A 57,671-nucleotide genomic window follows, 5' to 3' on the forward strand; every position below is an offset into this window, starting at 1 on the left:
ACCACTGTTTTGAGTTTAACCATTGAATTTTACCCACTTGACAAGACTCTAATTTTCTTAACTTGACACCAATGGCAAGATGCCCACCCCACAAATAAGGAAATTGATGAAAATATTCCCCCTGCTGTTCCATTTGAAAAATTTGTGGGACGTGAGGTGGAACTAGAAGAACTGCACCAGAAATTACAAACATCTCGGCAAGTTGCAATTGTAGCTGTGGCGGGTATGGGTGGAGTCGGCAAAACTGAACTGGCTACCCAATACGCCAAACAGCACTTGCAGAATTATCAAGGTGGAGTTTGCTGGTTATCTGCACAGGGAATAGATGTCGGAATTCAAATTCTCAGATTTGCTGAATTAAAATTTAAACTCATTGCACCGGATGACTGGGAATTAACAGATAGGCTGAGATACTGCTGGCAGAATTGGGAAAAAGGTGAAGTGCTGTTGGTGTTTGATGATGTCACCGACTACAAAAAACAGGTTCAGCCTTATCTACCACCAGAATCACCCCGGTTTAAAGTATTGCTGACAACCCGCCTGGGGTTTGATAGAACTTTGCCGCAATTACCTTTGGGTGTTCTCAAACCATTGGCGGCGATGAAATTATTAAAATCGCTAGTTGACAGAGAACGGCTGAAAAGCGAACCTTGGGTTGCCAGAAAAATTTGTCAATTCTTGGGATACTTGCCTTTGGCGTTAGAGTTGGAGGGGCGATATCTGGATACAATGCCAGATTTGTCTTTGGAAACACTGCTGAAGCGGCTAGAGAAAAAGCGACTGGAACACGAAGCAATAGCTAAGGCTAACCCATTGATGCGTTATGAGTATGGTGTGGCTGAAGCTATTGAATTGAGTTGGGAACAGTTGGATGAAAATGCACAAAGCTTGGGTTGTTGGCTGAGTTTGTATGCTTTGGCTGACATTCCTTTTTCTGTTGAGGCGATAAAAGATGACGATGAACAAGAACTCAAGGAGAAAGCTATAGCTGAGTTGCGGAAACTGCATTTAATACAATGGCAAAGTAAAGGAATTTATCGTTTACATCCACTGATTCGGCAATTTTTTCAAATGAAGTTGGATGAGTCAAGTGAGGCGGATGAAGTAAAAACCGCTTTTGCAGCACAGATGATACAGAAGGCAAGGCTAGTTCCTGAACAAGCTACCCATGATTTGATTAAGGAAGTTGCTTCTTTTATCCCCCATTTGGCAGAAGTAGCTAATAATCTAACTGCCTATATCAGGGATGGGGATTTAATCTTTATTTTCAGAGGCTTAGGCTGGTTTTATCAAGGTCAAGGGTTGTATGAACAGGCAGAACCTTGGTTAAAAGAGTGTGTAACACTTACTGACAATCGCCTTAGTTCAAAACATTACCATGTCAGCGTAAGCCTAAATAATTTGGCAAATCTCTATAAAGATCAAGGACGCTACAACGAAGCTGAAGCAGAGTATCAACAAGCGTTGGAATTATGGAAATACTTGTTAGTAAACAGTGATATCGATTTTGCCATTATTTTGGATAATTTAGCAACACTGTACTATTTTCAAGGAAAATATAGCGACGCTGAACGCCTTTATTTTCAAGCTTTAGAAATTTTCATTACTGTTTTAGGAGATGAAAGTCTGGATGTCGCTCGTACCCTGAACAACCTAGCAGCTATTTATGAAATTCAAGAACACTATAGTGAAGCGGGAACACTATATAGGCAAGTTTTAGAAATAAGACAACACGTACAGGGAGAGAACCACCCGGACTTTGCTCAAAGCTTGAATAATTTGGCAGCATTCTACGAAGGTCAAGGATACTACTTTGAAGCTGAAAGGCTGTACAGACGAGCTTTAAAATTGAGAAAATCTTTACAAGGAGAAAACCATCCTGACGTTGCTCAAATTTTAAACAATTTAGGTAATTTGTACAATTCTCAAAAACGCTACGGTGAAGCTGAACCCTTATTAAAAAAAGCTTTAGAAATGAGAAAACGTTTACACGGGGAAAATCATCCTGACGTTGCTCAAAGTCTGAACAACCTGGCAATGGTTTACAGTTATACTAAACGCTACGATGAAGCTAAACCTCTATTACAGAAAGCTTTAGAATTAAGAAAACGTCTACTCAGAGAGAACCATCCTGATATTGCTACAACCTTGAACAACTTAGCAGGATTATATAGTTGTACAGAACTCTACAACGAAGCTAAATCCCTCTACCTGCAAGCCCTAGCAATTCTCAACCTTACTTTAGGTGTAGGTCATTCTCGTACAATGATGATTCGAGAAAATTATGAGATTCTTTTAAAAAAAGCATATCCCTAACGATCGCACCCTTTCAAAAAATCACACCAAATTGATGCTACACAACAGTTGTAGTTCAAATTTTAGCAGCGATCGCCTTCTACACACTAAATAGTACAGTCAAGAATAGTGCGTAGGCGTAGCCCATCGTAGACATTGTATAGGCATTTTGAGTTCAAAAGTGCAACTTCGAGGTTCAAAGGCTCCAGTGCGATCGCTTACGAACTGCAACACCACTTAATATTGTCATCAGAAATTTATTTTTATCTAACTGAAGAGTCAAAAATCAACAATTGGTATTTTAATTACCTTGCTAACTGAATAATCTAGAATCATATTAGCGCTCGTCTCGCTCTATATCGGATAGCGCAATCTTATTCTCTTTCTAAAAAGAGAAATATATCTTTATCAATGGTTTAAATTACGATTATGAACCTTAAAGACATATCCTCAAAATTTCCCCGTCGTCAAGTTCTCAAAACTGCTCTCACTTTTGTGACTGGCTTAACCACGACATCACTATTATCTTTTGTGATTACCAAATCCACCAAGCCAGCACAAGCAATTGTTGTGCAACGACCAAATGAATTTGAACTTGAAGGTAAAGATACTAAAATCAAGTATTCAATTATCAATGGAGTTCCACAGCTTGATTACAAAACTCAAAAAATTTCTGAGCATTTTAGTGGCGATCAAATTCAGACATTAGCTACTGATATCGGGACGCTATTGACGATAATTATTAGCAGACCAATAAACCCTGATTTGGGAGGAAATATAGTTAAACTGAGCTTACTCATACCAATTATCAACCTAGCGATCGGAACACGAGAAACTCCTGTCCAAACCGAAGCCATTTTAACTACTCAAAGAACATCAGGATTTATTCGTACTCCCCTATTTGGACAATTACAGTCATATCAAACTATAGTACTCACTGGAACTGCTAGATACCGCTAGATACGGTCTAATTTCTGAAATTAATTCTTTTGGAAAACCAATTATCAATTATCCCTTAACTCGCAATCTGATTCAGTTAATAATATTTGTAGGTTGAGTTAAATGTTCGCGTCGCTTCAAGTAGGAAACAGTATTTTCAGCATTTTGTAAAAATCCAAAAGAATTTATTCCAGAAATGCGAATTGCCGCAGCAGTTAAATGAATTGAGTTTGGCACTAAAAAATTCCGACTGTCCTGCTATTGTTGACGATAGAGCAGCACGGCGTTGCGGTCAAGCTTTAGGTATTAATACTATCGGAACCGGAGGCTTGCTGATATTAGCAAAAAGACGTGGAATAATCCCAAGAATATCTCCTGGATTCAAGCTTTGCGTGACGCTGGTTTGTGGTTATCAGATAGTTTGGTTAATTTACTGAAAACTTCAAGCAAGGGAATAGCGATCGCCACCAATTTTAACTTAAAATAGCTTTTGTTCCCTCTTCTCTCTTCCTCCGTGCCCGGTTATTGAGCGAAGTCGAAATACTGCACCTCTATGGTTAGATTCTCATACTAAGTGACAAAGAGCATAGACGTAGCCCGCTCTTAGACATCGCATAACCATTTTGATTACAAAACTCGAAATTTGAACTTCAGAGGCTCAAGTGACGATATCTAAAGGCAAGCCACTGCTTTGAAATATTTCTATCCAAATGGTATTTTTACCCCAAAGAGAGAATACTTACTAATAAAGACAAAGCTACAATAAAAATAAACTTTACAAGCTGTTTATGCAATGGGCTAATTTTCTAGCCAAAGAAGCTGCTACGAATGGCTTATCTCTAGAGCAAACGGCAGCTTTTACAAAATATTTTCAGACAGAAAACTTAGGTAAAACTAAAGTTAAACTTGCCAGCGAATTAAACGTTGATATTGCCGCTTTCACAAAGTGGGTGGGTGAGGTATATGACAAGTTTGCCCAGAATTCTCCTGAGTTAGCGACTTTCAACAATCGAGACAAACTAGAAAAGTTACAAGCTTATCTGAGCCTAAAATATAATAGCGAATTAGATGCCCTCAAACCATTGGCGGCGATGAAACTATTAAAATCGCTAGTGGTTCGAGAACGACTGCAACAAGAAGCTTGGGTTGCCAGAAGAATTTGTAAATTTTTGGGATATTTACCTTTAGCGTTAGAGTTAGTGGGACGATATTTGGATAAAATGCCAGATTTGTCTCTGGAAACACTGCTGAAGCGGCTAGAGAAAAAACGAGTGGAACATGAACCAGTAGTCAATGCTAACTCATTGATGTCTGATGAATACGGTATATTTGAAGCTTTTGAATTGAGTTGGGAACAGTTGGATGAAAATGCCCAAAGCTTTGGCTGTTTGCTAAGTTTGTGTGCTTTAGCTGACATTCCCTTATCTGTTGAGACAATAGAAGATGACAAAAAACAAGAACTTAACGAGAAAGCCATAGCCGATTTATTGGAATTGCATTTGCTACAACAGAAAAGTCAAGGAATTTATCTTCTAAATCCACAAATTAGACAACTTTTACAAGCTAAGTTGGATAAGTCAAGTGAGGCGGATGAAGCAAAAACTAAATTTGCAGCCATGATGTTAGAGGTAGCAAAGCTAATTCCGCAACAGCTTAACTCTGAAGATATTCTCAACCTCACTCCACATATCCCGCACATTACAGAAGTTGCAACCCACCTATCCGAATATCTAGGCGATGAAAATCTAATCACTCTGTTTACCAAATTAGCCTGGTTTTATCAAAGTCAAGGACTTTATCAGCAAGCAGAACCTTGGTTGCAACGGTGTGTAGAACTAACTCAAAATCGTCTTGGTTCAGAACATATCCATGTCGCCACTAGTCTTAACAATTTAGCAGCACTCTACGAAACTACAGGACGCTACAGGGAAGCCGAACCCTTGCTGGAGAAAGCTTTAGCACTGAGAAAACGCCTGCTAGGAGAAGAACATAACGATGTCGCCACTAGCCTGAGCTATTTAGCATTAATCTACGAATATACAGGACGCTATAGCGAAGCCGAACCTTTGTATCAGCAAGCTTTAGAACTGTGGAAACGCCTAGTAGGAGAAGAACATCCCCATGTTGCCACGAGTCTGAACAATTTAGGAGCATTGTACTGTTATACAAAACGCTACAGCGAAGCCGAACCCTTGCTCAAGCAAGCATTAAAACTGAGAAAACGCCTGCTAGGAGATAACCATCCCGATGTTGCCACCAGCCTGAACAATTTAGCACAACTTTACGAATCTACAGGAAGTTACAAGCAAGCCGAACCTTTGTATGAGCAAGCCTTAGAACTGAGTAAACGCCTGCTGGGAAATAACCATCCCGATGTCGCCATCAGCCTGAATAATTTAGCAGCACTCTACCGTCATACAAGACGCTACAGGAAAGCCAAGCCCTTATTTGAGAAAGCTTTGAAAATTTGCGAACGGACTTTAGGTATAAGTCATCCGACAACTATGACGGTTCGGGCAAATTATGCCAGCTTTTTAAGAGAAGCATATCAGTAGCGATCGCTCTCTGTATCCTCGAACGGTTTTAAATCATATCCCTCTTCTTCAGCGAAGAAGAGGGATATGATTTTACTTACATCCTAAAGATTTGCGAGTTTCCACACCAGTTTTAGAATTCACACCACTTGCGTTAACACAAAGCTTTTTCACTTGTATTCCATCTAAAATTGCATTCGTAAAATCAGTACCGGTGACATCCACAGCATCAAAAGTAGAACGCAGCATCATCGCATCAGTCAACACAGCATCACTTAAATCAGCATCCTTAAACCTTGTTAGATAGGCTATGCCTTCACTAAAATCAGCACCATGTAAATTTACTCCCTCCAATACGCTACCGTTAAATACGCCACCACGTAAGTCAGCATTGCTAAAATTAGCATTCTCTAATTTGAGATTGGTAAACTCAGTACCAATTAAACTTTGACCAGAGTAATCCTTGCCCTTGAGTTCATCATTTCCCACAGAACGGGTAATACTGGAAGAACTTGCAGCTTGTGCTGATAGGGGAAACAAAAAAAGAACCATAGCTAAGACAAAGCTAGCTAACAGTTGCCAATATTTCATAATCTCTTCTTAATAAATCTCAACATTTCCACCATTAACTATTAAACCTTACAGAAGGGGACAAGGGAGTGAAGAAGGGATAGGGAATAGGTTACAAAGTAGAGATTATTCCCTATCACCTGTCCCCCGTCACCTCTTCCCTAATCTCTCGTAGGATGATAGATGTTGAGGTGCGATCGCAATAATTACCTGTGGCTAATCAAGAAGACAACGCCCAATCTCTGGCGCGAACCCCTTTATATCAACTGGGTGTAGAACTCAAAGCACGCCTTACCAGCTTTGGCGGCTGGGAAATGCCCGTGCAATTTAGTGGAATTAGCCGCGAACATGAGGCTGTAAGAAATACAGCCGGAATGTTCGATATTTCCCACATGGGCAAATTTACCCTCCAAGGTAAAAACCTCATTTCCCAACTCCAGCCACTAGTACCTTCCGACTTGAGTCGTTTGCAAGCTGGTCAAGCACAATACACCGTATTGTTAAATCCCCAAGCGGGAATTATTGACGACATCATTGTTTATTATCAAGGTGAAGACACCAGTGGTACACAAAAGGCATTCATCATAGTTAATGCGGCAACCTCCAATAAAGATAAAGCATGGCTATTGCAACACCTTGACCTAGATAGATTGCAATTCCAAGACCTTTCACCAGATAAAGTCTTAATTGCCGTCCAAGGGCCAAAAGCGATTAAATATCTCCAGCCATTAGTGCAAGAAGACTTACAACCAATCAAAGCCTTTGGACATTTAGAAGCAACTCTACTAGGTAAACCTGCCTTTTTGGCCCGCACAGGTTACACCGGAGAAGATGGCTTTGAGGTGATGCTAGACCCAGATGTGGGAGTAGAATTGTGGCGAAGTCTCCATAAAAGTGGTGTTATCCCCTGTGGACTCGGTGCGAGAGACACTCTGCGCCTAGAAGCAGCAATGGCACTTTATGGACAAGATATAGATGACACCACCACACCTTTAGAAGCAGGTTTAGGGTGGCTAGTTCACTTAGATACTAAAGGCGATTTTATTGGTCGGGAAGTTTTAGCAGAGCAAAAATCCAAGGGAGTGCAGCGCCGATTAGTTGGTTTGCAAACCCAAGGACGCAACATTGCCCGTCATGGCTATCAAGTGTTATCCACAGGTAAAGTTGTGGGAGAAGTAACTAGTGGCACCTTGTCACCTACACTTGGTTATCCTGTTGCATTAGGCTACGTTCCCACCCAGTTAGCAACTATTGGTCAGCAGCTAGAAGTCGAAATTCGCGGCAAAGCTTATCCAGCAGTTGTAGTTAAACGTCCCTTTTATCGGTCAAAAAATCGTGTTGCCAACTAATAAGCGCTGAGGTTTTTGAGGAATAATGTGTTGTGAGTTATTCAATCTACAGTCAGGTTCATTACCAAATATGGCTTGGATGACTATTGGGGCAATAATTTTTTTAATAAGGGAGAGGAAGTGATATGTCTTTTGAATATCCTCAAGATTTCAGATATCTGGATTCTCATGAATATGTGCGAATAGATGGTGAAATCGCCACCATTGGCATTACTGAGTTTGCCGTACATGAATTGGGTGATATCGTCTTTTTGGAACTGCCAGAAATTGGCGACGCTCTTACCAGGGGAGAAAACTTTGGCACAATTGAATCAGTGAAAGCCGTTGAGGAACTGAATTCACCAGTGACAGGCACCGTTATAGAACGGAATGAAGCCTTAATTAGTTCTCCCGAAGAAGTGTCAGAAGACCCCTACGGAGAAGGGTGGTTTTTGAAAGTGCGCGTCAATGACCCTGGCGAAGTTGAGGATGCCTTGACAGCGGATGAGTATCGCGCCCAAGTAGAAGGGGAGTAGGAGTGCTGAGTGCTGAGTGCTGAGTGCTGAGTGCTGAGTGCTGAGTGGAAGAGTAAGGGAGTAGGTGAGTGGAGAAGGTAATTAACAATTACTCTTATTCACCTATCCAATATCTTCCGAATCCCCAGTCCCCACCCCCCAGTTTAAGAGTATTTATTGCAAAATATGAAATAGTATTATCTGGAGAGTAATTTGTGGTATTAAACGCCCCTATTCTCAAGTCTAATGAGCAGCAAGTGCTGGATGAAAAAAGTCAAAAGTTAAGTAGTTTTGTGCCAAGACACATTGGCCCTAACTCCGATGACATCCAGCAAATGCTTAAGGTTTTGGGGTTTCCCAGCCTGGATGCCTTAATTGACCAAACAGTTCCACAGGCAATTCGGCTGAAGCAAACGCTAAAGTTACCAGCAGCAGAAAGTGAGTATGCAGCACTGGCATCGTTAAAAAAAGTTGCTGCCAAAAATCAGGTTTTCCGTTCATACATTGGTATGGGCTATTACGACACTATTACCCCACCTGTGATTGGGCGTAATATCTTAGAAAACCCAGGTTGGTATACTGCCTACACTCCCTATCAGCCAGAAATTGCCCAAGGGCGACTAGAAGCGCTGCTGAATTTTCAAACCCTGATTATCGACCTCACAGGTTTAGAAATTGCCAATGCTTCATTACTTGATGAAGCCACAGCCGCCGCTGAAGCGATGAGCCTAAGCTATGGTGTCTCCAAAAATCAGGCAGATGCCTATTTTGTCTCTCGTGACTGCCATCCCCAAACTATTGACGTGTTGCAAACACGCGCTAAACCATTAGGGATTAAGATTATTGTTGGCGATCATCAAACATTTGATTTTGATCGACCAATTTTTGGGGTTGTTCTGCAATACCCTGCAAGTGATGGCACTATTTACGACTACCGCGCTTTTATCGAAAAAGCCCATGCTAAGGGTGCATTGGTAACGGTAGCAGCAGACCCTTTAAGTTTAACTTTGCTGACCCCTCCTGGGGAATTTGGCGCTGATATTGCTGTCGGAAGCACTCAGCGGTTCGGTATTCCTTTGGGGTTTGGTGGCCCCCATGCAGCATACTTTGCTACGAAGGAAGAGTATAAACGGCTGGTTCCAGGGCGAATTGTGGGAGTCTCAAAAGATGCCCAAGGAAAGCCTGCATTACGTCTCGCCTTGCAAACCCGCGAACAGCACATCCGCCGCGAAAAAGCTACTAGTAATATCTGTACTGCACAAGTGCTGCTGGCGGTAATGGCAAGTATGTACGCCGTCTATCATGGGCCAGATGGACTTAAGACAATAGCTCAGAGGATACATTCCCTGACTTTGATTTTGGCAGAGTGGTTGCAGCGATTAGGTTACAGCATCAGTTCTAAACCTTTCTTTGATACGCTACAGGTGGAGTTAGGAACTAAACCTCTGCAAGAAATTCTACAAGCTGCTGAAGCTCGTCAAATTAATCTACGTATTTTTGATACATCTACTGTTGGTATTTCACTGGACGAGACTACCACATTGGATGATGTGCGAGATATATGCCAGATTTTTGCGGAGACAGATGAGCTACGGTTTGTTTTGAATGTCCAAGAAATGGAATGGATAATTCACCAATCAGGTTTAAGCGGTGAACCATTTAGCCGTCAAAGCACCTATCTCACTCACCCAGTTTTTAACCGCTATCACTCAGAAACGGAGTTGTTGCGTTATCTGCACAAGCTGGAAAGCAAGGACTTGTCCCTAACGACATCGATGATTCCTTTGGGTTCTTGCACAATGAAGTTGAATGCAACTGCTGAGATGATTCCGGTAAGTTGGGAAGAATTTGGCAAGATTCATCCATTTGCCCCGGCGTCGCAAACGCAAGGTTATCAAATCCTATTCCAGCAACTTGAAGCATGGTTAGCTGAAATTACTGGTTTTGTGGGAATTTCTCTGCAACCAAATGCTGGTTCTCAGGGCGAATATGCTGGACTTTTAGTAATTCGTCAATATCACGAAAATCGGGGTGAAGCACATCGCAATGTTTGTTTGATTCCCACCTCGGCACATGGGACAAACCCTGCAAGTGCGGTGATGTGCGGGATGAAGGTGGTGGCTGTTGCCTGTGACTCACAAGGTAATATTGACGTTGCTGACCTGAAGGCGAAGGCAGAAAAACACAGCAATGAATTAGCCGCCTTAATGGTGACATATCCTTCAACTCATGGTGTATTTGAGGAGCCAATTCAGGAAATCTGCGCTGTTGTCCACAGTCACGGCGGACAAGTTTACATGGATGGGGCAAATATGAATGCCCAAGTAGGAATTTGCCGTCCTGGGGATATTGGTGCGGATGTCTGTCACTTGAATCTGCACAAAACCTTCTGTATTCCTCATGGTGGCGGTGGCCCTGGTATGGGGCCCATTGGCGTTGCTTCTCATCTTGTGCCTTTTCTCCCCGGACATCCTGTTGTTACTATCAACGACTCAACTCAGCACTCACATATTGGTGCGGTTGCTGCTGCGCCTTGGGGTAGTGCGAGTATCTTGGTCATTTCTTGGATGTACATCGCCATGATGGGTGCAGATGGTTTAACCCATGCGACTAAGGTGGCGATTCTCAACGCTAATTACATTGCCAAGAAACTGGAATCGTACTATCCGGTTTTGTATCAGGGGAAAAATGGTCTAGTTGCCCATGAATGTATTTTAGATTTGCGATCGCTCAAAAAATCTGCTGCGATCGAAATCGATGATGTTGCCAAGCGTCTCATAGATTACGGTTTCCATGCGCCGACTGTCTCCTGGCCTGTAGGGGGTACAATCATGGTGGAACCTACAGAAAGTGAATCTAAACAAGAGTTGGATCGTTTCTGTGATGCGTTGATTTCTATTCGTCAAGAAATTGCCGAAATAGAAGTTGGCAAGGTGGATATCCAAGATAATGTTTTGAAGAATGCACCCCACACTGCCGAAAGTTTAATTATCGGAGAATGGCAGCATCCCTATTCTCGCGAACAAGCTGCCTATCCTGCGCCTTGGACTCGTGAATATAAATTCTGGCCAGCTGTCGGTCGCATTGATGCAGCCTTTGGCGATCGCAATTTTGTTTGTTCTTGTCTGCCAATGGATTCTTATTAAACTGAAGTAGGGGCGCAAGACCTTGCGCTCCTACTGCGTGGTCTATCTATCTGAAAATAGCTGTAAGCTTGTTGTATTTCTGGACGACCATCTTCAACCACAAATGAAGCCCGCTTACTAAGCTACTATTTCTTTTGTTTTTTGTCTGACGATGCCACTTAATGACTAACTCACGTTGATTTAATTAACTTACGTTGTCTAACAAAATCGCAGTTGACGAAGGCGATCGCTGTTGGTCAATTTGTAGTGGAATATTTTCCCGCACGAGTTGCCAAAAATGTTTAATGGGAGGAATTTGCAGACGATCTTGAGTTGTCACCATAACTACCCGTCGAGTCAAACTGGAACCATCTGCTAAACCATTAGTATTATTACTGGCTAAAGAACGAATTGCCAGGGTAGGGTCAAGACGTGCTTCCAGTAATGCTGATTGAGGTAGCAAAGCTATCAATTTCCCTTGGCGCACAACTCCTCGGAAGGCATCTAGAGTATTTACCTCTAAAACCGACTGGAGTGTAGCTTCCATCCGCTCAAATTTATCTTGTATTAAGCGTTGCATCCCATAACCATCTTTAAAAACCACTTGGGGATAACGAATTAGCTCCGACCAAGGGATACATTCATATTGTGCGAGGGGATGATTGGCTGCGGTTAAAACTTCTATAGGTTCATCATAAAGTACTTCTACCACCATTTCTCTACTGGTAGTTAAAAAGCGATTATTCATCACAATTGCTAAATCCACCAATCCATCTTTGAGGACTTTCAGGGCGCGATCGCTTCCCAATGAAGTCACCCGCAATTGCACATCTGGATAATCATAACAAAATTTTTGCAACACTGGTGGTAAGTAAGATCCACATAGAGAGTGAATCACGGCAATGCAAAGTTCTGGTTGCTTTCCGGCGATTAAATCGGCTAATTCTTCTGTAGCAGTCTGCCACTCTTGACAAATTTTGCGAACGCGGGGTAACAAACGTTCGCCTCCTAGTGTCAGTTTGGCATGAGTGCTTCTGTGAAACAGTTCTATCCCCAAATCTGCTTCTAATGCTTGGATTTGGCGACTAATCGTTGATTGGGTAACACCAGATGTTCGCGCTGCTTGTTGAAAGCTGCCGGTTTGGGCGATCGCTAGAAAGGCTTGCAACTGCTCGAGGCGCATTTTTATGTAGCCTGAATTACATTGATCAGTTTTATAAAGTTAACGGATTTTTATCCACAATTTAGTAGAGTTTGTTACAGCTTTTTTTCTCTGATTGACATTTAATACCAATTTGAAAAATGATTGCGACAGATGGAAAACTGAAACACTTATCCAATGGATGTTTCACAATCCAAAATCTAAAATCGTTCGACTGAGCGTAGCCGAAGTCTAAAATCCAAAATGGTATAAGTAAATCAGATTTGACCGCCTTGGTCGTCAATGATGCGCTTTGCACCGATTTTTTCGGTAAATTTCGCCCAAAAAATAATTGACTATTTTCCGCTGAAATATATGAATTTTTAGATAATATTTTTAACGGTATCGTTTTGAGCCACTCTCTTGTGATTACAGAAGCTGATAGTTGAACTGTAGCGAACTATAGACTTCTTGCAGAAGTGGGGGAAGGGGTAAAGGGCAAAGGGGAAAAGAATGGAATTTCCCCTTACCCTTTAACCTTTCCCCGACATCTTGCAAAAGTTACTTTTGCAAGATGTCTTACAACTTACGGGTACAGATGCGATCGCATAGATTTGCAAAAGACATAGAGGGCACAGACTACGGCTGTGCCCTCCTAGAGTGTGATGAATACTATCTGGAGCGAGAACCTGTTACTTCATCGGGATCTCTATAAGCCCGAACTTTTTCGCGATTACGCAGTCCAGCTAAACCAGCTAGACCAAGTAAACCTAGCCAACCAAAATTGAAACCGCGATCGGTATTTCTTTCGGAAGTTGTGACGCCTGCATTCCTGTTAGTGCCTGTGGAATCAGTACCTGTTGTACCACTGCCTGTAGTTCCAGTGCCTGTGGAATCAGTACCCGTTGTACCACTGCCTGTAGTTCCAGTGCCTGTGGAATCAGTACCCGTTGTGCCACTGCCTGTAGTTCCAGTGCCTGTGGAATCAGTACCCGTTGTGCCACTGCCTGTAGTTCCAGTGCCTGTGGAATCAGTACCTGTTGTGCCACTGCCTGTGGTTCCAGTACCTGTTGTGCCACTACCTGTAGTTCCAGTACCTGTTGTGCCACTACCTGTAGTTCCAGTGCCTGTGGTTCCAGTACCTGTTGTGCCACTACCTGCACCTAAGCCACTACCTGCACCTGAGCCAGTGCCTGTTGTGCCACTTCCTGCACCTAAGCCACTGCCTGCACCTGAGCCAGTGCCTGTTGTGCCACTTCCTGTGGTTCCAGCACCTGCACCTGTACCTGTGCCACCACTGGAGCCGGAGCCTCCACTGCCGGAACCTCCACTTTGGGCGGAAACTAAAGGAGGTAAGGATACAGAAGCGAAACTGATGGCAAATACAGTAGCTAAAACAGCTTTAGATAAATTGAAAGGCTTCATGCTTATGGTTCCTTGTTATGTTCTAGATTTGTGTGCTTGATTGATTTACAAAAGCAATATTTCTCTTCAATCCACTGCTAAATTAGGTAAATTATCAAAAGGCAGATTGCAGAGTATTTTACTTAGCTTCTTCTAGAAAAGTTGAAAGGATTTGAAAATACCACAACAACTCACTATTTTTCACGTTAAGCAAAATAACTCATAATCAGTAATTACTACTTTAGGATTAAGAACTTACGAACAAAATCGCTTGCTCAAAATAGAAAATAAATATGATATTATTACACTTATTTCTACTTCCCTATTTTATTTAATTACTTATTGTGAATTATTTTGTTAATCTTAGATAGCATAAGTGTTAGTTTTTCGCTGGACTTCTACCATAAGAGTAAAACCACTTATATCCCAGGAATTAATTTGGCATTCAAGTTAGGTTAGTCTATAAGTGTGATAAAACTCAACATTATAGAATAGAGTTTGTAATTAGATAAACAGACTGACCTAAGAAGTACAAGCGATCGCTAAGTTAAACAGGTTTTTCACCTGAATAAATATAATTACTTTCTTGACATTAGCTTTTAGTTAGTTGGATATAAATGAACTAAAAACTTTATACAGCCAGATGCTGCTAGCAGCTGAGACTCTATTAAGAATACTTCACAATCTTATTTCACCTGAGAACTTATAACTTCATACTCCAGATGTGTCTTACTTTAGACTTAAGGAATACTTTTATTGTCAGTTGAGTAGGATGGCATAAATAATTAAAGGTTTGTAACAAGGATTTTAATCCTTTCTTATCTACGAGAGGCTGCGCTCCTAAGCGTAGCTATGCCGCAGGCTTTACAAGACGCGACGCGATTAAAAGTTGACACTGAAATTTACCATTCGGCTAAAGCGATCGCTATTGCTTGTTTTAAATCTGGTGTGATTGTGTCATTATTCGCTAACTGCTGCAATTGTTGATGTGTGGCTTCTCTATCCAGATTTTTCAGTGCTGCGATCGCATGTAGTCTCACTGATGCATTAGAATCGCCTAACAGCGAAATTAATGGTTCAATTGCCTGCATTTCACCTAACTGTCCTAAAGACAAAGCGATCGCACTTTTGATGCTAGCAACCTCTGTGGCTGGATGTGGCGCTCGCAGCATTTGCAGTAATATTTCTACCGCTGGTGTAGTTAACTCCGGTTTTTGCACTCGTCCCAAAACTGTGACAATTTCTTGCCATACTGTCTCAGAAGTACTTTGATTAAGTACTTGTTGCAAATATTCCAAACTCGATAGCGTTCCCACCCAGCTTAAAGCGCGGATGGTTTCTAATTGCAGGGTTATCGGTGTCTGGGGTGAAATGAGCAACTCAAACAAGTGTTTGGCAGCGTCATCACTACCCATTCGAGAAAGGGTAACTGCGGCTGCACAACAAACATCAAGGTTAAAGTCGTAAAGTTTAGGTTGCAGTCTCGTTACTAAATCTAATGCTTGCTGTAAGTCGGGGCGAAAACCTAAACCAAGCACTGCTGCACGCCTCACTGTGGCGGCTGGATCGTCCAAAGCTTTTAACAATACTGGTGGTACGCGTTCGTCATGAAAACTGCTGAGGGCTTCAATTGCGGCGGCGCGGATTGCTGCTTGTGGATCTTGCACTACACTTAATAGCGGTGTGATAATTTCTGGTTGCCGAATACAACAAAGCGATCGCACTGCTAAAAGCCGTGTATTTTCATCTAATAGAAGTTCAGTTAGTGAAGCAATAGCAACAGTACCCATTTGTCCCAGTGCTGTAGCTGCGATCGCTTTCAGTTCTTCATCCTCATCATTTTTCAACAATTCAACTATTGATGCGATCGCTTCTGGGTGTTTAAATTCGCCCAAAGTTCTTGCTGCATACCAGCGCAATTCTTCTTCTGCCTCTTCATCTTCTAATATCTCAATCAGAGGTGGAATAGCAATATTTCCCAAGTGAGTCAACACTTTGGTAATTTCCCAGCGTTGCTGAAAATCCCCCATCTCTAAGATTGAAAGTGTTAATTTCAGGAGATATTCTCGATTTTTAACTATCTCTGGATGTTCTGAATCTGCCCCTAAAATTAACTGTTGCAAATATTGAATTAGTGATGACCAATCAGCCGCATAATATGCTGCCTCAGCTTGTACCAAAAGCTGTTTGATGTTACTCACAATATCTTGCTTGAATGATCAATTTTCTACCTTTTGCCTTCACTAAGTGGGCTTAACTACAACCGAATTGCCCTCAATCTTAGCGGCGTAAGTTTTCAGGGGGGCGGTTGCTGGGCCTTTTTGCACTTTACCATCGGCTCCATATTCCGAACCATGACAGGGACAAGCGAATTTTTTGGCATCAGCTTTCCATGCTACGGTGCAACCGGCATGAGTACAGGTAGGGTTAACAGCAGTTAGAGTTCCGGCTTTAGATGTGCCGACTACCAGCACAGGCCCAGCAGGCGAGTTTTTTGCCAGCAATTGACCTGTTTTATCTAATTCTGCCGATGTACCTACTGTTTGCCAATCTTTAGATGCTGGAGTTGTTTGAGTAGAACAAGCTGCGATCGCTACAGGTAAAGAACTCGCAATCAAACCCAAACCTACCCAATTAATAAAGTCACGACGTTTCATAGCTGCTGAAATAATATCTGAGTTTTAGCTAACATCTGCCATTCAATTTTGGATTTTAGATTTGAGATTAATCTATGGCGATCCAAAATTACTTCAGTCTTCTCAAATACCGGTGATTAAGGGTGCTGCATCGCTTATGGGTGACTTTAATGCAAGTAATGCATAGAATTCATGCGTTTTTAGAAAACTTTCCCGAAAATCGTAACAATTTATACGATTTTAACAAAAAAGTCATCTTAAGTTATGAGTATCGAAATTGTTACATGAACATTATCTAAACCTGCTTGACAAATTCCCAAGATGTAAATGGCCACAAGTTTCCCTTAACTAATGACGGATTTGAAGTTTCGCGTTGGAATGTTCTTGAGTAAAAATAATCAGCCGTAATTAAATATTAAATTTTTATTCCCTAATCCTCCTAGATACAGCACCTGATGTAACTACGGGTTGATTGGTATTGGGCAATTACAATCACAGTTCCTCATCGTATCAGTAATTTGCAACAAGAGTCAGACTCATGACAGACACAGCAACTACCACTAGCCTCAATAAGTTCGAGAAATTAAAAGCAGAAAAAGATGGACTCGCCATCAAGAGTGAGATAGAGAAATTTGCCGCCTTGGGTTGGGAGGCAATGAACGAAACAGATCGCGATCATAGACTCAAATGGGTAGGGGTGTTTTTTCGCCCAGTTACCCCAGGCAAGTTTATGATGCGGTTGCGGATGCCTAACGGTATTCTTACCAGCAGCCAGATGCGTGTTTTGGCGCAAGTGGTGCAGCGTTACGGAGATGATGGTTGCGCTGATATTACTACGAGACAGAATATCCAATTACGGGGGATCAGAATTGAAGATTTACCAGATATCTTTAATAGATTTCACGCAGTTGGTTTAACCAGCGTTCAGTCAGGGATGGATAACGTTCGCAATATCACAGGCGATCCCGTGGCGGGGTTAGATGCAGATGAGTTGTACGACACGCGAGAGTTGGTACAGCAAATTCAAGATATGCTCACCAATAAAGGCGAAGGAAACCCAGAATTTAGCAACTTACCACGGAAGTTTAATATTGCGATCGCAGGTGGACGAGACAATTCGGTTCACGCTGAAATTAACGATTTAGCTTTTGTACCAGCATTTAAGGAAGCAGAGGAGCATACTTCGACTACGCTCAGTAACCGGGGGAGCAGGGGAGCAGGGGAGCAAAATTTACTCTCTGCCGATTCCCATGACAAAATTTTCGGGTTTAACGTTTTAGTTGGTGGCTTTTTCTCTGCTAAACGTTGTGAGGCGGCGATTCCTCTGAATGCTTGGGTGGCTCCAGAAGATGTAGTAGCTTTATGTAGAGCGGTTTTGGAAGTATTTCGGGATCATGGCCCGCGTGCTAATCGGCAAAAATCGCGCTTGATGTGGCTAATTGATGAATGGGGTTTAGATAAGTTTCGAGCAGAAGTAGAAAACCGTTTGGGTAAATCATTAATATCCGCAGCACCTAAAGACGAGATCGACTGGGAAAAACGCGACCACATCGGGGTATATAAACAAAAACAACCAGGATTAAATTACGCAGGTTTGAATATTCCTGTTGGTCGATTGTATGCTGAAGATATGTTTGAAATTGCTCGTCTAGCCGAAGTTTACGGCACTGGCGAAATCCGTTTCACAGTTGAGCAAAACATTGTGATCCCCAATATTGCTGACTCTCGTTTAGCAACATTTTTAACAGAGAATTTACTGAAAAGATTTTCTATTGACCCAGGTTTGCTGACGCGATCGCTAGTATCTTGCACAGGCGCACAATTTTGCAACTTTGCCCTGATCGAAACCAAAAACCGCGCCCTGGCAATGATTAAAGTCTTAGAAGAAGAGTTAACTTTCACCGAACCAGTGCGAATTCACTGGACAGGTTGCCCCAACTCCTGCGGACAACCCCAAGTTGCAGACATCGGCTTGATGGGAACTAAAACTCGCAAAAATGGCAAAACCTTGGAAGGTGTTGACATCTATATGGGCGGCAAAGTTGGCAAAGATGCCCATTTGGGAACTTGTGTTATCAAAGGTATCCCATGCGAAGACTTGCAGCCAGTATTGCAAGACTTACTGATCAAAAACTTCGGGGCGAAACTCAAGCAAGAAGCCTTACTAGTTGGTAACTGCTAGTACTTATCGAGGGTATTCGGCATTGGGTAAAACTCATACTTCAAACTTCAAGGCTTAATCTTCAACCTTTAAGGCTTAATCTTCAAACTCAAAGGCTTAACCTTGAACCTTTAAGACTTAATCTTCAAACTTAAAGGCTTAACCTTCAACCTTTAAGACTTAACCTTCAAACTTCAAGGCTTAACCTTCGACCTTAAAGACTTAACCTTTGACCTTTAAGGCTTAATCTTCAAACTTTAAGGCTTAACCTTTGACCTTTAAGGCTTAATCTTCAAACTTTAAGGCTCATCTTTCCCTACCTCTTCACCGTATTTTATTCAATTAGAAAGATTGGAATGCTTAAAAACTTATTTTCGTTTAGCGATCGCTACCGGATCTTACATCAGACTTGGTTTGCTTTCTTTCTCACCTTTGTCTGTTGGTTTAACTTTGCCCCCTTCGCTACAACCATTGGCAGAGAACTACATCTAGCGCCTGAGCAAATCAAAACTTTAGGCATCTGTAACCTTGCCCTCACAATTCCGGCACGACTAATTATTGGGATGCTTCTGGATCGTTTTGGCCCCAGAATCACCTACTCAATGCTGCTAATGTTTGCGGTTATTCCCTGTTTGACGACGGCGCTAGCGCAAGATTTTAATCAACTAGTCATCAGTCGTTTGCTGATGGGGATTGTCGGATCTGGGTTTGTTGTGGGTATCCGTATGGTGTCCGAATGGTTCCAGCCGAAGGAGATGGGAATTGCTCAAGGTATTTATGGAGGTTGGGGCAACTTTGGGGCTTTTGGTGCAGAATTTGCCTTACCGATGATTGCAGTTTCTACGAGCTTTTTCGCTGGTGGTGCTTCTAACTGGCGGTTTGCGATCGCATTTACAGGAATTATTGCAGCTATCTACGGCGTCATTTATTACAACAACGTCCAAGATACGCCCACAGGTAAAGTCTACAAGAAACCTAAGAAAAATGGTGCTCTAGAAGTGACCAGCGTTAAAAGCTTTTGGGCGATGATTGTCTCGAACTTTGGTTTAATTTTTGCCTTGGGTTTATTGGCTTGGCGTTTGGAACAAAAGAACATTCACTTCCTAACTTTGAGCCAAATGTATCTGACTTGGTTACTATTAGCAGGATTATTTGCTTACCAAAGTTACAAAGCCTGGGAAGTAAACCGAGAACTTTTAATTGGCAAGAAAACTTATGCTCCATCCGAACGCTTCCAATTTGGTCAAGTAGCCTTACTCGAATTCACTTATATAACTAACTTTGGTAGCGAACTGGCAGCGGTGTCCATGCTCCCAGCATTCTTTGAAAAAACCTTTGCTTTAGAACATGTTGCCGCTGGGATGATTGCCGCTACCTATCCATTCTTAAATTTGATTTCTCGTCCTAGTGGTGGCTTAATTTCTGATAAATTTAGCTCCCGTAAGTGGACAATGACAATTATCAGTGCTGGCATTGGTATTAGTTATTTGATGGCACATTTTATTAATAGTAGCTGGCCGATTCCGGTAGCGATCGCAGTTACAATGTTTGCCGCCTACTTTGCCCAAGCTGGCTGCGGTGCAACCTACAGCATCGTCCCCCTAATTAAGAAAGAAGCCACTGGACAAATTGCCGGTAATGTGGGAGCTTACGGTAATTTTGGCGGCGTAGTTTACCTGACAATTTTCAGCTTAACCGATGCTCCAACACTATTTTCCACAATGGGTTTAGCTGCTCTAGTCTGCGCTTTTATGTGTGCCTTTTTCCTCAAAGAACCCAAAGGTTCCTTTGCCGCCACATTTGAAGGTGAATTACCAGAAACCGCAACGAAAAGCCCTATCTTCTTAACTGAAGAATAGACCTGTCTTGAAAATAGAGACTAGGCAATAAAGCAAATAAATTCTTATAGTTCGTAGTAAGGACTTTAGTCCTTTTTTTCTAAGCACTAAAGTGCTTACTACAAACACTCTTGCACTAGCTTAAACATTGTACTAAGTTATGCTTCTCAACCTATTGCTACATCTGAGGTTGCACAATCAAAATAACAAAATGGTACAACTGCCATGAGTGAATTTACCAAAACTCTCTGTCCTTACTGTGGTGTTGGCTGCGGTTTAGAAGTTTCACCTCCAGCCCAACTTGGCAAAGCAACTAATCGAGATAGCCAAGGAAATCCAAATTGGCGGGTGCGGGGTGATAAAGCCCATCCATCCAGTCAGGGTATGGTTTGCGTCAAAGGTGCAACGATCGCAGAATCTTTAGATAAAAATAGATTACATTACCCAATGGTGCGAGACTCATTAGATCGAGAGTTTCGCCGCGTTAGTTGGGATGAAGCTTTCGATCTGATCGCCAAACGCATTCAAACTGTCCGCTTCACCCAAGGGCCAGAAGCTTTATGTATGTATGGTTCCGGTCAGTTCCAAACTGAGGATTATTACATAGCTCAGAAACTCATGAAAGGCTGTCTGGGCACTAATAATTTTGATGCCAACTCTCGCTTATGTATGTCTAGTGCTGTGGCTGGCTACATTCAAAGCTTTGGCTCAGATGGGCCGCCCTGCTGTTACGATGACTTGGAGTTAACCGACTGTGCATTTTTAATTGGTACTAATACAGCCGAATGTCACCCCATCGTTTTCAATCGGCTGGAGAAATATCACAAAAAGAACCGCAAAGTCAAAATGATTGTGGTCGATCCCCGTCGTACACCAACCGCAGAAGCTGCTGATTTGCATTTAGCCATTCGTCCCGGTACAGATATCGACTTGTTAAACGGCATCGCCCACTTGTTGATGCGCTGGAACTATATTGATACGATGTTCATGGATGACTGCACCAGCAACTTTCCGGCTTATGCTGAAGTTATTCGCCACTATCCGCCAGAAGTGGTAGCTCGTCAATGTGGAATCAGTATTGAAGATTTAGAAACAGCAGCTCGCTATTGGGGTAAATCTGAGCGGGTACTTTCTTTATGGTCAATGGGTGTGAATCAATCCTCAGAAGGGACAGCTAAGGTTAGAACTATCATTAACCTGCACCTGATGACTGGACAGATTGGCAAACCTGGAGCTGGCCCTTTTTCCCTCACAGGTCAGCCGAACGCGATGGGAGGACGGGAAGTTGGAGGTTTGGCGCATTTATTACCAGGTTATCGGGCGGTGAAAAATCCGCAGCACCGTGCAGAAGTTGAGGAGTTTTGGGGACTTAAGCCGGGACAAATTTCGCCAAATCCCGGTTTGACTGCTTGGGACATGATTACTGGGTTAGAAAATGATGCTGTAGGGTTACTGTGGATTGCAGCTACTAATCCCGCTGTGAGTATGCCAGATTTGGAACGGACTAAAAAGGCATTGTTGCGATCGCCTTTCACTATTTACCAAGACGCATATTATCCCACAGAAACCTCTGCCTACGCTCACGTTTTACTACCAGCAGCCCAGTGGGGTGAAAAAACTGGCGTGATGACAAACTCCGAACGGGTGGTAACTCTGTGTTCAGCATTCCGCCAACCGCCAAGAGAAGCGAAAGCAGATTGGGAAATTTTTGCCGAAGTTGGACGTAGATTAGGTTTTCAGAGAGAATTTGCCTTTGCTAACTCTGCGGAAGTTTACGCTGAGTTTGTCAAACTAACTAAAAATCGCCCCTGCGATATGACAGGTCTTAGTCACGCGCAATTACAGACACAAGGCCCGACTCAATGGCCTCATCCTGAAGAGAGTGCTGAGTACCGAGTGCTGAGTACTGAGTTTAAAGAAACAACTCAGCACTCAGCACTCAAAACTCAGCACTCCAAACGCCTCTACACCAATCTCCGCTTCCACACCCCTGATGGACGCGCTCGATTTGGGGCATATTACTCCAAGGGATTGGCAGAACCGCCAGACCCAAATTATCCGTTTGTGCTAACTAATGGACGACTTTACGGACACTGGCATACGCAGACACGCACCGGTCGAATTGAAAAAATTTGCAAAATGCATCCCGAACCGTTTATCGAAATTCATCCGCGTGATGCGACTCGGTTAGGTATTGTCGATAGTATGTATGTGGAAGTGCGATCGCGTCGGGGTAAAGCGAAGTTTCCTGCTAAAGTGACAAAAGCGATCGCGCCTGGTACAGTTTTTGTCCCTATGCACTGGGGTTCGCTGTGGGCAGATAATGCCGAAGCCAATGCCCTCACCCATCCAGAATCGTGCCCCGATTCACTACAACCAGAATTAAAAGCCTGTGCGGTACAGCTAATACCAATTTCGGTGGAAGTTCCCATCAAAAATCATCAACTTCAGTCTTCACGATGGTAAGCTGCAAAGTGTAGCTCGAAACTGGTAATTTACAACCAGCAATAGGTAATTTAGTCAATAATCAATAGTCAATAGTTATTATCATTTTTTCTAACTCTCTAATTTTGACTGTTACCAATTACTATATCTAAAGAGGTAAATTTTTAGTAACAAGGGATTTTACTAGAGTTAATTTTATCTATGGATAAAGAATAAAACAAAGATAGAAAACTTACACAACATCAGCAAGTAATATTTTTTCAATCCTCTAGATTTATCTATGGGATTTTCTTTTATTTTAGAATCGGGTGCAGCAGATGAAAAAGTTAGTGAGGCGAATTCTAGGAGCTACCAAAGATGAGAACTTCATGCACATCATTGAAAACATAGAAGTGCTAGTTTCTAAAATTCTATCTATTTTTATGGTGGTCGTAATTTTGGTAGCGATCGCAGATTTAGGACTCTTTATTTTTAAAGAATTATTTACAATACCGTATGGGAGTTTTAACAAAACCCTGTATAAGGTTTTCGGTTTATTTTTAAATATTTTAATTGCCTTAGAAATTTTAGAAAATATTACAGCCTATTTACGAAGACACGTTTTTCAAGTTGAATTAGTTATTGTCACTTCTTTAATTGCTGTTGCCAGAAAAATTATTATTCTTGACTTAGAAAAAATTGGCGGTCTTGATATAATCGGTCTAGGTGTAGCTATTCTTGCCTTATCAATTAGTTATTTGATAATTCGTGTCAGTAATTCAAAAGATTGAAGGAGGCAGGAGGCAACAGTATAATCAGCTAATTTTAAATACTTCTTATGACAGATTTTTTTCAATTTGAAGCAGACTTTGTTGATTCCTTGCGCTGTATACCCATGCAGGTACGTTGCAAATTAGATACCTGTGGCATCAAGCTAAAATTGGCTGATTGGAATCAAATGACTACAAATGAGCGTCAAGCTTTAGTCGAATTACCTTGCACTACAGAAACAGAAATTCAGTCTTACCGCGAGCATATCGAGCAATTGATCGTACAACGCACAGGTGTACCAGCTAAAAAATTGCCCATTGAGCCTCATCCTGCATGGCTAGATGCCACTGTACCAGCTAGCGTTCAGGAAAAAGCTCAAGAAATAGGTGTAAGCCTGACACAGCAACATTGGGCAGCTTTAACACCCTTACAGCGTTTTGCTTTGATTAAACTTAGCCAACCAGGACATGAAAACAAAAATTTTCCTAGAGCGATCGCAGAGTTTCATCTGCTTTAATTTGCCATTCGACCATAGTTGTTGAATTATCATCTTCTTAGTCTCCTAAAGGCAACTAATAGGAATCTCAATTTGAAACTCAGTCCCTTGTTCTGGTATTGATAAACACGGGATTCCATTGTATTGTTCTCATCTAAAAGTGAGGCAGATATTTAGATTTATTTATTATAAATGTGGAATTGCGATCGCCTATCTTCAACAAAATGCGAAACGCTTCCATATTAATACGAACCGTATGGTGTTAGCAGGTGAATCGGCTGGCGCTCAGATTGCGGCAAAAATTGCGCGATCGCCAATCCCGTCTATGCAGACAAACTTGCTATCCGACCTGTTTTGCAGCCAAGGCAACTCAAGGCAGCGCTGCTGAATTGTGGAGGCTATGATATTAACGGCGTTAACTATGTTCTTGTAAAATGCATTACATTTTGTTAACTTGCAACTCTGAATTTATACATGAAACACAGTGATTGATGTCATGTATCAAAAACTCGTATATAAACTAACGCCGAAAAAAGCTGACTCTAAATTAACATTTACTTTATAAACAACTATTGATGACTAATAGGTGAGGGTAACAAATATATGGCTGCAAAGAAACTTTTGATGCTTGTTGGCGACTATGTAGAAGACTATGAAGTGATGGTTCCTTTCCAGGCATTGCAAATGGTGGGACACACTGTCCATGCAGTTTGCCCCGACAAAAAAGCTGGCGATAAGGTGCGGACAGCAGTTCATGACTTTGAAGGAGATCAGACTTACAGCGAAAAACCCGGACACAATTTTACTTTAAATGCTACCTTCGCAGAAGTAGAAGCCACAACCTACGATGCCTTAGTCATTCCTGGAGGAAGGGCACCAGAATATCTCCGCCTCAATCAGCAGGTGCTAGAAATCACCCGTCATTTTGCCCAAGCGAATAAACCGATTGCTGCCATCTGCCACGGCTTGCAGGTATTAGCAGCTGCTGATGTACTGCAAGGCAAGAGATGTACTGGCTACCCTGCTTGTAGCCCAGATATCAAGAGTGCTGGAGGGATCTATGTTGATATCCCTGTCGACCGGGCAATAGTTGATGGTAACTTAGTGACAGCACCAGCTTGGCCTGCTCACCCAGATTGGCTAGCAGAATTCCTCAAAGTACTTGGAACTAAGATTGAACACCCAGAACTGACTACAGTTGTTTGAGACAAGATACTAGAAATATTTTGGTTCAATCTTTATAAGACTTTCTTCCCCTACTCCCTACTCCAAAAGAGCTTTGGCAAAAACAACTGACAACAGACGACTAAAAATTATATATTTTTGAAATGGAACTAAATGCAGTAAAAAATACTATTTTTTAATAAATTGCAGTGGGTTTAATTTGCAGCTACGATGTCAAAAGTACAGCATCGAGACAATCTGATTGAGCCGCCGAACAAGCCAGTTTTAGGGCAAACTCTCAGCAGATGGAATACTTCTTTACATGAGGTGAAACAATTTGAAATTTTGCACCAATAATTTTAAATTTCTTAGCAGTAAGTGAAGCTATAGTGGATTTAGCAATGCTGCTGCTAATGTGGCTAAGGTTAGTCCTGCTGCCAAATTATGTGAAGAATTAGTTTAGAAACGCACTTCTTATCGATGACAGGCAAAAACGCAAGACATAATGCATTTCTGCGGCTAGTGTCTGGTAATGGGGCAGCTTTGGGAGCAGAATCTCGCTACTCGCTGCCCCCCAGTAAAGAGATGGTAATTGGACGCGACCCCAGCTGCCAAGTTGTCTTGGATGCCATGATGTACCGAATGGTATCTCGTCGTCATGCAGTGGTTCGTCCCCTCTCTCTATCCCCAGATAGCAAATTTAGCTGGGTGCTTTGTGACTTGAATAGTGCTAATGGCACTTATTTGAATGGACAACGCTTATATGAATGTCAGGAATTGCACCCAGGCGATCGCATTTCTCTAGGTGCTGATGGGCCGCAATACATTTTTGAATACGAGTATACCTCACTGACTCCGGCGACGACAGTAAACCAACTTACACCGTTGCCTTCGGCGACGAACTACCACAACCACACGCAATTAAAGCAGCCAGATTCTGTTAGCTTCACCCAGCTTTTTCCGATTATTTCCACTGGTAAAGATTTAACTAGTAAAGCTTACCTCGTACCGGGAATACTGACCGTAATTTTTGTGGTGCTAATGTTCGCTACAGTCGGACGGCCCCAGGCTAATCAAGTGATCGTCGCAAGTTACATCGCCTTCGCTGCCTACTATTTTGTTTACCAACTTTGCGGCAAACAGAAGCCTTGGTGGGTGCTAATGGCTACGTCATTGGGTACAATCCTGATTTTGCTCAGTCCGCTGTTGGATCTATTTATTTTCGTATTTCGCGGCATCCTGCCTGGAAGCTTGCCCACACCACAAGAATCTATCACCTTCACAGAGTTGCTGGTGCGGATGTTTTTTGGCGCTGGGTTGATGGAGGAATTACTCAAGGCATTACCTGTACTAGGGGCTTTTGCCATCGGTAGAATGTTGTCTTCACCTTGGCGAGAACGCATTGGCATCTGGGAACCTCTAGATGGCATCCTCCTGGGAACGGCTTCTGCCGTTGGCTTCACTCTCTTGGAAACTCTCGGTCAGTATGTGCCTGATATCACTCAAAATGTCACGCAACAGGTGGGTATAGGGGCTGCTGGTCAACTCGCAGGTTTACAACTGCTAATTCCGCGAATTTTAGGCTCTGTAGCCGGACACATGGCTTATAGTGGCTACCTGGGTTATTTTATCGGGTTGGCTGTCCTCAAACCTAGTAGAAGTTGGCAAATTCTGTCTATTGGCTATTTGAGCGCCTCTGCACTCCACGCTCTCTGGAATGCTACAGGGTCAATCAATGCTTTGCTGTTGGTAGTTGTTGGAGTGTTATCTTACGCCTTTTTGATGGCGGCAATTCTCAAGGCACGGGCGCTGTCACCAACGCGATCGCAAAATTTTGCTACCCGATTTCTTGGCCCAAAGTAGGGGGGGCAGGGGAGCAGGGGGAGAAAAACTAATGCTGGAGGATTTACCTCTTGGGATAGATGACCTCATTTGAGAATCAGCGTACTGTTAGTTTATTGTGGGGTAAATATACTTATAAAAATAAAAATCATTAAACTTTTTGAAAAAAGTCTTGATTTTCGACTCTATATCCTTGCGTAAGGGAAACCAACATCTTTGCAAAAGACACCTCTGAATCGAGTGAACGCAAAGCGCGGTTTACACGAACACAACGCAGAATGAAAAGTTTTCCTACTCCCTATTCCCCATTCATAGTTCTGGCTGAGACTTGTTAAGTTCGGTAAAAGCATAAGAAGCGATCGCTAAACTCACCTTTGCTTTATCTACTTCTGATAAATCTGTCCACTCACTATTTTGAAGATTACTGAGTGCAGATGCCGCATTTTGCGATTCGCTACTTCGCATAGCGTAAGCAAAAGGACGAGCTAAAACGATTAGATCCTCTGTTCCCCAAGCTGGTAGCACTGTCTGAACGCACTCAACCAGTTGCTCGCTGATTAATTGGCGAGCAGCAAATATCTCAGCCGCTTTGCTGGCGATAGTGTTGAGCAATATTTGGGGGACACAGGCAGAAAAATTTGTACGTAATGTTTCTTGAAGGTTAAGAACAACTGCCTGTTGTATGTTATTATTGTCAGGCGTAGGACTAATACTAGACCAAAGTGTATCTAGATGTCCGTAAAAATCTTGCGATCGCCTCATTAATTCAACACCCTGCAAATCTTCCATTCCGAACTGTTGTTCTAGTTCTTGAAAATAAGCTTCTGATTCCTCATCACCTGGATTCCAAGGATAGTTAGCATCCTCTGGTTCTAGTAACGCTTCTAATAACTCCAAATCTAATTGAGATGGCAAAGATGAGAAAGTGTCTGAGCCGTTAATTTTGTGAGCCATGTTTTCTTCCCTCATGATTATTTGGTGGTATTGACAGCTACAAGTTCTAAGAGGAGATTTCCGCAAAAACTGTTGATTTTTTCTCCAAAAAAAACAGATTTTAAAAGTTAATGCTAAAGGCTCAAATTCATTTGTGCAATAGCTCCGCTAGGAGTCTTCAATCACAAACTCCCAGGTCTCACCTCTAGCACTTCCAAACTTTAACTGCATTCCCGATTTCAAAGGGACTTCCTCTCGGAGGATTTGTTGCCAGCCATTAGGGCCTAAAAACCAGGTTGTCCCATAGGTGGAAAAATCTTGCAAGTAATAAGTTCGCATTAGTGTAGCATCTGTAAGAGTATTGCGGCAGAAGATTTCGGCGTGGCGTTTGGATACAGATGGTTCGGGAATAACAATATCATTATCTTTCGTGCGGCCGATGCGGGTAACTCCATAACGCAGTAACCAGGTTTTACCTTTTGGAGTCAGCGATCGTAAACTGGCAATCGGAAGCGAGGAACCGACATCAGGAATAGCTGTATCTGGAAGTTCGGTAATACCTTCATCCAGATTTTTAATCAGTTCGCCATTAAAATCTGGATGCAGGTAGAGAACAGGCAAAGTCCAAGCAGGTTGATTAAATTTATACAGTGTTAACAACTCTTGCCTAGCCTGTGCTACGGCTTCATCAATTGGCTTGTGCGATCGCAAAGCTTCGGTAAAGGCTTGAATAAAACTGTGGCTTTCATGGTCAGCGATTTCATCGCGCATCCCCAAAACGGCAGGCACACCATGACGAATCAATACTTCTGCTAAACTACTGGCAGGGATAGCTTGATGATCGATCGCAGCTGGTTGTGCGCCCCAACAGGCGTTGAAAACCGCTAATTTCACACCTGTACGGGTCAATACTTGCGCCAATTCTATGCCATTGAGGGGCATATCTGGTCGCAAAAACAGTAATCCTCCGTCTGGGTCTGGCAAACCATGTCCAGCGTAAAAGAAAACATTGTATTCTTTGGTTTCTAATTCATCAATCAACTGTTGTGGAGTTGGTTGAATGAGTTGATTTACTACGCAAGGTGCATATCTTTGGGAATTACCAGGCGTATCTGCAAGAGCTTGCTGTAAGATAGCGGCTTCTTGTTCTAGTTGTAGCTTGTCATCATGACCTAAAACCAGCAGAATACTTAAAGCTTGGTCAGTTCGCAAATGCGGTAAAGGCTCAACTTCAGTGCTGGTGCGACTAAATAGTAAATCTTGTGAGAGAGACATCGCCGATTGACCAGGCTCACGCTGCATAATTTCCCAAGGGAAAGCGATCAGATCCGGGTCGCGAATTTCTAGTCGAAAGCGCAAACGTGTATGCTGACCCATTGCAATACCGCGACTGCGTTCTAGACTACCAAGAATTTGCCCGTCGAATACCCAGCGCCATAAATTCATTCCCAAGTATTGCATCAGACGACTGCTGTAGGGGCCAGTAGGTTGACCTGAAGGGGGTGAAATCCAATCTATGGGAAATGGGTTGCTCTTTTGAGATGTTGAGTTAGGGGAAATATCTAGGCGACCATGACCAGCAAACATCTGCTGCCATTCTTGCCAGACTTGGGTAAGTTCAACAGGCCATACACAGTCACGTAAAACGTAGCCACTGGGATACGGAGCCTTGACCACCCAAATGGCGAAGTTGTCAGTGCCAGTATTTACGAGACGGGCGATCGCCAAATTCAGGGATGGCATGGATTCATTAAACTAAAAGCTAAAAAAAATAATTTCAAGAGAAGAAGAAAACAGATACGCCAGAATTCAGAATAAATGAGTAGGGGATTTAAACCTGACATTAATTGTGTTACACCAAATTAGAGATATGGTGGGGGTTTTGAACTCGGTTATTCATCCACCAGTAGTACATAATTCATTCTTAATTCTGACTCACTTCGACTACGCTCAGTGACCACCTGACTCCTAAATTATGTTTTGATAACAATTCTCCAAGGTGAAAATTTTCTACTTTTTTGACCTTGCAAGTTTTTTACTCTGATTGTTATCTGTTATTATTCCAGGTTTTTACCAGTTTATCGAGTATTTGATTAAGTTGGACTGGTGTCAGATGGTTCGGTAACTGGCGGTTGCGTGACAGTTCTACATGGATTTGGTGCGTCTGATTGTAAAACAATGCCAAAACGGTTGACTTGGGAGGAGTTTAGCAATACTGTTGCTGGCAAAGGTTTTGAATTTGCGGGAACTGAGGTAGTTACAGCTGGGTTATTAGGATTAGCTGGAGTTTGGGTACTTTTATTGGCACAGACTCGCATAGACACCAAAAAACTGCCAGAAGCAGGATTTGGATTTGATTTTTTCTCAATAACTTCTAAAAAAGTCCCACGGGGGAGTGATTGGTTGTTTCCCAAGGATATGTCATTATTGGTTTTAATTACCCAACCAGGAGAAAGATTAGCTAGCGATCGCGGCGGCAGTGTAGGTGTCGTTTCAATGCCAGGGTTTTGAGTTTGTAAGGGATTGGAAAAAATTGGAGAGGTTCCTCGCAGTTGTTTGACGAACAATCCTAAAAAACCTGCTGCTACCACAAATATTAATGGAACTATCCACTGTAGAGGGAATTGACGACTTCTAGCAGGCTCAGTGTCTGGAATCACCTGAGTCTTGTGGTTTGGGCTGCCTAAAAGTGTCGCATCTGTCGCCTTGGATGCTAAATCAACAGTTTTGGCAGAATAGCTCTGGGGAATCACTGCTTGGATGGTGATTTCTGGTTCCCAATATTGAACTTGATAGTGAACTAAAGCGACGGTGACATTATCGTGTCCATTTTTAGTATTAGCAATTTCGACTAATCGATCGGCAACAGTTGCTATATTTGCTTCCCCAGCTAAAATCGGCAAAATTTCTGTTTCCCAGTACTCCTCTACCCGATCGAAGTCACTCAAACCATCGGATGTGAGCAGAAAAACAGCATCTTCATCGAGCATAAATCTTCCCGATGTGGGATGCAATGAAGTACTAGAACCCATACCCAAAGCTTGGACGAGAGAGCCAGCCGCACTCTGTTGCACTGCCTCGCGGTAAATGGCATAACCCAGTCGCACTTCACGGGAGGCGACATCATCATCAAGGGTAACTTGATAACAGCCGTGGCGTGTAATCCAGTAAGCACGACTATCACCGACGTGGGTAATGTACATTTCATGAGCAACAGGCAATGCCATGACTAAAGTCGTGCCCATGCGTTGACGGCCTTGGCGATTTTCACCGTCATTGCGCTGACTGATTTTGTCATTGGCCATGGCCACTGCCTTATCTAGGTCATTCAGCAGCAGTGAAGGGTCTATGTGGTCGTAAGGAACCTTTGTTAGTTGCTGTACCTGCTGCTGGATGGTTTCAATGGCTAAATTTGAGGCGACATTGCCACCCTCGTGTCCACCGATGCCATCACAGACAATTGCTAAGGCTGTTGGCTGGGGTGGTTTGCTCACCAGAGTTCCACTGGGAGGGCTACAGGCATCTTCGTTACGTTGACGACTTGGCCCGGTGTCGGTTTTGGTGATAATTTGGATCGTGGGTGTTTGCGATCGCCCTAACCCAGCTAGTCCCCGATCTAAAACTCCGATTAATTGATCGGTGGAATTAATCTCTCCCTGAATTAAAGCCAGGCTAACGCGATCGACAAATTCCGCGATCGCTGGTTTGGCAGTGCTGACCAACTGCTGCCAAAATTCACCTAATTGCGGCAATTCTGGTGATGTGGCGCTGTCAAAACGCAATTCCAACAACCTGACTAACGATCCTTCTACTCGTAATACATAAGAGTCAAGTAAGCTAGAGGCGACACCTTCACTTACTAGAGGTTGCCACAGATGAGCTATTTGCCATAACCAATTTAGTTGGCGCATTGATGTTGCATCGCGCCAAGCGGTGGTTAACTCGCTACCCAAATGGACTTGTTGGATAGTGTCATCTACTAATAGTGGCGGTTTTTCTAAGAGTAATATTTCTCGGTGGGAAGACCCGTCAGCAACAAAAAGCACTCCATATACCTGCGGTACGTGTAGACGGTAGGGAATCAGTCTCAGGTACGCTTTTAGAGGCTGCAAATTATCTAACTCAGGCGTTAGCGCTAATAAACCAGGCTTCGTATCTAAAAGAACAAATTTATCAAGGATTAAATAGCGATCGGCTAATATTTCTCCTGGGCTACCCACACTTGGGCTATCTACCACAGCCCAGAGATAAGTTTTGGGTAGAGGCGTCGAACATCGCTGGCAAAACTTGTGAGTCAGGGGGTTGGCAGCCTGACAATTTTCGTTTGGACAGTAGAGCGTTGCCGCGTCATTTTCCATAGTTTTCGCACCGATCAGCGATTGGCAATTTCTTTAATAACATTAGTAGGGACAATCTAGACCGCTCATCTTTCTTAAACTTGACATACCCAGACTTTAGATGATGATTTTAGCTGGCGGATATCAGCAGGTGCTAATACTTTATCCGAATCCAAAAAATACGCTCCTAACTCAACCCTACAGCCTAATCATAGCTTCTATTGCCCTGTGACTCTTCATCGCCAAAGCAACTAACTCCAACCCTGTCACCACAGCATAACCCAAGCATAACTGCGCGATTTGTTTTTACTAAATTACCCCATCATTAACAGGCAGAGAATGTTGGTATTTATTTAGTTTATAAGTAGGATAGCAAGAATTAACTTTAATTTAAGAATTAAGAATAGCAAATATTAAATTTGGCAAAAGTACCTGATAAATGCATTCAATAGTGCTGAGTGCTGAGTGCTGAGTTAAGAGTTATTCTCCTCTCTGCCCCACTCAGCACTCAAAACTCGGAACTCAGCACTCTTTGTACAGAAGGGTTCAGGCAGCCCGCTACCAACTCATTGGCTTATTGCTTGTCGTCAGTGGCAACTTGAGGGACTCCCATGCTGTAATTAGTAACACGAGCAGAAAGATTGTAGCTGACTTCGCCGAGTTGCAGAAGCGATCGCAGATAATGCTCTAAGTCTGACCCCACACGGCGCAAATTATAGTCTGTGAGGTCTGCGCCACTAGATGCTTCTACTAATTCATCAAATTTTCGATAAATTTTTTGTAGTGCATCTTCATTCCAATTAAATTCGTTATCTGGGTCAACATCTAAGGTTAAGACTTGTTGACTAGGAACTAGATCGCCATCCCGGTCAATTTCACCTGCAAAAATGCGGATATGCCGGGTTGTGGACTTGAGCAGCATCGGGTTATCCATAAAAAGGTGTAAGATTTGCGTGGATTACACTGAAATTATTGTAGACCTTATATCCGAGCTTGAATGCTCTCAATTTCAAAGCTTTGAATGCTGTTTTAAAAGGGTACATTGAATGGTCATAAGTAAAAATATCACCTTTACTGATGAGTTTGCTACTACTGTTATGAGTTGAAGATATATTTAACTGCTACTACTGACAGTAGTCGAATTATTTTTCTGTAAAAATTAATTGGTAAAGTATTTTCATTTAGTCTGCGAATCTGACTTACTGCTAAGATTTTTGGACTCAATCAAGCCCAAAAGTCAGTAGGGCAGGGCACTCAGCAGAAATTATTTGCTCTATGTGCTTTTTTTATAGAGAACAAAAGTTTTGACATTAATAATTATGCCGAGCAATTTATCCTGAATTTTCTATTGCAAAAAACGTACATCAAGTAATTTCACGCAATAGCGCTACATCGACTGCTGGCTTTAATAAACTCCAAAAATTTAAGCGGTTTTACTTACGTATAAACACCAAAATTTGAGTAACAAGTCAAACTGTTATTGACGTTCACATAAAGTTGAGGTAAAAACCTTTAAAAAGGTTGAACAACTTCTTACAGAAACTTTATTGTGTAGAATCTTAAAAACTGAATAATAGTTATGGCTTACCATAAGCTACATCTGGCACAGAAACCTTAAAATCTAGACACTGAAAATTTAGCTTGAAAATACACCACAGGAGAGTGAAATAGAATACAAAGGTGATTGATGAAGAAAAATTCTTAATTCAAGCACTTTGGATTCAAAAGAGATATAAAGAATTTTGCTGGACATCTACCTCCTTACCCTCATGACAACCAAGTAAAGGAATCTCAATAGCTATGAACTCCAAAGCATTACCACGCCAGATAAATAATCTCGAAGTAGGTGTTTATGAGTGTGAAATACATCTCAAATTTCGGTTGATTGAGGAAAAGAGTCTATTGAGCGATCGCGAGCAACTCTTACAAGTGCTACTTGATGCTTTAACCGAAGGTTCTGATGACTTTCTAGAAACGCTCCAAGCGTCCGTTAAAGCCCAGGAAGTATCAGAGTTTAAAGCCTCGCCTCAAATGCGGCGTCAGCTAATGCGCTTGCGTAATGTCGCGGAAAATTCTCCAACCTAAAGGTGTAATTTAAGTAGTGAAAAACGTGAATTGGGCATCAAATCAAATGTTGATCCCATACCCCCGTTGCCATAAAAACTAAGCAGTCAGTAGATTTCATAAAATATTTTGATTTCTACCTTGTGAAAGTCTTATTTAGCAGCGCAAAGTCCCAGGAACAGTTTCCGCTATTAAAAACTTTGTAGCAAAGGGTACTGGTAGAATCTGAAAGCAAATTCAGCCGGGTGCATTTTACCGAGTTTTTATCAAAACATTGCAGAATAATAAAACCCTGTGTCTTTACAGATGGGGAATTGGACAACAGGCGCAAATCAAATGAAAACCTAAAAGACCAAAGTAAAAATAAATAACCTTTCTTTTAGCTTTTTGCTTAAGCTAAGTGCCTGATTTGCTGAAATACTTATGTTTTATCTATTACTGGTAATAGGTCATGGTTTAGCAGCCAGTTACCTATTACCGATTACCCAGGAGTAGGGGAGTAGGGGATAAGGGAGCAGGGGAAGCAGAGGGGACAAGGGGGACAAGGTGACAAGGTGACAAGGTGACAAAAGTTAGAACTTACAACAAGTCTTTCCCCTTGTCTCCAATTCTCCTTGTCCCCTTGTCCTCTTTCCCATGACCAATGCCCAATCCCTATTTAGCAAGACCGTGTTCTAGAGCAAAACGAACTAACTCTGTCCGGCTATTGGTACCGGTTTTACTAAATAAACGACTGACGTATTTTTCTACATTGCGGACGCTGGTTTCTAAGCGACGGGCGATTTCTTTGTTCATCAACCCTTCTGCGACCAAATTTAAAACACTTTGTTCTCTAGGAGTCAAATCAATTTTAAAAGGGGCTGGCGATTGGGAAATAGCATTTCTTTGAGTTAACAATGCTTTAATTTGGGAAATCTGATTGGCTAGTTCAGCAAGATCGGGGGTTTCAGCGTCATCTCCCGTACTCGCAGCCTTAGCGGCGCGACGGGCTAGCAAATTTTCGACTATAGCCACTAACTCGTCTGGGTCGAAGGGTTTTGGTAGATAGGCATCAACACCAGCGTGATAGCCTTGAATGCGATCGCCTGTCATACCTTTAGCAGTTAAAAATACTACTGGGAGTGCTTGAAAACGGGGGTCTTCCCGTAGTTGCTTCAGGAACTGATAGCCATCCACTTGAGGCATCATTACATCAGAAATCACTAAATCAGGTGTATTCAGCTGCATCCATTCCCAACCTTCAAGGGCGTTACTGGCGACTTGAACGCTGAAACCGCTCTCTTGCAAATAGTCTTTCACGGCTTCCCGTATCCCTGGTTCATCATCCACCAGTAACAATTGTGCTGACATTTAAAATTCCCATAAGTTTTCCTTTTTCCAATTTAGCGAAAGTTGGTAGGCATTGAGCAACTTGAATTCACCTCTACCGCCTTAAAAGCTTTTAAAGTTCACATCTGTGCCTCCATCAATGTCCCTACATTAACGAGATCGTGCTTTCATCGGGACAGGGTGGCCGCAATACGGTTCGGATAAGCATTTTTCACTTTCCTCCGGTCTGGGAAAAGGGGAAGGGGTAAAGGGTAAAGGATGTATTCAAAACCTTTCCCTTTTCCCTTTTCCCTTTCCCCTTTAACCGAACCGTATTGAGGGTGGCCGCAAAGTGTTTCAACATTCCCCCATAGCAAGATCCCAACAGTTGATGGTTTCATGTTGGCTATCGCGAAGGAAAGTTGGCTCGTCTTGAATCAAACTAAGCGACCATATAGTAAGGCAGTCTTTAGTAGCTATGATTCATGATTGCTATGAGAATAAAAAGAGCGTTCTTATCAATTACGAATTTCTTAATAACCCTTACCACTGAGGATTTTCCATAATTAATGCCTCTGCTGCCGAGCTATTTAACGGAACTGAGAAAAAATGTCCCTGGGCATATTGACAGTTTAACTTTCTTAGAAGTAATAGTTGCTCTTTTGTCTCTACCCCTTCGGCAAGCACATTTACACCTAGTTTGTGTGCCAAGGTGACAATTATCTCAATAATTTCTAAATTTTTACTATTAGTACCCATTCGGCTGATGAAAGAACGGTCAATTTTCAACACACTAATCGGAAAGTTATAAAGACCACCCAATGAAGAGTAGCCCGTACCAAAGTCATCAATTGATAACTCAATGCCCATCTCTCGAAGTTGTAAGATTGCGGCAGTTACCTTATCGCCATTTTCCACAATTGCCTTTTCAGTAATCTCTAACATTAGAGTGCCAGCATCAAGGCCAGTTGAGTGCAAAATTTGTCCAATCTGCTCTATCAAATCCGGCTGAGAAAATTGCTTGACGGAGATATTAACACTAATTTTCTCTAGTAATTTAGAACAATGGCATACCCGCCAAACTTGCATTTGGCGGCAGGCTTCATGCAAAGCCCATTTGCCAATGGAGAAAATTAGTCCAGTTTCCTCTGCTAGGGGAATAAAATCTGCTGAATTAAGCAGACCACGCTCTGGATGCTGCCAGCGCAGTAGAGCCTCAAAACCTAAAATAGAGCCACTAGCGAGCGAAACAATCGGTTGGTAATAAACCCGAAATTCTTCGCGTTCAATTGCTCGCCGCAAATCAGTCTCTAATTGCAATCTCGCCAGAGCATCAGCATACATCTCTGAGTTGAATAGCTCATAACGCGCTCTGCCTATCATTTTGGCTCGATACATTGCTGTATCTGCATCCCTCAACAGTTCTTCTGGGTGTTGATAGTCTACTGTCGAACTCAACGCGATGCCAATACTTGCCGTGATGAAGACTTCTTGTCCGTCAAGTTCAAAGGGTAATGCCAGTTCCTTCTGAATCCGTTCAGCGACTTTGATGGCATCTGACATATCCTGGATTCCCTCAAGCAGGATTGTAAATTCGTCTCCCCCAAGCCGTGCCGCTGTATCTATGGAGCGTACACATATTTGTAATCTACTTGCAATAGCAAGCAGCAATTGGTCTCCATTTAAGTGTCCAAGGCTGTCATTGATCACCTTAAACCGATCTAGGTCGATAAATAGTACAGCATATAGATAATCTGAATGCCGTTTTGAATAATTTATCGCATGTTTTAGGCGGTCCATAAATGCAACGCGGTTTGCCAGACCCGTCAATGCATCGTGAAAAGCAAGGTGCAGTAGTTGTGACTCGACTCTTTTACGTTCTGTAATTTCATTTAACAATTTCTGATTTGCTTTTACCAGTTCCGCTGTCCGTTCCGCCACCCGTATTTCTAACTCACTGTAAGCTCGGTACAACATTTCTTCAGCTTGTTTGCGTTCACTGATGTTGCATAACAGCCAACGCCAGCCAAGGTACTTCTTCTCAGCGTCGTATACTACAGACGCTTTCACATTAGCAGGAAAAGGCGTTCCTGCCCGTGGCTGTAGGTGAATTTCCCAATTCACTATCTCCTGCAAATTGTTTATTTGAGAGTTAAAGGACTGGCGGTCTTGTTGAGCAATAAAAAGAATTAATGGTTTACCTACTAAATATTTTTGTTGCACATCGAGCAAAGTTGCTGCTACATGGTTAGCCTCTTGGATTATCCCGTTGGTATCAGTTACCAAGTAACCATCTGGAACAAACTCGAACAAGTCTTGGTAACGCTGGCGTTCTTTCTCTACTGCCGCTCGTGTTACCTTTAACTCCTCGGAAGCTGTCAATAGTTCTTCCATTGCGGTGTTAAGTTCCTCGAAAGCCTCTGTTATCATCTCCTGTTGTGAGTTCAGTTTAGTTCCATAGCATTTTAATAGTTCCTGTATCTGTGAGCGCAATTTATCTATCTGTTGATTAAATCCATCCACTTTCATGTTGCTCAACTCACAAAACTATAAAGCGTAAGTGTGAATGAAGAAAGCAGTGGAAGCAAATCTCATGCTTTCTTCAAGACTTCAGACGCTATTGAGCAGGCAAGGAGAGAAGGTTACTTGAAAGATCGGACACTCTATAAATAAATCTTAAAGAAGTTGGTTTTTTGATTTACTAATTTATCTTTCAATAATCACGAAGCAATCAAATTTGTGTAGCCTCAATCAACTTTTAGCCCTATTTAGTGCCAACAAAGTGCTGAGTGGCAACAAGCCCTACCTACTGAAATTTTTATTTTATTGAATATAAGGTACTAAAGCCCAAAGATTAATAACAGCATATTTGCTTTACGTGCTTTTGAAAATACTTCTTAAGATACATTCGCTTTTGTGAGCTAAACAAAGAATAAGGTTGTCAGTTAATGCTTCTAGACTGACAAGAACGTTTTTGCTCAGGTGTTACTGAATTCAGCTATGAAAATGATTTTGCGTAATTTCAAAACCTTTGTAGAGACTAGCAGTTGCAACGTCTCTATACCAAGATTTACACATCTAAATCAGCAACGCTCTTTTTCTTCATTAGAGTCGAGCAATTATCTTGGCATTCTCTGGTAGCTTGGCGTCTCTTTGTCCAGCAGTACGCGCCCTAGCTGTGAACAAACCAATGGGAGTACTTAATAAATCTACAAGGGTGGCTTGCTGCACCAACGCCTTTTTAATATCTCTTGGTACTTCTTTCAATAACCAACGTGCCAAACGATAGCCGTATTCTTTGGGTGTCATCTCTCGCATTAAATCTACACCGTGCAGTTCGTGCAGATAGCGATTTGAGCGTCCATAACGCCGCCATTGACTCTGTAGTTCTTGAAGTGTAGCGCGGTGGCGGTGCTGAACGATCGCATTTGGGGCAAATTCTAAACGCCCGATGTTTTCCCCCAAAATCCGCCAACAAATATCAGCATCACCACCAGTAGTCAGATAGGGACGAAATAAACCCACTTTTTCAAAGGCAATGTGCCGAATCGCCAAATTAGCTGTTTGACCATAGGGACGAAAGGAATGGTTCAGGGTATGCTTTTGCGATAAAGTTTCTTGACGGTCTGCGTGTTGTTCTAGCAGAGTTGTGCCTGGTAGTGCCAAAATTTCACCAGCAACAATTACCACTTCTGGGTTGACAAAAGGCTGAATTAGTGTATCTAACCATTGCGGTTGTGGGCGACAATCTGCATCGGTAAAAACGATAATTTCACTCGTAGCGGCGCGAATCCCAGTATTACGAGCAGCGTAAGAGCTTTGAATTTGATTCTCGCTCAAAGTGCGAATTGTAATTGGGCAATTTTCAGCAGATGTTTTCAGGATGGTGAGAGTGCGATCGCTACTGTTGTTGTCTACCAAAAAGTATTCTACCCGGTCTTTTGGGTAAGTTTGAGACAACAGACAATTGATTAACTCTGGTAAATCTGCCTCACCGTTATAAATAGGAACAACCACAGACACCATTGGTAAAAAGCTGGTGGCGGTGGTTGCATCAACTGGCTGATGATTCATAAATCTAAGATTTTGGGGATGGGATTACTAGCTAGTATTCCCAATCCCAAATCTTGGAATGATAGTATCAAGCAGTTTCCATAACTCCAAAAATCTGGATTTGGGAATATATGAACACCTGGTAACAAATCACTCACCTAAAATTTCAGGTTATCGGCGCGGCTCATGGGTCGAGTCGGTTGATTTGCTGGTGGCTGGGCAAAGTTATTATTTGATAGAATTGCGATCGCTCGAGCATATTGGGGATCGCTCTTAGTTCCGATTAAATCTGGATTAGAAGCCAATTGACGCTCTTGTGCCTCTGTCAAGTCTAGCTTGATATCTGGTGTAATTCCTTTGTGGTTAATATCCGTTCCCGCTGGGGTGTAGTAATGGGCAATGGTGACAGCCAAGCCGGAACCATCTGCGAGTTCATGAACTGACTGAACTAAGGCTTTGCCAAAGGTTTGACCCCCCACGACTACCGCCCGTTTATTATCCTTGAGTGCCCCTGTAAGGATTTCACTAGCACTAGCTGAATTGCCATCCACTAAGACAGCCAAAGGACGATTTGTTAGAGCAGTGCGATTGGCTTTAGTTTCTTCGCTGCTGCCTACACGGTCTATTGTCTTGACAATTCCGCCGTTGTCATACCACATCCGAGCAATTTCAATGCTTGCCTGCAACAAACCGCCAGGATTTCCCCGCAAATCCAAGACATAAGAATCAACTTTCTTAGTGTTCAAATCGCGGATGGCTCGTTGCATTTGGTCTGCGGCGTGGGCGCTAAATTCCCGCAAACGGATATAGCCAACGCGGCGATTCCCTTCTTGTCTGAGGGTATAGCGTACCGTTGGGACTTCAATACTTGCTCTTGTGAGCTTCAAATCAAAGGCATTTTGGCCTGTGCGTCCCAATCGTAGCTTAATGGGAGTACCCGCTTTGCCACGGATAAGCTTTGAAGCATCATCCACTTTCATTTTGAGAGTGGATTTGCCGTCAATTGCCAAAATTTGATCGCCTGCTTTGATTCCAGCTTTCAGCGCCGGAGAGTTTTCTATGGCTTCGACAACCGTGAGCTGTTGAGTTTTTTCGTTCACTTCCATCCGAATGCCGATACCAGAGACTTCCCCAGATGTTTGGTTCGTCAGGGCTTCAAATTGTTGGGGGTCCATGAACCGAGTGTAAGGGTCTCCCAATTTTTGTAAAGCTTCGCGGATGGCAGTGTATGCTTCTTCCTTAGAAGAGTAGTCTTTGCTCAACAGGCTTTGCCTGGTTGCTTGCCAATCTTGTTGATTAAATTTACCATCAACATATTCATGATTTACCAGTTGCCAAACTTGGTCAACTATCACTTTTGGGCTGTCTTGTAGGGCTAGAGCAGCACGGACACCACGAGTCCAAGCGGGGCCGAATACGGATATGGTAGCAGTTGTGGCGATCGCTCCACCAATCAAGGCTACTTGGAGCGGTGAGTAACTTTTCGCAGATTGGTTCATGTATACTTAGCTGGAATAATTGTGTTTTTGACAGTTTAGCAATCAGGCTTTCCAGAAATTTTTAAGTTTTTATACCTCAGAATCAACTATGCTTCTTCATCATTTTTATCCTTATAATGATGCCAAAAATTTCGCATTAGTTATTAACAATCATTTCTCAGTTTGTTAGTCTACTCCGGAAGGCTATACTGAGCGTGTGACACTTTAATTAGCGTCATCTTTGCATTTTAGATTACTTTTATAAGATAGCACTTTGCTCACTGAATTGCAGTACTGTTATACAGCAATAAAATCAGTTTTTCTTACTTAAGTCATGAAACGCAAATTTACCAACAAATCATTAATTTCTATTAAAAAAAAATCTGCTAATCTGTGGCAATTGTTACAAAAACTCAGTGGTGGATTGTACGTTGTCCTGGGTGTCTGGCTGATTTTCACTACTATAACCTTACTTTTTGCTTCTTCGCAGCCAATAGATGCAATATTAGTGCTAGGTGGCAGTATTCGTCGAGAAACTTATGTTGCCCAACTAGCAAAACAATACCCACAAACCCCAATTTTAATTTCTCATGGTTCCCCAGATCCCTGTATACGGTTAATTTTTGAGGCGGAATTAGCAGAGTTACAAAACGTTTGGTTAGAGAACTGCGCGAATTCTACCTTTGAAAATTTTTATTATGGTATTCCAATTCTGCGCCGTTGGGGAGTGCATAAAGTCATGTTGATTACCTCGCCCAGTCATTTACCCAGAGCTAAATGGATGGCACAGATTCTTTTTGGCGCTCATGGTATTTGGGTTGAGCCAGAAATTGTTCAAGAATTGGGTGTTCCTGGTAATCGGGAATCTTGGACTAAAACTGGATTAGATGTAACGCGCAGCTTATTTTGGGCGATTTTAAGTCAAATTATTCAACCGCAATGCTCAAATGTGACAAAACTTACTGATGTAGATATGCAAGCTTGGGAGCATCGAGGTTTTCATTGCGAACACCAAGGAGGCTTGAGGAGATAAGGGAGATGGGGATCTACCAGAGGACTATAATGCTACTCCGTTTTTTGATAGCATGATAACCGTGTCATCATGCTAATTATGATAGTATCATTTAAGGATCAAGGAACCGAAGATATTTTTGATGGCAATGACTCAAAGGAAGCTCGAAAGCAATGTCCTATATACTGTTGGGAAGTTGCACGTAGAAAATTAGATCAACTTAATGCAGCCTTATCTCTAGATGACATTAAAGTTCCACCGGGTAACAGGTTAGAAGTACTAAAAGGTGAGCGTAAAGGTCAGCATAGTATTCGGATTAATGACCAATATCGAATTTGCTTTATATGGACACTCCAGGGTGCATCAGAAGTTGAAATAGTCGATTACCATTAGGAGATAACAACAGATGAGAGTTCCAAAGTATAGACCCCCATCACATCCAGGTGAAATATTACTTAAAGATTTTCTAGAGCCAATGGGAATAACTCAAAGAGAACTTGCAGATGCACTTCACGTTCCTTATCAGCGAATAAATGAGCTTGTAAATCAAAAGCGAGGTATTACACCTAGTACTGCAATCAGGTTATCAAAATTTTTTGGAAATAGCTCAGAGTTTTGGTTAAATCTCCAACAAAACTGGGAACTTTACTATGTTCTCAAGGAAGAAGAAGAGGAACTAAAAAGTATTTTGCAATTCCGAATCACGAAGTAGCGATCGCTTGAAAAATTCAGCAGTATATTTGCATAAAATAATCGTAATTGAGCAAAGGTGAAGAAAATCTTACTCTCCACCTCCAGGCTTGTTGTTAAACATCCTTTTTGCTAATTGCATCCAAGGGAGAATCAATGCAAAAGTTCCCAATCTTGCAGCATCAAAATCGCATCTCTATACAAAGACAAATCCACCTGATTAACTTCAATTCCCTCTCCGATTCCTTGTAGAAGGGTAATTGTCAATTTTCCTCCTAAATGTTCGCGGAATTCCGTAAGCCCCCTAAATAGACAATGCGGATGGTCTAGTCGATCTAACTGCTCTGTCAACGCCGATACGTACAAAGTAAAGCCTAATTTTTTGAGTGTAGTTAGAACCCTTTGCCACTCTGATTGCAAGAGTTGCCCTGTTAAATATGAATAGGTTGTATCTAAAGCGATGCCGATCGCTACAGCTTCACCATGACGTAAGCTGTAATTAGTTAAATGCTCCAGTTTGTGAGCAGCCCAGTGTCCAAAGTCTAAAGGACGCGATGAACCCATTTCAAAGGGATCGCCATTACCAGCAATATGCTCTAAGTGCAACTGAGAACAGCGATAAATTAGTCTTTCCATTATGTCCATGTCTCGATTAGCCAATTTCTCGGCATTAGTCATAATGAAATCGAAGAAATCTGCATCTTTAATCAGTGCTACTTTCACTGCTTCTGCAATGCCCGATCGCCAATCTCGATCGTCGAGGCTAGTAAGAAAATCAAAGTCATTCAAGACAGCATAAGGTGGCATGAATGTACCCAAAAAGTTTTTCTTACCGAAGGCATTGATTCCGTTTTTTACTCCTACACCCGAATCATTTTGCCCTAATACTGTTGTTGGTACTCGTAGCAGCCGAATTCCTCGATGAGCTGTGGTTGCTGCGTATCCTGCCATGTCTAGGACGGCTCCACCTCCAATTGCTAAGACGTAGGAGTGACGGCACAATCCAGCTGCATTGATCTGCTGATGAATTTGCTCTATAAATCTAGAATCGTTTTTGACTGCTTCTCCACCTGGAACTACTATCGGCTCACCGCTCAGTGTTAATATATCTTCATAACATTGGGCATAGGCTGATAATTTTTTTAATAGCCCATCTTGATACTGTAAAAATCCTGCATCTACCACAGCTAGCACTTGTTTCGGCGTTGTCTCTGCATCTGCGGCGATCGCTTGTGCAAGTAAAGGATTATCTAACTCAAACAGACCTTTAGTGAAGTGAACATTATAATTGAAGGTAACGCGGACACATTGGTTAATTGGTTGTAAATTAAGAGCGCTTTTTTGTTGAATAGCCATTTGAATATTATTACTTTTTAAGTAGCTGTAAATAAATACACTATTGCAATTCAAGTTAACAGCAATATAGACAAAATAAATCCATCACGTAATTCAAGATTTAAATAAACTACTAGATAAATTTATTTACTAAATTAATTATACTTTTCAAGTGTCTTCACCTAGCATATAAAGTTCCAAATAATATGAATTTACAATTTATATCAATGCCTATACTTTATATCTGAGGTTAGTAATGGGGTTCATTATTACATAAAATTCTAATTTTTTTCCGTAAGATAATTTGAGGATTTATCTAATCAAAATGGTATCTTTACAGTATCTTCTTTAAAGTCAGGATATTTTTATAGATTCAGTGAAGTTACAATCCCAATCAGATATTATCTAACTGCTTCAAACCCAAAAAATCAAGTTTAGTGCTATATTTTATACTTGGTTGTCACAAAAAAGTTGGGCAACTTATCCTGAATTTATCATGAGTAAAGTAAACAAATTACTGCATCACTGGCTGTTAAAGTCTGTTTCAGAGAAAGCTTTTACTTGGTTGGAACAGAAGCAGGCACAGATTGCTAGCGGCGCTGCTGAGAGAGTGTTTTTTACGGCTTTTAGTGCTGTGCCGCGTTATCTAGGTAAACAGGATTTGCAGCTAACATTCCAGGACTTGGAAGCAGCAGAGGATCTGATTCCCGGCTGGTATCCTGGTAATTGGAGTGTAGATCAAGCAGGTCGCACACTTTTGCTTTTAGCTTTGCCCCACGATGATGCTGAGGGCTATGTGCGATCGCTCGATCGAGTCTTCTCCACTGCCGATATGGGGGAGTTAGTTGCCCTTTATCAAAGTTTGCCGCTCTTACCACATCCAGAGTTACATCGCCATCGTACTGCTGAGGGAATTCGCAGCAATATGAGTAATGTATTTCAAGCCATAGCATTACGTAACCCTTATCCAGCGAATTACTTAGATAATGCTGCTTGGAATCAGATGGTGCTGAAGGCTGTGTTTGTCGGCAGTCCCTTGCATCTAATTTGGGGTCTAGATCGGCGTGCTAACCCAGAATTGGCGAGGATGTTGGCAGACTATGCCCATGAACGTTGGGCAGCTAAACGCTCAGTTACGCCAGAACTTTGGCGACCTATAGGGCGGTTTGCGGATAGCGCCATCATTACAGATTTGGAAAAAGTACTGGCTAATGGGGATATACACGAGCAAGAAGCAGCAGCCTTAGCTTGTGCTGAGTCTCCTTTACCCCAAGCGCAAGCATTACTCTCTCATTATCCAGATTTACAGTCATCCATTCAACAAGGTAATCTGACTTGGAGCAGTTTTAGCCGCAATGCCTGCGGCAAGCTGCACTAACGCCTCTTTGTTTACAAATAAAGTGGAGATGAGGGAGAAATCAATTCAAAATTAAAGTACTTCTGCCTCCTGCCTCACTTCGACTACGCTCAGTGACCACCTGCCTTCTGCCTCCTCTTTCCCAATGCCCAATTATTAAAACCATGATGTTTATCGATCCTCACATTCACATGTGTTCCCGTACTACTTACGATTACTTAGTAATGCGGGAATATGGAATTGTCGCCGTTATTGAACCAGCCTTTTGGTTAGGACAACCCCGAACTAACGCTGGCTCATTTAAAGACTATTTCAGTAGTCTTGTAGGTTGGGAACGGTTTCGTGCTAGTCAGTTTGGCATCCAACACTACTGCACAATCGGCCTAAATCCGAAAGAAGCTAACAATGAAGCGCTAGCAGCTGAAGTTATGGAACTGCTACCACTTTATGCCTGTAAAGAAGGAGTTGTTGCCATTGGTGAAATTGGCTATGACGATATGACAGAAGCAGAGGATAAGTACTTTTGTCAACAGTTAGAATTAGCCAAAGAACTCGATACGTTGGTACTAATTCATACTCCTCACCGTAATAAGAAGGCGGGTGCTAGTCGGAGTATGGATCGCTGTATTGAATATGGCTTAGATCCTTCACAAGTAGTTATCGATCACAATAACGAAGAAACTGTTGAAGAAGTATTAGGACGAGGTTTTTGGGCAGCTTTCACGATTTACCCACAGACGAAGATGGGTAACGCCCGGATGGTAGAAGTTGTCCGTAAGTATGGATGCGATCGCATCATTGTAGATAGTAGTGCTGATTGGGGTATTAGCGATCCTTTGGCAGTCCCAAAAACGGCTCAGTTGATGTTAGAGAGGGGCATTCCTGAAGAACATGTGCAAGCAGTTTGTTATGAAAATGCCCTAGCTGCTTACAGTCAAACTGGGCAGATGAAAGCTTCAGATTGGCTCAATCCTCAATCTATCGATCAACGTCAAATGTTCAGTGGTAATTCTGTGCTACGGGGACAGGAACCAGGAATCAAATCAGTTTCAGATTTTGTGTTGATTGAATAGAAAATTGACTGTGAGGAGTTGTATAAATATCTGGTTAATTTGTAATATGCGGTTTATTTTGAGAAATACTAGGCACGGAGGCAGATAAGTGAATGTTGCAAGCTTAAATTTTCAAAGCTGGCGGGGTTATCTAGAATTGATGCGTCCTGCTAATATTGTTACTGCTTGGGCGGATATTCTTCTAGGTTTTGCTGCTTCTGGCTCTGGAATTATTTTTGCTAAATTAATTAATGGTGAAGCAACTTTTACCATACTAATTCCATTAGCTTGGTTGTTATTAGCTACAACTGGTTTATATGGCGGCGGTATAGTTTTTAATGATGTTTTTGATGCCGAATTAGATGCGAAAGAGCGCCCAAATAGAGCAATTCCCAGTGGTCGCGTATCTCGTCAAAATGCTACTTTCTTGGGAAGTATACTGTTTACAATCGGGATTATAGCTGCTTTTCAAGTATCGTTATTGAGTGGTGCGATCGCTATTTTTATCACTCTTTCATGCCTTCTCTATAATTCACTTGCCAAACATCATCCTTTTTTTGGCCCTTTAAATATGGGTTTGTGTCGTGGCAGTAACTTATTATTAGGTGTAAGTGCTGTACCCGAAATAATCGGAGAACGTTGGTATTTAGCACTGATTCCTGTTCTTTATATTGCTGCTATCACCGCAATTAGTCAGGGTGAAGTTCACGGTGGTAAGAAGATTACGGGAGTACTCGCGCTACTTCTAATTGCAATAGTTTTGACCGCAGTTTTAGCTTTAGGATTATTAGAAGAGTATACAGCGATCGCAGCCCTACCATTTGCTATTTTCTTAGCTATCATAATCTTGCCTAACTTTATCAAAGCGGCGCGGGAACCGATAGCCGAAAATATCCGCAATGCTGTGAGAATAGGCGTTTTATCTCTAATAGTCTTAGATGCAACCGTTGCATCTGGTTTTGCTGGTTTGTATTACGGTTTATTCGTTCTAATCTTGCTACCAATTTCGATGAAGTTAGCAAAAGTATTTGCTGTTACTTAAATTTGAATGTATACACCCAGTAATACCATTAATCGGCTGTAGGGGCGCACATCTATGCGCCCCTATCCATGAATATGTAGCAAGTATCTTGTGAAATAGTTTAAGCCAAAGAAAACAGATTACATATACAAAGGATAGAGCTAGAAAATGAAAATTACAAACAACAATAATTTTCACTTAACTTATTGCAGCAATATTCATCCTGGTGAAAGTTGGCTAGAGGTTTTCGCCAATTTAGAAAAGTATATTCCCGAACTCAAATCACGTTTATCGCCGACAGAACCTTTTGGGATTGGCTTAAGGTTAGCAGATGTTGCTGCAAAAGAACTTTTGGAAGGTAATAACTTAGCTCAATTTCAAGCTTGGCTGACTCAACAAAATTTATATGTTTTCACCTTAAACGGATTCCCTTATGGCGGATTTCATCGACAGGTGGTAAAAGACCAAGTTTATGCACCAGATTGGTCTACACAAGAACGGGTTAATTATACATTAAACTTGGCACATATTTTAGCTAGTCTATTACCTCAAGGACTTGATGGCGGAATTTCTACACTACCATTATCCTATAAACCTTGGTGGGTAAAAGACCAAACAACTTTCGAGACTGTTCTGAAAAAGAGTTGTTTGAACATCGCATCTGTTGTTGTAGAAATGATTCGCATCGGTGAAGAAACAGGCAAGATACTTCATATTGATTTAGAACCTGAGCCTGATGGTTTAATTGAAAACACCTCAGAAGTAATTGATTTTTATCAAAATTGGTTATTGCCAATTGGTGGTAGTTATTTATCAGAGAAATTAAATATTGAGCAGGATTTAGCAGAGACTAAATTGCTAGAACACGTTCGGGTTTGCTATGATACCTGCCATTTTTCAGTTGAATATGAGCAGCCAAATTCTGTATTTACACGTTTGCAATCGGCAGGAATTAAGATTGGCAAAATTCAAATCAGCGCTGCAATTAAAGTAAAAATACCTGCTGAGGTTGAAAAGCGGAGTTTGATAGTTGAACGCTTACGTCCTTTTGCTGAATCTACCTATCTTCACCAGGTAATAGAACGTCGCAGCGATAGTACACTCCATCACTATCCTGATTTAATAACTGCATTACCACATTTAGAACAATCTCTAGCTGAAGAATGGCGTACTCACTTTCACGTCCCAATTTTTATTCATGATTATCAAATTTTGCAATCTACCCAAGATGATATTGCTACTGTTTTGTATCTACTTCAGACAAACAATGCTTGCTCACATTTAGAAATTGAGACTTACACTTGGGATGTATTGCCATCAGAAATGAAGATAGATTTGCTGACTTCTATTCAACGTGAATATGAGTGGGTATTAAAAGAATTAGCCGCAAATTAAAAAGGAACTAAGCTTATGAAAAAAACAGTTATTCTAAATGTTGTGGGATTAACGCCCAGTTTACTAGGAGAAAATACGCCGTTTTTATCTTCTTGGGCTGCGAAGGGGCAGGTAGCTTCTATAGGAAAAGTATTACCTGCTGTGACTTGTTCGGTTCAAGCTACTTATTTAACAGGAAAATTGCCTAATGAACATGGTATTGTCGCTAATGGTTGGTACTTCCGTGATGAATGTGAAGTCAAGTTTTGGCGGCAATCTAATAAACTAGTGCAAGCTCCCAAAGTTTGGGAAATAGCTAAATCAATCGATCCAAATTTCACTTGTGCTAACCTTTTTTGGTGGTACAACATGTACTCGACAGCAGATTATGCGATTACGCCGCGCCCGATGTATCCCGCAGATGGGAGAAAATTACCTGATATTTATACCTATCCTAGTGATGTGCGATCGCAAATTCAATCTGATTTAGGAAATTTCCCTCTGTTCGATTTCTGGGGACCAAAAACTTCCATTAGTTCTAGCCAATGGATTGCCAATTCCGCAAAATGGATTGAGGAACGCTACAGCCCGACATTATCACTAGTTTATTTACCACATTTAGATTACTGTCTGCAAAAATTTGGTAACAATCAAACACAGATTCAAGCAGATTTGCGAGAAATTGATGCTGTTTGTGGCGATTTAATTGAATATTTCCAAGCACGTAATACTCAGGTAGTTATTCTTTCTGAATATGGCATTACGCCAGTTTCTAAAGCAGTGGATTTAAACCGCGTACTACGAGAAAATGGTTTAATTGCTGTGCGCGAGGAATTAGGGCGAGAACTGCTCGATTTCGGTGCTAGCATTGCCTTTGCTGTTGCCGATCACCAAATTGCTCATGTATATGTGAACGATCCGGCGTATATCCCGAAAGTGCGATCGCTTTTAGAAGCGACTGAAGGCGTAGCGCAGGTGTTGGATGAAGAGGGTAAACAAGCCTACCATCTCGATCATTCTAGATCGGGAGAGTTGGTGGCGATCGCTCAATCCGACGCTTGGTTTACCTATTATTATTGGCTCGATGATGCGAAAGCGCCTGATTTTGCTAGAACTGTAGATATCCACCGCAAACCTGGTTACGATCCTGTAGAACTTTTCCTCGATCCGCAAATAAAATTTCCTCAAGGAAAAATTGCTCTCAAGTTACTAAAGAAACAACTAGGTTTTCGCTACTTAATGGATGTGATTCCTCTGGATGCTTCCCTGGTGCGTGGTTCTCACGGTAATATCACCACTTCTTCAGATGAAGGGCCTCTATTTATCACCCATCAAACTCACCTAGTTAATGAACATCAAATTGAAGCGACAGATGTTTGCTCGTTGATTCTCAAACATTTAAATACCTGAAAGGCAGTATAGAGGCGATATATCGTCTCTACATCTTACCAAAATACAAAAAATTCCTTGTAATTCATAGTCATATCGAGTATTTTTTATATATAAACTCGTTATGACTATGAATTAGCTTGTTCTATCAGTGGGCATCCGTCAATCTACTGACTAAAATGTACTGTGGGCAATCTAAGTAACTTACATGGAGAGCTGCTTGAACCATGACTGAACCCCAAAACTTGACAACTGCTGATGGTATTCCAGTTAGCGATAATCAGAACTCACTCACGGCTGGAGCGCGCGGCCCTGTATTAATTCAGGATTTCCACCTCATAGAAAAGCTGGCTCATTTCAACAGAGAACGTATTCCGGAAAGAGTTGTTCACGCTAAAGGTGCTGCTGCTCACGGCACTTTGACTATTACCAATGACATTACCCGCTACAGTAAAGCTAAACTTTTTTCGGAGATTGGCAAGAAAACCGAAGTTCTGCTGCGCTTTTCTACAGTCGGAGGAGAAAAAGGTTCAGCAGATGCCGAGCGCGACCCTAGAGGTTTTTCCCTCAAGTTTTATACTGAGGAGGGCAACTGGGATCTTGTAGGTAACAATACCCCTATTTTCTTCATCCGCGACCCTTTGAAGTTTCCTGATTTTATCCATACCCAAAAGCGCAATCCTCAAACCAATTGCAAAGACCATAATGCAAGATGGGATTTTTGGTCACTCAGTCCAGAATCGCTTCATCAGGTGACGATCCTGTTTTCAGACCGGGGAATTCCGAAAACCCATCGACACATGGATGGTTTTGGTAGCCACACCTTCAGTTTAATTAATGCTCAAGGCGATCGCGTTTGGTGTAAATTTCACTTTAAGACTCTGCAAGGGCATCAAACCTTGACTGAGGAAGAATCCGCTAAAATTAAGGGCGAAGATCCCGATCATGCGACTCACGATTTGTTTGAAGCGATCGCTAAAAAAGATTATCCCAAATGGCGGATGTGTATTCAGGTGATGACTGAGGAGCAAGCGGCAAAACATCCAGATAATCCCTTTGATTTGACCAAAGTTTGGAAACACTCAGAATATCCTTTAATCGAAGTCGGGATATTAGAGCTAAATCGCAACCCAGAGAATTATTTTGCTGAAGTAGAGCAAGCCGCTTTTAGCCCTAGTGCAGTGGTTCCGGGCGTTAGTTTCTCCCCAGACAAAATGCTGCAAGCTCGAATTTTTTCTTACCCAGATGCTCAACGGTATCGTTTGGGTGGAAACTATCAGCAACTACCAGTTAACCAGCCCAAATGTCCAGTGATGCATTATCAACGAGATGGCTTTATGGCATCGGGGAACAACGGCGGTAGCGTTCCTAACTATGAACCGAATAGTGCTGAGGGTACACCCAAAGAAAATCCAGCTTATGCAGAACCACCTAGTCATTTGGGTGATGTCACAGTTGATCGTTACAGTCATCGTGAAGGAAACGACGATTATACCCAAGCAGGTAATCTGTATCGGTTACTAACTCCTGAGCAGCAGGAGCGGCTTGCTAAAAATATTGTCGGTAGTCTCTCTCAAGCAAGGGAGGATATCCAAATGCGTCAACTTTGCCACTTCTTCCGGGCAGATATTTCTTATGGTCGTCGTGTAGCTGAAGGATTGGGCATTTCAATCGATCCATCAATGTTTTCTCCAACTGCTCAACCTGTAGGTAACTGGTAAGCCTTATCCAATTTTGTGGGGTGGGCAGCGTTCGACTGAGCGCTCACGCCGAAGTCTTGCCTGCCCTAAAGCAAATTCATTTGATTAAGTTACAAACTAAATGGAGGTAATTAAACATGAAATTAACAGCAACAGAAAAAGGCTTATTAATCCCTAAAGAACTCTTAGGAGAAAACCAAGAGTTTGAGATTATTCAAGAAAATGGAAAAATTATTATTACTAGCATCAAACAAACATCTTCTATTTGGGATTTAGGTTCAAATCCTGTGGAATGTGATGTAACAGATGGTGCAGTTAACCACGATCGCTATCTCTATAACCCATGAGAAGTATCTACTTTTTAGATACCAGCTATATTTTAGCTCTGGAAATCAAAAATGAAGATGCTCATCAAAAAGTATTACAAAATTGGGCTACTTTAATAAAGTCCAAACCTGTTTTAATGACAACAACATACATTTTTGATGAAGTGGTTACTTTTTTTAATAGTCGAAATCTTCATTATAAAGCAGTTGAAGTTGGTAATCGGTTATTGGAAAGTCCTGAAATAGAATTAATCGAAATCGATCGAATTCTGTTTAATCAGGGGTGGGAATATTTTCAAAAGCATAAAGACAAATCATATTCTCTCACTGATTGTTTATCATTTATCGTTATGCAACAGCGAGAGATTGTTACAGCTTTAACCTTAGATAATCATTTTTATCAAGCTGGATTTCAAATTTCACCATCATAAATCAAGTATAAAAAACAAAGATATATTTACTATTTTAATCTGAATTTAATAATGTCTGACAAAGTAGAGTCAAAACTACTTGCAGTTAGATCCCTGATTTTTCAAAGAAATCGAGGATCTGGAATTGCTGTAGCTAAATAATGGAAAGGAGTTCAAAGACTCATTAATGGAGCTAAAAGACTCTTTAATGGAGTTCAGAGGCTCATTAATGGAGCTAAAAGACTCTTTAATGGAGTTCAGAGGCTCATTAATGGAGCTAAAAGACTCTTTAATGGAGTTCAAAGACTCATTAATGGAGCTAAAAGACTCTTTAATGGAGTTCAGAGGCTCATTAATGGAGCTAAAAGGCTCATTAATGGGGTTCAGAGGCTCATTAAGTAGATAAACAAGAATATTTACAGTTAGTGCGATCGCACCCTTCGCAGATCATATCGTAGAGAAGTAGTTGTAGGGGTTGCGATCGCATTATTTTGCTTCACTGCATTTGCAATGACATTGTGTAATTAATTATGTTGCCTACTTATTAGACTAAAATTTGAACCCCAGGCGGGTAATGCAGCCGTTGTAGATTACCTAAATTGCTGAAACCAACGGGAGATGAAAGCAACCATTCTCCTGAATCAAGGCTGACGATTCCGCCGCAAGTCTTCCAGATTTTCACGAATGGTTATTGTATCAGGATGATTTGCCCCCAACGATTGTTCAGCGATTTCCAAAGCTTCGATATACAAAGATTCGGCATCGCTGTACCTTCCCTGTGATTTGTAGAGGAATGCCAAATTGTTCAGGCTAGTTGCCACATTTGAGTGTTCATCCCCCAATAGCTTTGCTAATAATTCTAAGGCTCCATCTTCTGACAATCCACCTAACGGCAGTGATGGATATACTAACCCTGTATTTAGACGAGTGGTAATTAACACCTTAAACCGAGAACCTTTGGGTGGTAGATAGGGTTGAATTAGCTTCCAGTCTTTGACATCATCAAATATCAATAAAACTTTGCCAGCTTGCCACTTCTTCCAGCAATAAGCAACTTGACCTACTAGGCTTAATCCATCCGGCGGATTAAAGTTAGGTAAATTCACAACTCCAAACTCTACTAATTGGGTTCCCAAATCAATACCTTGGGGATTTAACCAACAACATCCGCCAGAATAATCTTCCAAATATTGCCACGAGTATTGAATAGCTAACTCTGTTTTACCCACCCCACCTTGTCCAGTCACATCGGTAATAGCCACAACATCATTTGCTTGCAATAGCTGACGCAATTGTTCTATTTGCTCATCCCTGCCAACAAACTTACGAGCTTGACTCTGTGGGATATTATGCGGGATATCAAACGGGTTGAAATGAGATTTTTCAATATCTCCATCCCAACTACGGGAATAAAAATAAGTCGGCAGTTGTTTTTTATCTAAACCGTTAAATCGCTGCTTAACTGCCTCGGTAACTTCCTTCATATTCGGGGGAAAACTCCCATTAGCTGATGCTAAAGCCTCCCGTACAGCTTGAGAAAAGTATCCTGTTTTAGCTTCAGAATTTACCTTAGCTTGCTCTCCTTCCCGCGTAGCCAGTAACACAAATTGTTGACTATCTGGCTTTGGCTGTCCACTCGAAAAAGCTTTGCCACGTAAGTCAGTTGGTCTTCCCTTGGACTCTAAAACATAATTGGCACAGGCATCAATAATACAAATATGATTACGAATCTGAAATCTATCTGAAGCCAAAAAATCTAATAAAGACTTTAAATCTAAATTCTGCCAATTCTGTTTATTTGCATCAGCACAAAGCAACCGACGCTCTCGTTCTGAGGTAATCAAACCATGTCCCGCCCAAAAAATGTAGAGTAAATCCCCCGACTTTGGGGATAAAAAGTTAGTCACAATGTCGGAGATATTTTGCTCTGTTGCTAACTCTACAGTTAACCCACATTCCCCAATTAACTGATGATTTTCTTCCAGCGCTGATAAACATAACCGGATATTCTCTCTGGGTACACCGCGCTGATGCAGCCAACGAGCAAATTTCAGCGCGTCATCGGCTGGCCCCCCTCCAGTTACATTCCAAGCAGATTCGTGGTACTTTTCAATACCCACAATTAACCCAAATGTCCGCTCAGGTTTAGCCATCAACTGCATGATGACCTAGCCTCTCACGTTATTAAGACTTACGCACAAGATATCGCCCAACCCCATTAAAAATGTGGCTTTTAGCGTTCCTCCGACGGTGTAAACATAAGTCTGAAGTAGTTTAAGAAGCTGGTTTTTACCCCACCCTAACCCTCCCCTTGTAAAGGGGAGGGAACTGAATTTCCGGCTTCCCCCCTTTCCAAGGGGGGATTGAGGGGGGTAATTCGACTGGGCTTTTAGCGTTTCTCCTACGGTGTACACACAAGTCTGAAGTAGTTTAAGAAGCTGGTTTTTACCCCACCCTAACCCTCCCCTTGTAAAGGGGAGGGAACTAGATTTCCGGCTTCCCCCCTTTCCAAGGGGGGATTGAGGGGGGTAATTCGACTTGTCTGTACACCGTAGCCTTGTAGGGGAGAGGTTTGGAGAGGGGTTTTCTAAATACCGTAAAAAGTAAACCATTATGGCAACCTCGAAATAATCGCCTCCCAGGTTTTGGCATTTGTCCAATAAGCACCGTGGGAACGGGGAAATGGTTGTCTGCTATCCACTGGTACATCCTGCACGCGATTAGGGAAAATTTTATTACCCACGTAACTGAGAAAATCCCGTAAATCGTAGATATTCAACCATTGCGGGAAATGCTCTGGCAATAACTGCCCATATTCTAAGCTGTAGAGGGCGTTAATCTCATATAAAAATGGTGCTTGGGAACCAACTGTTACCAATAATTCCACCTGAGACAACTGCTGCTGCACTAGCAAATCTACACAAGCGATACCTCCCAAGCTATGGGCGATTAAAACCACCGGCGGTTCTGCTTGGGCAATTTGTTCCTGGATAAACCCCCTGATTTTTTCACCCCGCGTCTGATACAACAAAATATCACCAGGCATAGGGGAAATTTTATCAGTTAACTCAAGGCGGTTTCCTTTGACATAATTTGTTCCCATTGGTAACGCTAGTCCTACAAGTGGCTTTAATAACCAGCCACCCAATCCTAACTCCGCTTCTCCCAAAGCCAGAGTCAGCAATTCCACAACTTTATCGCGCAATTGGGCATCGGTGAGTATGGGGGGAAATTTTTCTTGCAGTTCGCTAATAAACATTGCTTGAGCCACAACTGCTCTAGCTATTGGTGCATAATATTCACTCAAATCAGATTCGGAAACTGTGAGCAACGCCCGTTCATACGGTTCACTGTGGATAACCGCCTCTCGTGCTGGCTCAAATACCTCTGCAATTCCCGCCTCTTGCAACTTAGCTTGCAGTTGAGATGCCGGAGTGAGACTCGCTACACGAGATTGTAAAACATCCCCTGGTTCTTCCCCAAAGGGATTTCCTGACTCAATCGGTTTCAAAGACAACAGCCGTAATTCATACAAAGGGTCGCGGTATAATTGCCCCCACAACACAATATCTGCGTCTTCTTCTCCTTGAGATAAAGCCAGTGTCGCATCTTCCAAGGGTACTGATGCCCGATTATCATTGAACGTTGCACCTAATACACCCCAAAGGCAGGGAGCAACTTTGATATCAGGACGTTGAGCGTGAATCTTTTGCTCAATTACCTGAAAGGTTTCATTGTATTCTCGTTCTCTAATGCCTGTGCCATGTACAAATATTACGGTAGTCACAATAATTCGTAATTCGTAATTTTTACCCCATACCTGAAGTTAGGAGCTTGAAATAATGATACTACCCGTTGTTATATTTCCATTGATGAATTAAGGGGCTTGTACCTATTTAATTACGAATTACGAATTACGAATTACGAATTACGAATTACGAATTATCACTTGGTTTATTAAATACTTCTAAAATCTGTCGGCAAATTTGTTTGAGCTTATCCTCGATTTCATCAGAAGGCGAAGATGCACCGACAACACTCCAGTTTTCTACCGTGGAAAGTCGCCACGCTTCACCGCGATGATCGAATCCAGCTACCTCCACACCGATCGCACGCCGGGAATTATTGATGGGATCTTGATAAAATCGGATTTGAATTAAAATACTGCGACTTCGCCAAGATTTGCTGATACCAGGAAAGTGAAAGCCAATATCTATAGAATCTGGATCGACTAACTCCCTGGTTTCTGGGTCATTTTTCCAGGGTTTGAGATCAGATTTGGCATCAGGAAACTCGAATTTGAACAAATTAACCACCGTAGCAATGTTGCTGGCGAGTTCAAGGTTCGTTGCCTGTTCAGCTGCGTTCACTAAAAAACACTCCTATATCGCGTCGGCATCTTCAAGGATGTGAAGACAGAAAAACCGCCAGAAGGCTTATATTATTGGTGTTTCAGCTTATCAAGACCTTTGAGATTTAGCAACTCTAAATCATACTTCCCTAACAATTTTCGCTACTAACAGAAGCCAAAAATCGCTTCTTGTTGGGACTGCCTAACACCTATTAAGTAATTGTACTTAAAAATTAATCAAAAGCAGATGATAACTCTGCCCTTTAGAGAAAATATCAAGATTTTCTGCAAAATCCTT

The 57,671-nt window shown here is 41.9% G+C and carries 47 protein-coding genes; 29 read left to right on the plus strand and 18 right to left on the minus strand.

What is annotated here, in order from left to right; translation table 11 throughout:
- Positions 1–144: 144 nt before the first annotated feature.
- Together V7K45_RS09870 and V7K45_RS09875 are read left to right on the plus strand one after the other, a co-directional pair.
- Positions 145–2,316 carry a tetratricopeptide repeat protein gene (locus tag V7K45_RS09870; RefSeq protein WP_335002821.1) on the plus strand — a complete coding sequence of 724 codons (2,172 nt, stop codon included), beginning with the start codon at positions 145–147 and terminating at the stop codon, positions 2,314–2,316.
- A gap of 408 nt (positions 2,317–2,724) precedes the next feature.
- Positions 2,725–3,255, plus strand: coding sequence for a hypothetical protein (locus V7K45_RS09875; protein ID WP_335002823.1), 531 nt, complete (start codon positions 2,725–2,727; stop codon positions 3,253–3,255).
- Positions 3,256–3,327: 72 nt separating this feature from the next.
- Here V7K45_RS09875 and V7K45_RS09880 read toward each other — a convergent pair whose 3' ends face one another.
- A complete protein-coding gene (locus tag V7K45_RS09880) occupies positions 3,328–3,471 on the minus strand; it encodes a hypothetical protein (protein WP_335002825.1) in 144 nt (47 codons plus the stop codon).
- Between V7K45_RS09880 and V7K45_RS09885 the strand changes: the two genes are divergently transcribed.
- Positions 3,465–3,671 carry a hypothetical protein gene (locus V7K45_RS09885; protein WP_335002827.1) on the plus strand — a complete coding sequence of 69 codons (207 nt, stop codon included), beginning with the start codon at positions 3,465–3,467 and terminating at the stop codon, positions 3,669–3,671. The genes V7K45_RS09880 and V7K45_RS09885 overlap by 7 nt on opposite strands.
- A gap of 351 nt (positions 3,672–4,022) precedes the next feature.
- Entirely contained in the window at positions 4,023–5,789 is a 1,767-nt protein-coding gene (locus tag V7K45_RS09890) for a tetratricopeptide repeat protein (protein ID WP_335002829.1), read from the plus strand.
- 72 nt (positions 5,790–5,861) lie between these two features.
- Here the strand turns inward: V7K45_RS09890 and V7K45_RS09895 are convergent, their stop codons facing one another.
- A complete protein-coding gene (locus V7K45_RS09895) occupies positions 5,862–6,359 on the minus strand; it encodes a pentapeptide repeat-containing protein (protein WP_335002830.1) in 498 nt (165 codons plus the stop codon).
- Between the two features lie 191 nt (positions 6,360–6,550).
- On the opposite strand from V7K45_RS09895, the gene gcvT reads away from it, so the two are divergent.
- The 3 genes from gcvT to gcvP all read left to right on the plus strand — a co-directional run bounded on the left by gcvT (position 6,551) and on the right by gcvP (position 11,327).
- Positions 6,551–7,687 (plus strand): glycine cleavage system aminomethyltransferase GcvT, encoded by a 1,137-nt coding sequence (gene gcvT / locus V7K45_RS09900; RefSeq protein WP_335002832.1) that lies wholly within the window; start codon positions 6,551–6,553, stop codon positions 7,685–7,687.
- A gap of 125 nt (positions 7,688–7,812) precedes the next feature.
- Positions 7,813–8,202, plus strand: coding sequence for a glycine cleavage system protein GcvH (gene gcvH / locus V7K45_RS09905; RefSeq protein ID WP_289797706.1), 390 nt, complete (start codon positions 7,813–7,815; stop codon positions 8,200–8,202).
- 194 nt (positions 8,203–8,396) lie between these two features.
- The gene (gcvP, locus tag V7K45_RS09910) at positions 8,397–11,327 is read left to right on the plus strand and encodes an aminomethyl-transferring glycine dehydrogenase (RefSeq protein WP_335002834.1); all 2,931 of its coding nucleotides are present in this window, start codon (positions 8,397–8,399) and stop codon (positions 11,325–11,327) included.
- 184 nt (positions 11,328–11,511) lie between these two features.
- Here gcvP and V7K45_RS09915 read toward each other — a convergent pair whose 3' ends face one another.
- The 4 genes from V7K45_RS09915 to V7K45_RS09930 form a co-directional block, all read right to left on the minus strand.
- Positions 11,512–12,489: a LysR family transcriptional regulator gene (locus tag V7K45_RS09915; protein WP_335002836.1), complete on the minus strand. Its 978-nt coding sequence runs from the start codon at positions 12,487–12,489 to the stop codon at positions 11,512–11,514.
- A gap of 630 nt (positions 12,490–13,119) precedes the next feature.
- On the minus strand, positions 13,120–13,872 hold the full coding sequence (locus V7K45_RS09920) for a WGxxGxxG-CTERM domain-containing protein (RefSeq protein ID WP_335002838.1): 753 nt from the start codon (positions 13,870–13,872) through the stop codon (positions 13,120–13,122).
- A gap of 881 nt (positions 13,873–14,753) precedes the next feature.
- Complete coding sequence (locus V7K45_RS09925; RefSeq protein ID WP_335003032.1) at positions 14,754–16,055, minus strand: HEAT repeat domain-containing protein; 1,302 nt, start codon at positions 16,053–16,055, stop codon at positions 14,754–14,756.
- Between the two features lie 39 nt (positions 16,056–16,094).
- Complete coding sequence (locus V7K45_RS09930; protein ID WP_335002840.1) at positions 16,095–16,508, minus strand: QcrA and Rieske domain-containing protein; 414 nt, start codon at positions 16,506–16,508, stop codon at positions 16,095–16,097.
- A gap of 517 nt (positions 16,509–17,025) precedes the next feature.
- On the opposite strand from V7K45_RS09930, the gene V7K45_RS09935 reads away from it, so the two are divergent.
- The 9 genes from V7K45_RS09935 (at position 17,026) to V7K45_RS09975 (ending at position 27,204) form a co-directional block, all read left to right on the plus strand.
- On the plus strand, positions 17,026–18,669 hold the full coding sequence (locus V7K45_RS09935) for a ferredoxin--nitrite reductase (protein ID WP_335002842.1): 1,644 nt from the start codon (positions 17,026–17,028) through the stop codon (positions 18,667–18,669).
- A gap of 335 nt (positions 18,670–19,004) precedes the next feature.
- Positions 19,005–20,507, plus strand: coding sequence for a NarK family nitrate/nitrite MFS transporter (locus V7K45_RS09940; protein ID WP_335002844.1), 1,503 nt, complete (start codon positions 19,005–19,007; stop codon positions 20,505–20,507).
- Positions 20,508–20,711: 204 nt separating this feature from the next.
- Positions 20,712–22,952 (plus strand): molybdopterin oxidoreductase family protein, encoded by a 2,241-nt coding sequence (locus V7K45_RS09945; protein WP_335002846.1) that lies wholly within the window; start codon positions 20,712–20,714, stop codon positions 22,950–22,952.
- A gap of 296 nt (positions 22,953–23,248) precedes the next feature.
- The gene (locus V7K45_RS09950) at positions 23,249–23,701 is read left to right on the plus strand and encodes a phosphate-starvation-inducible PsiE family protein (protein ID WP_335002848.1); all 453 of its coding nucleotides are present in this window, start codon (positions 23,249–23,251) and stop codon (positions 23,699–23,701) included.
- 47 nt (positions 23,702–23,748) lie between these two features.
- On the plus strand, positions 23,749–24,198 hold the full coding sequence (locus V7K45_RS09955; RefSeq protein WP_335002850.1) for a nitrate reductase associated protein: 450 nt from the start codon (positions 23,749–23,751) through the stop codon (positions 24,196–24,198).
- Positions 24,199–24,337: 139 nt separating this feature from the next.
- Positions 24,338–24,565, plus strand: a complete 228-nt coding sequence (locus V7K45_RS09960) for an alpha/beta hydrolase (RefSeq protein WP_335002852.1) — start codon at positions 24,338–24,340, stop codon at positions 24,563–24,565.
- A 215-nt stretch (positions 24,566–24,780) separates the two neighbouring features.
- Positions 24,781–25,383 (plus strand): DJ-1/PfpI family protein, encoded by a 603-nt coding sequence (locus V7K45_RS09965; RefSeq protein ID WP_335002854.1) that lies wholly within the window; start codon positions 24,781–24,783, stop codon positions 25,381–25,383.
- 189 nt (positions 25,384–25,572) lie between these two features.
- The gene (locus tag V7K45_RS09970) at positions 25,573–25,698 is read left to right on the plus strand and encodes a hypothetical protein (RefSeq protein ID WP_335002856.1); all 126 of its coding nucleotides are present in this window, start codon (positions 25,573–25,575) and stop codon (positions 25,696–25,698) included.
- A 123-nt stretch (positions 25,699–25,821) separates the two neighbouring features.
- Positions 25,822–27,204, plus strand: a complete 1,383-nt coding sequence (locus V7K45_RS09975) for a PrsW family glutamic-type intramembrane protease (RefSeq protein ID WP_335002858.1) — start codon at positions 25,822–25,824, stop codon at positions 27,202–27,204.
- Between the two features lie 288 nt (positions 27,205–27,492).
- Here V7K45_RS09975 and V7K45_RS09980 read toward each other — a convergent pair whose 3' ends face one another.
- The 4 genes from V7K45_RS09980 to V7K45_RS09995 all read right to left on the minus strand — a co-directional run bounded on the left by V7K45_RS09980 (position 27,493) and on the right by V7K45_RS09995 (position 33,387).
- A complete protein-coding gene (locus V7K45_RS09980) occupies positions 27,493–28,137 on the minus strand; it encodes a hypothetical protein (RefSeq protein WP_335002860.1) in 645 nt (214 codons plus the stop codon).
- Positions 28,138–28,284: 147 nt separating this feature from the next.
- Positions 28,285–29,859, minus strand: coding sequence for a CHAT domain-containing protein (locus V7K45_RS09985; protein WP_335002862.1), 1,575 nt, complete (start codon positions 29,857–29,859; stop codon positions 28,285–28,287).
- Between the two features lie 350 nt (positions 29,860–30,209).
- Entirely contained in the window at positions 30,210–32,474 is a 2,265-nt protein-coding gene (locus tag V7K45_RS09990; RefSeq protein WP_335002864.1) for a protein phosphatase 2C domain-containing protein, read from the minus strand.
- 553 nt (positions 32,475–33,027) lie between these two features.
- Positions 33,028–33,387 (minus strand): NAD(P)H-quinone oxidoreductase subunit M, encoded by a 360-nt coding sequence (locus tag V7K45_RS09995; protein WP_335002866.1) that lies wholly within the window; start codon positions 33,385–33,387, stop codon positions 33,028–33,030.
- A gap of 866 nt (positions 33,388–34,253) precedes the next feature.
- Here V7K45_RS09995 and V7K45_RS10000 point away from each other — a divergent pair.
- A complete protein-coding gene (locus V7K45_RS10000; protein ID WP_094350942.1) occupies positions 34,254–34,538 on the plus strand; it encodes an Npun_R1517 family heterocyst differentiation transcriptional regulator in 285 nt (94 codons plus the stop codon).
- Positions 34,539–35,171: 633 nt separating this feature from the next.
- On the opposite strand, the gene V7K45_RS10005 is transcribed toward V7K45_RS10000, so the two are convergent.
- From V7K45_RS10005 to ctpB, 4 genes are all read right to left on the minus strand, one after another.
- On the minus strand, positions 35,172–35,867 hold the full coding sequence (locus V7K45_RS10005) for a response regulator transcription factor (protein WP_322671518.1): 696 nt from the start codon (positions 35,865–35,867) through the stop codon (positions 35,172–35,174).
- A 501-nt stretch (positions 35,868–36,368) separates the two neighbouring features.
- The gene (locus tag V7K45_RS10010; RefSeq protein WP_335002869.1) at positions 36,369–38,354 is read right to left on the minus strand and encodes a putative bifunctional diguanylate cyclase/phosphodiesterase; all 1,986 of its coding nucleotides are present in this window, start codon (positions 38,352–38,354) and stop codon (positions 36,369–36,371) included.
- Positions 38,355–38,930: 576 nt separating this feature from the next.
- Positions 38,931–39,899: a glycosyltransferase gene (locus tag V7K45_RS10015; protein ID WP_335002871.1), complete on the minus strand. Its 969-nt coding sequence runs from the start codon at positions 39,897–39,899 to the stop codon at positions 38,931–38,933.
- Positions 39,900–40,036: 137 nt separating this feature from the next.
- The gene (gene ctpB, locus V7K45_RS10020; RefSeq protein ID WP_335002873.1) at positions 40,037–41,377 is read right to left on the minus strand and encodes a carboxyl-terminal processing protease CtpB; all 1,341 of its coding nucleotides are present in this window, start codon (positions 41,375–41,377) and stop codon (positions 40,037–40,039) included.
- A gap of 313 nt (positions 41,378–41,690) precedes the next feature.
- Here ctpB and V7K45_RS10025 point away from each other — a divergent pair, with 313 nt between their 5' ends.
- The 3 genes from V7K45_RS10025 (at position 41,691) to V7K45_RS10035 (ending at position 43,080) form a co-directional block, all read left to right on the plus strand.
- Positions 41,691–42,389 (plus strand): YdcF family protein, encoded by a 699-nt coding sequence (locus tag V7K45_RS10025; RefSeq protein WP_335002876.1) that lies wholly within the window; start codon positions 41,691–41,693, stop codon positions 42,387–42,389.
- 78 nt (positions 42,390–42,467) lie between these two features.
- Positions 42,468–42,761, plus strand: coding sequence for a type II toxin-antitoxin system RelE/ParE family toxin (locus V7K45_RS10030; protein WP_335002878.1), 294 nt, complete (start codon positions 42,468–42,470; stop codon positions 42,759–42,761).
- Positions 42,762–42,774: 13 nt separating this feature from the next.
- Positions 42,775–43,080, plus strand: coding sequence for a HigA family addiction module antitoxin (locus V7K45_RS10035; RefSeq protein ID WP_335002880.1), 306 nt, complete (start codon positions 42,775–42,777; stop codon positions 43,078–43,080).
- A 131-nt stretch (positions 43,081–43,211) separates the two neighbouring features.
- Here V7K45_RS10035 and V7K45_RS10040 read toward each other — a convergent pair whose 3' ends face one another.
- Entirely contained in the window at positions 43,212–44,414 is a 1,203-nt protein-coding gene (locus V7K45_RS10040) for a 3-dehydroquinate synthase (RefSeq protein ID WP_335002883.1), read from the minus strand.
- 475 nt (positions 44,415–44,889) lie between these two features.
- On the opposite strand from V7K45_RS10040, the gene V7K45_RS10045 reads away from it, so the two are divergent.
- The 9 genes from V7K45_RS10045 (at position 44,890) to V7K45_RS10085 (ending at position 53,428) form a co-directional block, all read left to right on the plus strand.
- Positions 44,890–45,771 carry an EboA family metabolite traffic protein gene (locus V7K45_RS10045; protein ID WP_335002885.1) on the plus strand — a complete coding sequence of 294 codons (882 nt, stop codon included), beginning with the start codon at positions 44,890–44,892 and terminating at the stop codon, positions 45,769–45,771.
- Positions 45,772–45,863: 92 nt separating this feature from the next.
- Positions 45,864–46,823, plus strand: a complete 960-nt coding sequence (locus V7K45_RS10050) for a TatD family hydrolase (RefSeq protein ID WP_335002887.1) — start codon at positions 45,864–45,866, stop codon at positions 46,821–46,823.
- Between the two features lie 88 nt (positions 46,824–46,911).
- Positions 46,912–47,844: a UbiA-like protein EboC gene (gene eboC / locus V7K45_RS10055; RefSeq protein WP_335002890.1), complete on the plus strand. Its 933-nt coding sequence runs from the start codon at positions 46,912–46,914 to the stop codon at positions 47,842–47,844.
- Positions 47,845–47,991: 147 nt separating this feature from the next.
- A complete protein-coding gene (gene eboE / locus V7K45_RS10060; RefSeq protein WP_335002892.1) occupies positions 47,992–49,218 on the plus strand; it encodes a metabolite traffic protein EboE in 1,227 nt (408 codons plus the stop codon).
- Positions 49,219–49,233: 15 nt separating this feature from the next.
- Complete coding sequence (locus V7K45_RS10065; protein WP_335002894.1) at positions 49,234–50,607, plus strand: alkaline phosphatase family protein; 1,374 nt, start codon at positions 49,234–49,236, stop codon at positions 50,605–50,607.
- A 206-nt stretch (positions 50,608–50,813) separates the two neighbouring features.
- A complete protein-coding gene (locus V7K45_RS10070; protein WP_335002896.1) occupies positions 50,814–52,307 on the plus strand; it encodes a catalase in 1,494 nt (497 codons plus the stop codon).
- A 116-nt stretch (positions 52,308–52,423) separates the two neighbouring features.
- Entirely contained in the window at positions 52,424–52,633 is a 210-nt protein-coding gene (locus V7K45_RS10075; protein ID WP_335002897.1) for a hypothetical protein, read from the plus strand.
- Positions 52,630–53,043, plus strand: coding sequence for a type II toxin-antitoxin system VapC family toxin (locus V7K45_RS10080; RefSeq protein WP_335002899.1), 414 nt, complete (start codon positions 52,630–52,632; stop codon positions 53,041–53,043). The genes V7K45_RS10075 and V7K45_RS10080 overlap by 4 nt, the downstream gene beginning before the upstream one ends.
- A 166-nt stretch (positions 53,044–53,209) precedes the next feature.
- The gene (locus tag V7K45_RS10085; RefSeq protein ID WP_335002901.1) at positions 53,210–53,428 is read left to right on the plus strand and encodes a hypothetical protein; all 219 of its coding nucleotides are present in this window, start codon (positions 53,210–53,212) and stop codon (positions 53,426–53,428) included.
- Positions 53,429–53,663: 235 nt separating this feature from the next.
- Here V7K45_RS10085 and V7K45_RS10090 read toward each other — a convergent pair whose 3' ends face one another.
- The 3 genes from V7K45_RS10090 to V7K45_RS10100 all read right to left on the minus strand — a co-directional run bounded on the left by V7K45_RS10090 (position 53,664) and on the right by V7K45_RS10100 (position 57,392).
- On the minus strand, positions 53,664–55,175 hold the full coding sequence (locus V7K45_RS10090; protein WP_335002903.1) for a tetratricopeptide repeat protein: 1,512 nt from the start codon (positions 55,173–55,175) through the stop codon (positions 53,664–53,666).
- A gap of 458 nt (positions 55,176–55,633) precedes the next feature.
- Positions 55,634–56,809, minus strand: coding sequence for a hypothetical protein (locus V7K45_RS10095; RefSeq protein ID WP_335002905.1), 1,176 nt, complete (start codon positions 56,807–56,809; stop codon positions 55,634–55,636).
- A 148-nt stretch (positions 56,810–56,957) separates the two neighbouring features.
- On the minus strand, positions 56,958–57,392 hold the full coding sequence (locus V7K45_RS10100) for a hypothetical protein (protein WP_335002907.1): 435 nt from the start codon (positions 57,390–57,392) through the stop codon (positions 56,958–56,960).
- Between the last annotated feature and the right edge of the window lie 279 nt (positions 57,393–57,671).

This window comes from Nostoc sp. (assembly GCF_036917375.1).
Classification (GTDB): domain Bacteria; phylum Cyanobacteriota; class Cyanobacteriia; order Cyanobacteriales; family Nostocaceae; genus Nostoc.

Coding starts and splice junctions, on each gene's coding strand:
- V7K45_RS09875 (WP_335002823.1), top strand. CDS start 2,725: ATGAACCTTAAAGACATATCCTCAAAATTTCCCCGTCGTCAAGTTCTC.
- V7K45_RS09890 (WP_335002829.1), top strand. CDS start 4,023: ATGCAATGGGCTAATTTTCTAGCCAAAGAAGCTGCTACGAATGGCTTA.
- V7K45_RS09895 (WP_335002830.1), bottom strand. CDS start 6,359: ATGAAATATTGGCAACTGTTAGCTAGCTTTGTCTTAGCTATGGTTCTT.
- gcvH (WP_289797706.1), top strand. CDS start 7,813: ATGTCTTTTGAATATCCTCAAGATTTCAGATATCTGGATTCTCATGAA.
- V7K45_RS09915 (WP_335002836.1), bottom strand. CDS start 12,489: ATGCGCCTCGAGCAGTTGCAAGCCTTTCTAGCGATCGCCCAAACCGGC.
- V7K45_RS09920 (WP_335002838.1), bottom strand. CDS start 13,872: ATGAAGCCTTTCAATTTATCTAAAGCTGTTTTAGCTACTGTATTTGCC.
- V7K45_RS09930 (WP_335002840.1), bottom strand. CDS start 16,508: ATGAAACGTCGTGACTTTATTAATTGGGTAGGTTTGGGTTTGATTGCG.
- V7K45_RS09935 (WP_335002842.1), top strand. CDS start 17,026: ATGACAGACACAGCAACTACCACTAGCCTCAATAAGTTCGAGAAATTA.
- V7K45_RS09940 (WP_335002844.1), top strand. CDS start 19,005: ATGCTTAAAAACTTATTTTCGTTTAGCGATCGCTACCGGATCTTACAT.
- V7K45_RS09945 (WP_335002846.1), top strand. CDS start 20,712: ATGAGTGAATTTACCAAAACTCTCTGTCCTTACTGTGGTGTTGGCTGC.
- V7K45_RS09950 (WP_335002848.1), top strand. CDS start 23,249: ATGAAAAAGTTAGTGAGGCGAATTCTAGGAGCTACCAAAGATGAGAAC.
- V7K45_RS09955 (WP_335002850.1), top strand. CDS start 23,749: ATGACAGATTTTTTTCAATTTGAAGCAGACTTTGTTGATTCCTTGCGC.
- V7K45_RS09965 (WP_335002854.1), top strand. CDS start 24,781: ATGGCTGCAAAGAAACTTTTGATGCTTGTTGGCGACTATGTAGAAGAC.
- V7K45_RS09970 (WP_335002856.1), top strand. CDS start 25,573: ATGTCAAAAGTACAGCATCGAGACAATCTGATTGAGCCGCCGAACAAG.
- V7K45_RS09975 (WP_335002858.1), top strand. CDS start 25,822: ATGACAGGCAAAAACGCAAGACATAATGCATTTCTGCGGCTAGTGTCT.
- V7K45_RS09980 (WP_335002860.1), bottom strand. CDS start 28,137: ATGGCTCACAAAATTAACGGCTCAGACACTTTCTCATCTTTGCCATCT.
- V7K45_RS09985 (WP_335002862.1), bottom strand. CDS start 29,859: ATGCCATCCCTGAATTTGGCGATCGCCCGTCTCGTAAATACTGGCACT.
- V7K45_RS09990 (WP_335002864.1), bottom strand. CDS start 32,474: ATGGAAAATGACGCGGCAACGCTCTACTGTCCAAACGAAAATTGTCAG.
- V7K45_RS09995 (WP_335002866.1), bottom strand. CDS start 33,387: ATGGATAACCCGATGCTGCTCAAGTCCACAACCCGGCATATCCGCATT.
- V7K45_RS10000 (WP_094350942.1), top strand. CDS start 34,254: ATGAACTCCAAAGCATTACCACGCCAGATAAATAATCTCGAAGTAGGT.
- V7K45_RS10005 (WP_322671518.1), bottom strand. CDS start 35,867: ATGTCAGCACAATTGTTACTGGTGGATGATGAACCAGGGATACGGGAA.
- V7K45_RS10010 (WP_335002869.1), bottom strand. CDS start 38,354: ATGAAAGTGGATGGATTTAATCAACAGATAGATAAATTGCGCTCACAG.
- V7K45_RS10015 (WP_335002871.1), bottom strand. CDS start 39,899: ATGAATCATCAGCCAGTTGATGCAACCACCGCCACCAGCTTTTTACCA.
- ctpB (WP_335002873.1), bottom strand. CDS start 41,377: ATGAACCAATCTGCGAAAAGTTACTCACCGCTCCAAGTAGCCTTGATT.
- V7K45_RS10025 (WP_335002876.1), top strand. CDS start 41,691: ATGAAACGCAAATTTACCAACAAATCATTAATTTCTATTAAAAAAAAA.
- V7K45_RS10030 (WP_335002878.1), top strand. CDS start 42,468: ATGATAGTATCATTTAAGGATCAAGGAACCGAAGATATTTTTGATGGC.
- V7K45_RS10035 (WP_335002880.1), top strand. CDS start 42,775: ATGAGAGTTCCAAAGTATAGACCCCCATCACATCCAGGTGAAATATTA.
- V7K45_RS10040 (WP_335002883.1), bottom strand. CDS start 44,414: ATGGCTATTCAACAAAAAAGCGCTCTTAATTTACAACCAATTAACCAA.
- V7K45_RS10045 (WP_335002885.1), top strand. CDS start 44,890: ATGAGTAAAGTAAACAAATTACTGCATCACTGGCTGTTAAAGTCTGTT.
- eboE (WP_335002892.1), top strand. CDS start 47,992: ATGAAAATTACAAACAACAATAATTTTCACTTAACTTATTGCAGCAAT.
- V7K45_RS10065 (WP_335002894.1), top strand. CDS start 49,234: ATGAAAAAAACAGTTATTCTAAATGTTGTGGGATTAACGCCCAGTTTA.
- V7K45_RS10070 (WP_335002896.1), top strand. CDS start 50,814: ATGACTGAACCCCAAAACTTGACAACTGCTGATGGTATTCCAGTTAGC.
- V7K45_RS10075 (WP_335002897.1), top strand. CDS start 52,424: ATGAAATTAACAGCAACAGAAAAAGGCTTATTAATCCCTAAAGAACTC.
- V7K45_RS10080 (WP_335002899.1), top strand. CDS start 52,630: ATGAGAAGTATCTACTTTTTAGATACCAGCTATATTTTAGCTCTGGAA.
- V7K45_RS10085 (WP_335002901.1), top strand. CDS start 53,210: ATGGAGCTAAAAGACTCTTTAATGGAGTTCAGAGGCTCATTAATGGAG.
- V7K45_RS10090 (WP_335002903.1), bottom strand. CDS start 55,175: ATGGCTAAACCTGAGCGGACATTTGGGTTAATTGTGGGTATTGAAAAG.